This window comes from Corynebacterium lactis RW2-5 (assembly GCF_001274895.1).
GTDB lineage: Bacteria > Actinomycetota > Actinomycetes > Mycobacteriales > Mycobacteriaceae > Corynebacterium > Corynebacterium lactis.
Genome location: NZ_CP006841.1, coordinates 1,844,469 through 1,902,139 on the forward strand (window position 1 = coordinate 1,844,469; position 57,671 = coordinate 1,902,139).

General features: G+C 62.1%; 46 protein-coding genes, 2 tRNA genes, 1 other RNA gene and 2 pseudogenes (2 of these 51 cut by a window edge). 23 read left to right on the forward strand and 28 right to left on the reverse strand.

Annotation, left to right across the window (positions count from 1 at the left end; genetic code table 11):
* The 11 genes and pseudogenes from CLAC_RS08030 to CLAC_RS08075 form a co-directional block, all read left to right on the forward strand.
* On the forward strand, positions 1 to 288 hold the 3' portion of the coding sequence (locus CLAC_RS08030; protein ID WP_053412465.1) for a hypothetical protein. Its footprint begins 60 nt before the window's first position; only the last 288 of its 348 coding nucleotides appear in the window; its start codon lies off the left edge, out of view; its stop codon occupies positions 286 to 288.
* Positions 289 to 483: 195 nt separating this feature from the next.
* On the forward strand, positions 484 to 2,565 hold the full coding sequence (locus CLAC_RS08035; RefSeq protein ID WP_053412466.1) for a glucose PTS transporter subunit IIA: 2,082 nt from the start codon (positions 484 to 486) through the stop codon (positions 2,563 to 2,565).
* 70 nt (positions 2,566 to 2,635) lie between these two features.
* Positions 2,636 to 3,466 (forward strand): annotated as a pseudogene (locus CLAC_RS08040) (PRD domain-containing protein); the annotation flags it as partial.
* Between the two features lie 135 nt (positions 3,467 to 3,601).
* Entirely contained in the window at positions 3,602 to 3,868 is a 267-nt protein-coding gene (locus tag CLAC_RS12965; protein ID WP_245622031.1) for an HPr family phosphocarrier protein, read from the forward strand.
* Between the two features lie 82 nt (positions 3,869 to 3,950).
* Complete coding sequence (gene ptsP / locus CLAC_RS08045; RefSeq protein WP_053412468.1) at positions 3,951 to 5,642, forward strand: phosphoenolpyruvate--protein phosphotransferase; 1,692 nt, start codon at positions 3,951 to 3,953, stop codon at positions 5,640 to 5,642.
* Between the two features lie 181 nt (positions 5,643 to 5,823).
* The gene (locus tag CLAC_RS08050; RefSeq protein WP_053412469.1) at positions 5,824 to 6,138 is read left to right on the forward strand and encodes a DMT family transporter; all 315 of its coding nucleotides are present in this window, start codon (positions 5,824 to 5,826) and stop codon (positions 6,136 to 6,138) included.
* A gap of 291 nt (positions 6,139 to 6,429) precedes the next feature.
* The gene (gene brnQ, locus CLAC_RS08055) at positions 6,430 to 7,815 is read left to right on the forward strand and encodes a branched-chain amino acid transport system II carrier protein (protein ID WP_053412470.1); all 1,386 of its coding nucleotides are present in this window, start codon (positions 6,430 to 6,432) and stop codon (positions 7,813 to 7,815) included.
* Positions 7,816 to 7,851: 36 nt separating this feature from the next.
* Positions 7,852 to 9,063, forward strand: a complete 1,212-nt coding sequence (locus CLAC_RS08060; RefSeq protein WP_053412471.1) for a dicarboxylate/amino acid:cation symporter — start codon at positions 7,852 to 7,854, stop codon at positions 9,061 to 9,063.
* Positions 9,064 to 9,101: 38 nt separating this feature from the next.
* On the forward strand, positions 9,102 to 10,550 hold the full coding sequence (thrC, locus tag CLAC_RS08065) for a threonine synthase (protein ID WP_053412472.1): 1,449 nt from the start codon (positions 9,102 to 9,104) through the stop codon (positions 10,548 to 10,550).
* Positions 10,551 to 10,728: 178 nt separating this feature from the next.
* Positions 10,729 to 12,570: a thiamine pyrophosphate-binding protein gene (locus CLAC_RS08070; protein ID WP_053412473.1), complete on the forward strand. Its 1,842-nt coding sequence runs from the start codon at positions 10,729 to 10,731 to the stop codon at positions 12,568 to 12,570.
* A 47-nt stretch (positions 12,571 to 12,617) separates the two neighbouring features.
* Positions 12,618 to 14,018, forward strand: a complete 1,401-nt coding sequence (locus CLAC_RS08075; RefSeq protein ID WP_082313257.1) for an MFS transporter — start codon at positions 12,618 to 12,620, stop codon at positions 14,016 to 14,018.
* A gap of 38 nt (positions 14,019 to 14,056) precedes the next feature.
* Here CLAC_RS08075 and CLAC_RS08080 read toward each other — a convergent pair whose 3' ends face one another.
* The 3 genes from CLAC_RS08080 to CLAC_RS08090 form a co-directional block, all read right to left on the reverse strand.
* Positions 14,057 to 16,153 (reverse strand): hypothetical protein, encoded by a 2,097-nt coding sequence (locus CLAC_RS08080; RefSeq protein ID WP_053412474.1) that lies wholly within the window; start codon positions 16,151 to 16,153, stop codon positions 14,057 to 14,059.
* A gap of 64 nt (positions 16,154 to 16,217) precedes the next feature.
* Positions 16,218 to 19,397: a bifunctional [glutamine synthetase] adenylyltransferase/[glutamine synthetase]-adenylyl-L-tyrosine phosphorylase gene (locus CLAC_RS08085; protein WP_053412475.1), complete on the reverse strand. Its 3,180-nt coding sequence runs from the start codon at positions 19,395 to 19,397 to the stop codon at positions 16,218 to 16,220.
* A gap of 29 nt (positions 19,398 to 19,426) precedes the next feature.
* Positions 19,427 to 20,767 (reverse strand): glutamine synthetase family protein, encoded by a 1,341-nt coding sequence (locus tag CLAC_RS08090; protein WP_053412476.1) that lies wholly within the window; start codon positions 20,765 to 20,767, stop codon positions 19,427 to 19,429.
* Between the two features lie 97 nt (positions 20,768 to 20,864).
* Between CLAC_RS08090 and panB the strand changes: the two genes are divergently transcribed.
* The 3 genes from panB (at position 20,865) to CLAC_RS08105 (ending at position 24,119) form a co-directional block, all read left to right on the forward strand.
* Complete coding sequence (gene panB, locus CLAC_RS08095; RefSeq protein WP_053412477.1) at positions 20,865 to 21,674, forward strand: 3-methyl-2-oxobutanoate hydroxymethyltransferase; 810 nt, start codon at positions 20,865 to 20,867, stop codon at positions 21,672 to 21,674.
* Between the two features lie 49 nt (positions 21,675 to 21,723).
* Positions 21,724 to 23,439 (forward strand): CYTH and CHAD domain-containing protein, encoded by a 1,716-nt coding sequence (locus tag CLAC_RS08100; protein WP_053412478.1) that lies wholly within the window; start codon positions 21,724 to 21,726, stop codon positions 23,437 to 23,439.
* A 257-nt stretch (positions 23,440 to 23,696) separates the two neighbouring features.
* Positions 23,697 to 24,119 (forward strand): DoxX family protein, encoded by a 423-nt coding sequence (locus CLAC_RS08105; RefSeq protein ID WP_053412479.1) that lies wholly within the window; start codon positions 23,697 to 23,699, stop codon positions 24,117 to 24,119.
* Between the two features lie 113 nt (positions 24,120 to 24,232).
* Here CLAC_RS08105 and CLAC_RS08110 read toward each other — a convergent pair whose 3' ends face one another.
* The gene (locus tag CLAC_RS08110) at positions 24,233 to 24,436 is read right to left on the reverse strand and encodes a hypothetical protein (RefSeq protein ID WP_053412480.1); all 204 of its coding nucleotides are present in this window, start codon (positions 24,434 to 24,436) and stop codon (positions 24,233 to 24,235) included.
* A 221-nt stretch (positions 24,437 to 24,657) separates the two neighbouring features.
* Between CLAC_RS08110 and CLAC_RS08115 the strand changes: the two genes are divergently transcribed.
* Positions 24,658 to 25,818, forward strand: coding sequence for a galactokinase (locus CLAC_RS08115; protein ID WP_053412481.1), 1,161 nt, complete (start codon positions 24,658 to 24,660; stop codon positions 25,816 to 25,818).
* Positions 25,819 to 25,827: 9 nt separating this feature from the next.
* Here the strand turns inward: CLAC_RS08115 and CLAC_RS08120 are convergent, their stop codons facing one another.
* The 6 genes and pseudogenes from CLAC_RS08120 to CLAC_RS08140 form a co-directional block, all read right to left on the reverse strand.
* Complete coding sequence (locus CLAC_RS08120; protein ID WP_053412482.1) at positions 25,828 to 27,276, reverse strand: RNB domain-containing ribonuclease; 1,449 nt, start codon at positions 27,274 to 27,276, stop codon at positions 25,828 to 25,830.
* Between the two features lie 16 nt (positions 27,277 to 27,292).
* Positions 27,293 to 27,768, reverse strand: an RNA gene (gene rnpB, locus CLAC_RS12140) — RNase P RNA component class A.
* Positions 27,769 to 27,808: 40 nt separating this feature from the next.
* Positions 27,809 to 28,489: pseudogene (locus tag CLAC_RS08125) on the reverse strand (histidine phosphatase family protein); the annotation flags it as partial.
* 59 nt (positions 28,490 to 28,548) lie between these two features.
* Positions 28,549 to 29,289, reverse strand: a complete 741-nt coding sequence (locus CLAC_RS08130; protein WP_053412484.1) for a zinc ribbon domain-containing protein — start codon at positions 29,287 to 29,289, stop codon at positions 28,549 to 28,551.
* A gap of 63 nt (positions 29,290 to 29,352) precedes the next feature.
* Entirely contained in the window at positions 29,353 to 30,543 is a 1,191-nt protein-coding gene (locus tag CLAC_RS08135) for a Nif3-like dinuclear metal center hexameric protein (protein ID WP_082313259.1), read from the reverse strand.
* Entirely contained in the window at positions 30,540 to 31,694 is a 1,155-nt protein-coding gene (locus CLAC_RS08140) for an aminotransferase class I/II-fold pyridoxal phosphate-dependent enzyme (RefSeq protein ID WP_082313261.1), read from the reverse strand. Before CLAC_RS08140 ends, CLAC_RS08135 begins: the two co-directional genes overlap by 4 nt.
* Positions 31,695 to 31,729: 35 nt before the next feature.
* Here CLAC_RS08140 and CLAC_RS08145 point away from each other — a divergent pair, with 35 nt between their 5' ends.
* Both CLAC_RS08145 and CLAC_RS08150 read left to right on the forward strand, forming a co-directional pair.
* Positions 31,730 to 32,428: an HAD hydrolase-like protein gene (locus tag CLAC_RS08145; protein ID WP_053412485.1), complete on the forward strand. Its 699-nt coding sequence runs from the start codon at positions 31,730 to 31,732 to the stop codon at positions 32,426 to 32,428.
* 76 nt (positions 32,429 to 32,504) lie between these two features.
* Positions 32,505 to 33,014, forward strand: coding sequence for a low molecular weight protein-tyrosine-phosphatase (locus CLAC_RS08150; RefSeq protein ID WP_053412486.1), 510 nt, complete (start codon positions 32,505 to 32,507; stop codon positions 33,012 to 33,014).
* 26 nt (positions 33,015 to 33,040) lie between these two features.
* On the opposite strand, the gene CLAC_RS08155 is transcribed toward CLAC_RS08150, so the two are convergent.
* Positions 33,041 to 33,679, reverse strand: coding sequence for a GtrA family protein (locus tag CLAC_RS08155; protein ID WP_082313263.1), 639 nt, complete (start codon positions 33,677 to 33,679; stop codon positions 33,041 to 33,043).
* 188 nt (positions 33,680 to 33,867) lie between these two features.
* Between CLAC_RS08155 and CLAC_RS08160 the strand changes: the two genes are divergently transcribed.
* Positions 33,868 to 34,848 carry an SURF1 family cytochrome oxidase biogenesis protein gene (locus tag CLAC_RS08160; RefSeq protein ID WP_053412487.1) on the forward strand — a complete coding sequence of 327 codons (981 nt, stop codon included), beginning with the start codon at positions 33,868 to 33,870 and terminating at the stop codon, positions 34,846 to 34,848.
* Here the strand turns inward: CLAC_RS08160 and cbiB are convergent.
* From cbiB to CLAC_RS08175, 3 genes are all read right to left on the reverse strand, one after another.
* Positions 34,845 to 35,768: an adenosylcobinamide-phosphate synthase CbiB gene (cbiB, locus tag CLAC_RS08165; RefSeq protein WP_245621842.1), complete on the reverse strand. Its 924-nt coding sequence runs from the start codon at positions 35,766 to 35,768 to the stop codon at positions 34,845 to 34,847. The two genes, CLAC_RS08160 and cbiB, sit on opposite strands and share 4 nt — an antisense overlap.
* Before the next feature lie 129 nt (positions 35,769 to 35,897).
* Positions 35,898 to 35,969, reverse strand: a tRNA-Val gene (locus tag CLAC_RS08170).
* 98 nt (positions 35,970 to 36,067) lie between these two features.
* Positions 36,068 to 36,478 (reverse strand): DUF3052 family protein, encoded by a 411-nt coding sequence (locus CLAC_RS08175; RefSeq protein WP_053412489.1) that lies wholly within the window; start codon positions 36,476 to 36,478, stop codon positions 36,068 to 36,070.
* Between the two features lie 206 nt (positions 36,479 to 36,684).
* Between CLAC_RS08175 and aceE the strand changes: the two genes are divergently transcribed.
* Positions 36,685 to 39,423, forward strand: coding sequence for a pyruvate dehydrogenase (acetyl-transferring), homodimeric type (gene aceE, locus CLAC_RS08180; RefSeq protein ID WP_053412490.1), 2,739 nt, complete (start codon positions 36,685 to 36,687; stop codon positions 39,421 to 39,423).
* Between the two features lie 4 nt (positions 39,424 to 39,427).
* Positions 39,428 to 39,778 (forward strand): acyl carrier protein, encoded by a 351-nt coding sequence (locus CLAC_RS08185; RefSeq protein WP_053412491.1) that lies wholly within the window; start codon positions 39,428 to 39,430, stop codon positions 39,776 to 39,778.
* Here the strand turns inward: CLAC_RS08185 and CLAC_RS08190 are convergent.
* From CLAC_RS08190 to CLAC_RS08205, 4 genes are all read right to left on the reverse strand, one after another.
* Entirely contained in the window at positions 39,754 to 40,347 is a 594-nt protein-coding gene (locus CLAC_RS08190; protein ID WP_053412492.1) for a DUF3145 family protein, read from the reverse strand. The two genes, CLAC_RS08185 and CLAC_RS08190, sit on opposite strands and share 25 nt — an antisense overlap.
* A 208-nt stretch (positions 40,348 to 40,555) precedes the next feature.
* Positions 40,556 to 41,413: a serine hydrolase domain-containing protein gene (locus tag CLAC_RS08195; RefSeq protein WP_053412493.1), complete on the reverse strand. Its 858-nt coding sequence runs from the start codon at positions 41,411 to 41,413 to the stop codon at positions 40,556 to 40,558.
* Between the two features lie 54 nt (positions 41,414 to 41,467).
* Positions 41,468 to 42,811: a dicarboxylate/amino acid:cation symporter gene (locus tag CLAC_RS08200; protein WP_053412494.1), complete on the reverse strand. Its 1,344-nt coding sequence runs from the start codon at positions 42,809 to 42,811 to the stop codon at positions 41,468 to 41,470.
* Positions 42,812 to 43,079: 268 nt separating this feature from the next.
* The gene (locus tag CLAC_RS08205) at positions 43,080 to 44,708 is read right to left on the reverse strand and encodes an MFS transporter (RefSeq protein ID WP_082313265.1); all 1,629 of its coding nucleotides are present in this window, start codon (positions 44,706 to 44,708) and stop codon (positions 43,080 to 43,082) included.
* Between the two features lie 123 nt (positions 44,709 to 44,831).
* Between CLAC_RS08205 and CLAC_RS08210 the strand changes: the two genes are divergently transcribed.
* A tRNA-Ile gene (locus CLAC_RS08210) sits at positions 44,832 to 44,905 on the forward strand.
* Positions 44,906 to 44,924: 19 nt separating this feature from the next.
* Here the strand turns inward: CLAC_RS08210 and CLAC_RS08215 are convergent.
* Positions 44,925 to 45,491 (reverse strand): thymidine kinase, encoded by a 567-nt coding sequence (locus tag CLAC_RS08215; protein ID WP_053413363.1) that lies wholly within the window; start codon positions 45,489 to 45,491, stop codon positions 44,925 to 44,927.
* Between the two features lie 60 nt (positions 45,492 to 45,551).
* Between CLAC_RS08215 and CLAC_RS08220 the strand changes: the two genes are divergently transcribed.
* Positions 45,552 to 46,556 (forward strand): PfkB family carbohydrate kinase, encoded by a 1,005-nt coding sequence (locus tag CLAC_RS08220; protein WP_053412495.1) that lies wholly within the window; start codon positions 45,552 to 45,554, stop codon positions 46,554 to 46,556.
* On the opposite strand, the gene CLAC_RS08225 is transcribed toward CLAC_RS08220, so the two are convergent.
* The 9 genes from CLAC_RS08225 to CLAC_RS08265 form a co-directional block, all read right to left on the reverse strand.
* Positions 46,553 to 47,203 (reverse strand): MusI family membrane protein, encoded by a 651-nt coding sequence (locus CLAC_RS08225; RefSeq protein ID WP_053412496.1) that lies wholly within the window; start codon positions 47,201 to 47,203, stop codon positions 46,553 to 46,555. The two genes, CLAC_RS08220 and CLAC_RS08225, sit on opposite strands and share 4 nt — an antisense overlap.
* Positions 47,204 to 47,257: 54 nt before the next feature.
* Complete coding sequence (locus CLAC_RS08230) at positions 47,258 to 48,151, reverse strand: carbohydrate ABC transporter permease (RefSeq protein WP_053412497.1); 894 nt, start codon at positions 48,149 to 48,151, stop codon at positions 47,258 to 47,260.
* Positions 48,152 to 48,997 (reverse strand): carbohydrate ABC transporter permease, encoded by an 846-nt coding sequence (locus tag CLAC_RS08235; protein WP_053412498.1) that lies wholly within the window; start codon positions 48,995 to 48,997, stop codon positions 48,152 to 48,154.
* Between the two features lie 168 nt (positions 48,998 to 49,165).
* The gene (locus CLAC_RS08240) at positions 49,166 to 50,449 is read right to left on the reverse strand and encodes an ABC transporter substrate-binding protein (protein WP_425388819.1); all 1,284 of its coding nucleotides are present in this window, start codon (positions 50,447 to 50,449) and stop codon (positions 49,166 to 49,168) included.
* 477 nt (positions 50,450 to 50,926) lie between these two features.
* Complete coding sequence (locus CLAC_RS08245; RefSeq protein WP_211255398.1) at positions 50,927 to 52,141, reverse strand: DUF4032 domain-containing protein; 1,215 nt, start codon at positions 52,139 to 52,141, stop codon at positions 50,927 to 50,929.
* Positions 52,142 to 52,209: 68 nt separating this feature from the next.
* A complete protein-coding gene (locus CLAC_RS08250; protein WP_053412501.1) occupies positions 52,210 to 53,346 on the reverse strand; it encodes an ABC transporter ATP-binding protein in 1,137 nt (378 codons plus the stop codon).
* Positions 53,347 to 53,444: 98 nt separating this feature from the next.
* Entirely contained in the window at positions 53,445 to 54,719 is a 1,275-nt protein-coding gene (phoH2, locus tag CLAC_RS08255) for an RNA 5'-3' helicase PhoH2 (protein WP_053412502.1), read from the reverse strand.
* 126 nt (positions 54,720 to 54,845) lie between these two features.
* Positions 54,846 to 56,300: an FtsX-like permease family protein gene (locus CLAC_RS08260; RefSeq protein ID WP_053412503.1), complete on the reverse strand. Its 1,455-nt coding sequence runs from the start codon at positions 56,298 to 56,300 to the stop codon at positions 54,846 to 54,848.
* Positions 56,300 to 57,016, reverse strand: a complete 717-nt coding sequence (locus CLAC_RS08265) for an ABC transporter ATP-binding protein (RefSeq protein ID WP_053413364.1) — start codon at positions 57,014 to 57,016, stop codon at positions 56,300 to 56,302. The genes CLAC_RS08260 and CLAC_RS08265 overlap by 1 nt, the downstream gene beginning before the upstream one ends.
* 137 nt (positions 57,017 to 57,153) lie before the next feature.
* On the opposite strand from CLAC_RS08265, the gene CLAC_RS08270 reads away from it, so the two are divergent.
* Positions 57,154 to 57,671 carry the 5' portion of a sensor histidine kinase gene (locus CLAC_RS08270; protein ID WP_053412504.1) on the forward strand. It continues 241 nt past the right edge of the window, so the window shows 518 of its 759 coding nt (coding positions 1-518); the start codon lies at positions 57,154 to 57,156; its stop codon lies off the right edge, out of view.

Here is a 57,671-nt window from a genome sequence, read left to right on the forward strand (position 1 = left end):
CAATCCGATCTTGCGAAAGCTAAGGCCAGAGGTGTTGAGTGGGACGTCGAACTGGGAGTCAATGGCGGCCGCGAGGAGGCGGAAGCCTTCTTGGACTCGTGGGCGAGCGAAGAAAGTTCGTTCATGGAAAAGACTCGCCCCTGGCACGATGCCGACTTCGTTGTGGTGGGACACGCGCCGAGCGAGCTACCCGAGGGCATGGTCACAATCGACGGAAGGTGCCAACGCTTCCTCGACCAGCTGGGCGACGAGTGCTTGGTGGTCGCGACAATCGACGAAGAAATGTGATTAATTCCACTCACATGTTTCCTTGTCGGGTTTTATCACCCAGCGTTAAGCTGGCACTAACAGATATCAACCCAGGGTTGTTACTCGTATGAGGCAAGACCTGAGGCCACTGCAGTTTTGCGGTGCCCTCGGGTCTTTTTTGTTTTTCCGGCCTCACTCGACCAGCGGCTCTACCTACTGCGAAAGAAGGACACGATGGGATCATCAAAAGATTCCAGCGCGAGGGCAATTATTGAAAACCTCGGCGGTCCGGAGAACATCTCCAGCCTGACTCACTGCGCCACCCGCCTGCGCTTCGAGTTGGGGGACGTAGCCAAGATCAACGAAGACAAGATTGACAAGGTTCCCGGCGTGCTGGGTGTCGTTCACCAGGGCGATAACCGCTACCAGGTGATCTGCGGCGGTGGCGTCGAGTCGATGTACACCGCAATCAAGCACCTGCCCGAGATGCAGGGCGCGGGCGTTGCCACCAAGTCCAACGCGGACGTCAAGGCCGAGGCCCGCTCGAAGGCGCGCGGCAAGTACTCGTGGCTGGATAATTTCTTCGAGTACCTGTCGGACTCCTTCCGCCCGATTCTGGGCGTGCTGCTGGGCGCATCCCTCATCATCGCCATCGCGGCGGTCCTCGACGGCCTGAAGATCGTCGACTTCCGCGCCGACGACAAGTCCGCCACCTGGGTCTTCGTCGATGCAATGTGGCGCAGTGTCTTCTACTTCCTGCCGATCATGGTCGCCTACAACGCAGCAAAGAAGCTGCGCGTCGACCCGTGGCTGGGCGCCGCCGTCATGGGTGCGCTGATGACACCCGAATTCATGAGCTTGAAGGACACCGATCGCTTCGCCGACACGGTCAAGACCGTCAACGAGACGCTGGGCACCGAGTCCTTCACCGCCAACGTATTCGGCTTCGCGATGCAGCACAACGACTACGGCGGACAGGTCTTCGTCCCACTGATTATGGTCGCCATCCTGGCGCTGGTCTACCACGGTCTGAAGAAAATCTTCCCGGAGAATGTGCAGATGGTCTTCGTGCCGTTCATATCCATGCTAATCATGATCCCGCTGACCGCTTTCATCGTCGGCCCGCTGGGCGTCTGGCTCGGTACCGGTATCGGCTCCGGCCTGGCATGGATGAACTCCAACGCACCGTTCGTCTTCGCAATCCTGATTCCGATGCTCTACCCGTTCCTGGTTCCGCTGGGCCTGCACTGGCCACTCAACGCCCTGATGCTGGTCAACATCCAGACCCTGGGCTACGACTTCATCCAGGGCCCGATGGGTGCATGGAACTTCGCCTGCTTTGGCGCCACCGCCGGTGTCCTGGTTCTGTCCCTGCGTGACCGCGACGTCCAGATGCGCCAGACCGCGACGGGCGCCCTGGCAGCCGGCCTCTTCGGTGGCATCTCCGAGCCTTCCCTCTACGGTATCCACCTGCGCTTCAAGAGGGTCTACCCGCGCATGCTGCTGGGCTGCTTCGCCGGCGGCCTGACCATCGCAATCCTGTCCGCTCCGTACGGCGGTGTGAAGACCAACGCATTCGTCTTCACCTCCTTGATCACCACCGTCGTATTCAAGCCGATCTGGGTCTACCTGATCTCCATCGCAGTGGCGTTCTTCGTCGCGATGTTCGCCATCATCCTCACCGACTACCGCACCCCAGAAGAGAAGGCTGAGGCCGAGGCCGCTCGCGCCGCCGCACAGGCTGACGCCGACGCGGAGGCCGCCGAGGAAGCACCGCTTGCCGACGATTCCCCGGTTGCTCCCGCCACTGCCACCACCACGGGCGCAGGTTCCGCGGCGGGTGTGGCCACTGCGGTTGCCACCAAGGTTGAGGTCGCCGCTCCGGTTGCTGGCGAAGTCATCAGCCTGGACGCCGCCGGCGACAAGGTCTTCGCCTCCCGCGCCCTCGGCGAGGGCGTCGGCATCAAGCCGACCGAGTCTCGCATCGTCGCGCCTGTGTCCGGCACCCTGATGACGGTAGCCAAGACCGGTCACGCCTTCGGAATCAAGACCGACGACGACGTCGAGGTCCTGGTACACGTCGGCATCGACACCGTGAAGATGGCCGGCGAGGGCTTCGAGGTGAAGGTCGAGAAGAAGCAACGTGTTAACGCCGGTGACCTCCTCGCTGAGGTCGACTTCGACAAGATTGTCGGTGCCGGCTACCCAACCACGACCATCATGACCGTCACCAACACCAAGAAGTTGGCGAGCGTCGAGCCGAAGATCGGCTCCACGGTCCGCGCCGGCGACGCGGTTATCGAAGTTAGGCCATAATCGGGTTTACGTGTCGCTGCCCTGCGACACGTACAACCAGACCTACTAGGAGCCCCGCGTAAACGCCGCTATGGAAATCCTGCGAGTATTCAACAACAACGTGGTTCTGGCCAAAGACTTCGCTGGCGAAAAAATTGTCACCGGCCGAGGAATTGGTTTCAAAGCCCGCCCGGGACAGCCCATTGACCCTAAAAAGGTCGTCCGGGTTTTCGTTCCGGCCGACGGCCGCGACCCGGACCACCTGGCCGAATTACTCGCAGGTATTCCTTTGTCACATATCAAGTTAATGACTGACGCGGTCGCCGCTGCGGGTCTGAGCGAAGCGGCGTCGCAAAGCCCCACCCTCCTGATGGCGCTAGCCGACCATATCGGTTTTGCCATCCAGCGGGCCTCGAAGGGACAGACCGTCGAGTACCCGCTTCTCGCGGAGGTCAGCCAACTCTATAGCGATGAATACAGGCAGGCTCGTGCCATGCTCGCTTTCGTCAATGACCACCTGCGTCGCCACGAAATCGTCGAGCTGCCTGAAGCTGAAGCGGTCGCCCTGACACTGCACCTGGTCAATGCGGGTTTTTCCACGGGAGATCTTTCATTCACCTACACCATGACCGGTGTTTTGCAGCAGCTGATTGCAGTGATTGAAAACGACTACGGAATTCGGCTCAGCTCCGAGACCGTCAGCGTCGGCCGCTTCATTACTCACCTGCGATACCTGTTCGTACGCATCGCGCAGCATGAGCAGCTGGAAGAGCAGTACTCGGCCATCGGGCAGGCGATTCGGGACAGCGATCCCGAGGCCTACCAGTGCGCTCAGCGGATCGCAGCGGTCATCGAGCTTCGGCTCGGGGCCTCGTTGACCGAGGACGAAATTTCATATCTCACCTTGCACGTGTCCCGCATTGTGCAGGGAATGGCTGTATCCCCCACCGCCGCAAAGCAGGGTCCGGCCGCCGACAGCGGCGGCAAGTCCGCATGTGCACCTAGTGTGGTGGGTAGTACAGGCATTGATTCCAAGCCATATCGAAAGGATTCACACATGATTACTCGCACCGCCACCATCGGTTCCTCCGTCGGCCTCCACGCTCGCCCGGCCTCTCTCTTCACCGCCGCCGCGGCCGAGTACGACTACGACATTGTGATCTCTCTCGACGACGAAGAGGCTGACGCAGCCTCCATCCTGGAGGTCATGACCCTGGGCGCCAAGCACGGCGATGTTGTCACCCTCAGCTGCGAGGATGATGCCGCGGCCGGCGCTCTCGACGAGCTCGCCGCGATGCTCGAGCGCGACCTGGACGCTGAGTAAGCCGCGCCATTTCCAAGTTTTACAGCGCTGACAAAAATCGCGAGCACTTAGCCTGCGATGATCCCAAGGGAGAACTAGAACAGTGTTTGAAGAACACACCGTCGTCTTCGGCATCGGAGTCTCTACTGGCACCGCAAGTGCAGAGGTGGTGAAGGTCCTCCCCGCCCCAGGTGTGAACGAAGCCGAGCCGGCCAGTACGGACGCCGCCGCTGATGGCCAGCGTGTGCGCGAGGCCATGGCCGCCGTTGCCTCCGCTTTGAAGGACCAGGCCGAGCACTCCAATGCCAAGGCCCGTCCAATTCTTGAGGCCACCGCTCAGCTCGCCTCCGACCGCGCGCTGGCCAAGGCCGTGGACAAGAAGCTGAAGAAAGGCTCCGGCGTCACCCGCGCGGTACACGACGCCGTCGAGGACTACGCCCAGCTGCTGGCCAGCTTGGGCGGCTATATGGCCGAGCGAGTCACCGACCTCTACGACGTCCGCGATCGCACGATCTGCGAACTCCGCGGGCTTCCCAAGCCCGGTGTCCCCTTCGTCTCTTCCCCCTCCATTTTGCTTGCCGACGACCTGGCGCCGGCCGAAACCGTCGGCCTGGACCCGGAACTTGTCGTGGGAATCGTCACGGCGGGTGGAGGTCCGACTAGCCACACTGCTATCTTGGCAGCACAGCTCGGCATCCCGGCAGTCGTCAAGGCGAGCGGAATCATGGACGTTGAAGCTGGCACCACAGTCGCAATTGACGGTGGCGCGGGCGAGGTAATCGTCCACCCGACCGAAGAAGAGATTGCGGAGCTGCACGAGCGTGCAAAGCGTCGCGCTGCCGCACTGGCGGAGTCGACCGGTGCCGGCAAGACGGCGGATGGTTTCCCAGTGAAGTTGCTGGCGAACATCGGCACGGCCGAGGATGGCGAGGCCGCAGCCAAGAAGGACGTGGAGGGCACAGGCCTGTTCCGCACCGAGTTCCTCTTCCTCGACCGCGAGAGCGCACCGACGCTCGAAGAGCAGACGGAAACCTACACCCGTGTGCTCGAGGCTTTCGGCACGCGCCGCGTAGTCGTGCGCACTCTGGACGCCGGGGCGGATAAACCGCTTAGCTTCGCTGACCTCGGCGAGGAGGAAAACCCGGCGCTGGGACGTCGCGGTTTGCGCCTGGCGCAGGCTCGGGAGGATCTGATGGATACTCAGCTCGATGCCCTCGCCGCAGCCTTCGAGGCCACCGGCCGCAAGGCTGACCTGCGGGTCATGGCTCCGATGGTGGCGACCACGGAAGAAGCAACCTGGTTCGCTGACAAGGCCCGGGAACGTGGGCTGCCTTCGGTCGGCATCATGATTGAGGTCCCGGCCGCCGCGATTAGGGCCAAGCAGCTGCTGTCGATCGTGGACTTCGCCTCCATCGGCACCAACGACCTGTCGCAGTACACGATGGCCGCCGACCGAATGCAGGGCGCGCTGTCCGATTTGCTCTCCCCGTGGCAGCCGGCAGTGCTGCAGATGATTAGGTCAGCGTGTAAGGGCGGCGACGCAACGGGCAAGCCTATCAGCGTCTGTGGTGAGGCTGGTGGCGACCCGCTGCTCGCGCTCGTCCTCGTTGGCCTCGGTGTGGGATCTTTGTCGATGGCGACGAAGAAGGTCCCCGCGGTCCGCGCAGCCCTGCGAATGCACGACCGCACTACGTGCCAGCAGATGGCTGCTTACGCCGTCGACGCTGCGACGGCTGAAGACGCGAGGGCGGCCGTGGAGAACCTGGCAAATCCGAAGATTAAGGATCTGCTCTAGCCTCCGGTCTCGATCGCTCGTCGATACCGAGCGCTACCGGTGTGGCAACTCCGCGCGGTAGATAAAGACAAGGGTGCCGAGGATTTTCACCTCGGCGCCTTTTCAATATTTCTAGACTGAGGCTGTGCTCAAGTGGTTGTGCCCTAGCACCCGTTCTCAACAATCTTGAAAGGACAAAGTTGTGGCCTGGTTAGTTTTGATTGCCTCCGGAGCTTTCGAAGCCGTGTGGGCCGTTGCCCTGGATAAGTCGCAGGGTTTTACTCGGCTGGTGCCCTCACTTGTTTTCGTCGTGGCCCTTGTTATCTCCATGGGAGGCCTAGCCTGGGCCATGAAAACGCTACCGCTCGGCACGTCATATGCGGTGTGGGTCGGGGTTGGTGCCAGTTTGGCTGTTGTTTACTCCTTTGCGGCCGGCGCAGAGACCGTCTCGATCGCGAAGATTATTTTCCTGATCATGATTGTCGGTGGTGTCGTCGGTCTAAAGGCCGTCTCTTAAAGATACCTTCGGCTCTTTCCCTCCGCTATCGCTCGAAGGGGGCCTATTTCGACTCTCGTATGCTGCTCAACTAGGCTAAATAGGTAGTTTTTACGGACACCACCCCGTCCGAAGACCACTTGCGCGTTTCACATAATTTGCTCCACAAAGCCCGTGGTCGCGCTCAACAAATCAACACCAATTTGAACATGTAATTTAATCTGCTGTTCCGCCCCTCATCTACCGGGCGTATTTGACGGCACCGCCCCAACCTGAGGGGCGAATCAATCATTTAGAAAGAACACAATTCTCATGTCCAAGGCGAGTGGGGTGGAGTCCCCCAAGTCCTTTACCACCATCATTGTGGTAACTGCCCTAATGCTATTTTCGATGTTCTTCGGCGCGGGAAACTTGATTTTCCCACCGAAGCTCGGCGTCGACTCGGGCACCAATTTTGGCCCATCTATTCTCGGCTTTTTGCTCACCGGTGTCGCTTTGCCGGTGCTGGCTATCGTCGCAATCGCAATTTCGGGTCGCAACATGCGTGACCTTGCTCTTCGCGGCGGCCGTTTCTTTTCCTGGGCTTTCCCAGTAATCGCTTACCTTTCCATCGGCGCTTTCTACGCGCTGCCGAGGACTGGTGCCGTCTCTTACGAAACCGGCGTTCAGCCCCTGTTTGGTTGGGGTTCGCTGCCTGCAGCAGCGGGCTTTTACTTCGTCTTCTTCGGCATCGCCCTGTTCCTGGCGTGGAATCCGAATGAGATTGTCTCGAAGCTGGGCAAGATTTTGACCCCGGCGCTGCTGATTCTTCTGGTCATCTTGGTCGGGTTCTCCTTCACCAAGTTCTCCCCCATCGACATGGCACCGATTGAGAAGTACTCGACGGCACCATTTGCCGCCGGTCTGGTCGAGGGCTACCTGACCATGGATTCCATCGCAGGTCTGGCGTTTGGCATCATCGTTATCTCCGCGCTGCGCTTCAACGGTGTCCCGGAGGGCAATAAGACCATTCGCGGCACCATCGTTGCTGGCAGCATCGCCGGCGTGCTGCTAGCGATTATCTACCTGGGCCTGGGCTACGTAGGCCAGGTTCTTCCCGGCGCGGACACCTTCGAAAACGGCTCCGGAATTCTCGCCGAGGTTTCGAAGCAGACCATGGGCCAGGTCGGCCAGATTGTCTTCGGCCTAATCGTTCTGCTCGCGTGCATGACCACTGCGGTCGGCCTGATTGCAGCGACCAGTGAGTTTTTCAATTTGCTCATCCCGGGCGTCAGCTACAAGACCTGGGCAGTTCTTTTCACCGTTATGTCCTTCGCCATGGCTACCCAGGGCCTGTCTCAGGTTCTCGCTATTGCAGCGCCCATCATTACGTTCATCTACCCGCCGGCAATCACGCTGATCTTCCTGACTCTGCTGGAGCCGGTTATCGCCCGCAACTTCAACCTGCACTGGACTTTCCGCCTAGGTATCTGGGTGGCTACCATCTGGTCCGCGGTCTCGGTTCTGTCCAGCCTCGGAGTAGGCGGCAGCACCGTGGAGAACGCCCTGAGCCTCGTCCCGGGCCACGCGGTCCAGTTTGGCTGGTTCCTGCCGACACTGATTGCTGTCGTCATCGGCTACATTGCCGACTTCGCCACCCGCAACTCCCGCGAGCCAGATCCGCTTCTCGACGAGCACAGCTCAGTGGCAGCAGCGTAAAAAAGTTTGCCCCTGCTTAGATAAAAGGATTTTTCCATGAGTTCCACTCCGCGATTTACGCAGTCGCTTCTCTTCCGCGTGATTGTCGCCATCATCCTCGGTGTCATCTGCAGCTTCTTCTTTCCAGAATGGCTGGCCAAGGTCTTCGTCACTTTTAATGGCCTGTTCGGTAACTTCCTGGGATTCTTCATCCCGGTCCTGATCTTCGCCCTGATTACCCCGGCTATTGCGAGCCTCGGTAAGGGCGCCGGAAAATGGCTCGGAATCACCACCGGTATCGCCTACGGCTCGACCATTTTCTCCGGCCTACTCGCCTACGGCGCTTCGCAGGCTTTGTACCCGTGGCTGCTGGGATCCGACCAGACCGCAAAGTCCGTCGATATTGAGAAGGGCGCCCTTGAGGGCTTCTTCTCGGTTGAGATGCCGCCGCCATTCGAGGTTATGACCGCCCTGCTGCTGGCCTTCTGCGTCGGCCTGGCCATGACCGCGGTCAAGTCCGATTCGCTCTACCGCGCCTCCGAGCAGCTCCGCGACGTGATTATGAAGGTCATCTCCTCTTTCATCATTCCGCTGCTGCCGATCTACATCTTCGGCATGTTCCTGGCCATGGGCATGAACGGCAACCTGACTGCCACCCTGTCCATGTTCTTCAAGGTCCTGGTCCTGGCAATTATCGGCACCGTCGTGCTGCTGGCAATCCAGTTTGCCATCGCTGGCGCCGTCGCGGGCCGCAACCCGCTGACTTCCCTGAAGAACATGATGCCTGCATACGCGACCGCACTGGGTACTTCTTCCTCCGCCGCGACCATCCCGGTTACCTACAAGTCCGCACTGCAAAACGGTGTCACTGAGAAGGTCGCCGGCTTCACCGTGCCGCTGTGCGCGACCATTCACCTGGCCGGCTCGATGATGAAGATCTCGCTATTTGCGTTCGCCATCATGTACATGAGCTCTCAGCCGGTGTCCTTCGGCATGGCTGTCGGCTTCATCCTGATGCTGGGGGTAACCATGATTGCCGCCCCGGGCGTGCCGGGTGGCGCCATCATGGCCGCGGTTGGTCTGCTGTCTTCCATGCTCGGCTTCAACGAGGAGCAGGTCGCTCTGATGATTGCTGCCTACATCGCCATCGATTCCTTCGGTACAGCCTGTAACGTTACGGGTGACGGTGCCATCGCTATGGTCGTCAACCGCTTCGCAAAGGGCGCCATCGTCGACCGCTCTGCCGAGCTCGAAGCAGAAGTTAACTAACTCACCGATCCAACGACACGCAAAGTAAGGGGCCAGCTGTGGACTTTATTTCGACTCGCGACCCGGAGCGCACTCCCAGTAAGTTCTCGGACATCCTGCTCGGCGGGCTTGCAGACGACGGCGGTCTCTACCTTCCCATCGAGTACCCGCAGGTAGACGATGCCACTCTGACCCGCTGGCGCGCGGTGCTTGCCGACGAGGGCTACGCGGCCCTGGCTGCCGAGGTCATCGGCCTCTTCGTGGACGATATTCCTGCCAAGGATTTGCGGGCTATCTGCGATCGCGCGTACACCTACCCGAAGTTCTCCGACAAGGACATCGTGCCGGTAACGAAGCTGGAGGACGGCCTCTACATCGGACACCTGTCGATGGGCCCCACCGCCGCGTTCAAAGACATGGCGATGCAGCTGCTCGGCGAGTTCTTTGAGTACGAGCTCGCCCGCCGCGGCGAAACTCTGAATATTCTGGGCGCCACCTCCGGCGACACTGGTTCCTCCGCGGAGTACGCCATGCGCGGTCGCGAGGGCATCAACGTGTTCATGCTGACCCCTGCGGGCCGCATGACTGCGTTCCAGCAGGCGCAGATGTTCGGTCTGCAGGACGCCAACATCCACAACGTCGCCCTCGACGGAGTCTTCGACGACTGCCAGGACATCGTCAAGGCGGTCTCCGGCGATCTCGAGTACAAGGCCTCCCGCCACATCGGTGCGGTCAACTCAATCAACTGGGCGCGCCTGATGGCTCAGGTTGTCTACTACGTCTCCTGCTGGATTCGTGTCACTGGCGGCAACGGGCCGAAGGCAAACAACGCAGAGAAGGTCAGCTTCAGCGTTCCGACGGGCAACTTCGGCGACATCTGCGCTGGCCACATTGCCCGCCAGATGGGCGTTCCGATCGACCGCCTTATCGTTGCGACGAACGAAAACGATGTTCTCGACGAGTTCTTCCGTACCGGCGGATACCGCGTCCGCTCCTCCGCGGAGACTCAGGCGACATCCTCGCCGTCGATGGACATCTCGCGTGCCTCGAACTTCGAGCGCTTCATCTTCGATCTGCTCGGCCGCGACGCGGAGCGTACCGCGCTGCTGTTCGGCAAGAAGGTCAAGGAGGGCGGATTCTCGCTGACCGGCGAGCGCATCTTCGCAGATGCTTCCGCAAAGTACGGATTCCTCTCCGGCCGCTCCACCCACGCCAACCGCATCGCGACGATTAAGGATTGCTGGGAGCGCCTCGGTGTGCTGGTCGACCCGCACACGGCCGATGGCATCCACGTCGCCCGCGGCGTCCAGGAGCTGGTTGCCACCCCGATTGTCTGTCTTGAGACCGCCCTACCGGTGAAATTCTCTGAGACGATCATGGAGGCCACGGGCCGCGAGCCGGATTGCCCCGAGCGTTTCGAGGCCATCCTCGACGCTCCCCGCCGCGTTACGGACCTACCGAACGATGCGGACGTCGTCAAGCAGTTTATCGACGACAACCTGGCCTAAAGCCAGCCTCAGCCGATAGGGATTCGACCGGGAGATCGAGTTTTTCGGGGGCGCTGCCATTTTCCACGGCGGCGCCCCTTTTCTGTGCGTTCATACTGCCCTTTTTTCTTGGGGCAATCACCCGTTTTTTCGCCATTCGACGCGCGGGACGCGGCGAAATCGCGCACAATGGCTCCCCATGAGCACTTCACCGGCACGCGTCGACGCCTCCCTCACTTCCGTCCCCGCCCCTACCCCGGCCCCAAGGAACCCGGGGAAAGTGTCGGCTACGGTGTCGACTGCCATCGCCGAAGAGCTCCGCTCGTTCTGCCGCCACTGCTTCGGCCTGATTGGTAATGCGAACTCGCACTTCATCTCGGCGCTGACCGAGTCCGGGTTTGGGTACTCCTCGGTGCGCCACGAGTCGGCCGCGGTTGGAGCCGCGGACGCCTTCTACCGGGCGGGCGGGGGCATGGCCATCGCGACGACCACTTGCGGCGCCGGCTTCACCAACGCGCTGACCACACTCGCCGAGGCCAAGGCCGCGCGCATCCCGCTAATTTTTGTCACCGGCACACACCCGGCCACACCCCGCCCCTTCGACCTGGACCAGTCGGCGCTCCTCGACGCGCTGGGGGTCTGCTACCTCACCGCCTCGCCTTCGTCCGCGCGTGCCGACGCGCGTATCGCCGCCGAACTCGCGGAGTTCCTGCGCGAACCGGTGGTGGTGCAGATTCCATTCGATGTCCAGGATGCGGTGCTAGTCGCCGGAGGTAATACGCCGAAGAATATTCATCTTTTGGAGACCGCCACCGGGGCCCACGGGGCATCCTCGGCGCAGCTGCAGCGCCCGCTCCGGACCAGCGACTCCGCGGCGTTGGACTCTCCCGGCGCAACGGTGGAGGATGTGGCCCGCCTGCTGCACTCCGCCCGCCGGCCACTGATTGTCTCCGGGCGCGGGGTGAGCATGTCCGGCACTGCGGGGCTCGTGCGCTCTATCGGTGACCGCGTCGGTGCGCTTTTTATGCACTCGGCGATGGCGAGGCACGTGGTGCCAGGGCCGTGGGAGCTCGGCACAGTGGGCGGTTTCGCGCACGGCTGGCAGGTGGACCTGGCTAGGCAGGCGGATGTGGTCGTCGTCCTAGGGGCAAGCCTCAACGCGTTTCAGTGTCGCGGCGGGAACATGTTCTCGCCGGAGGCGACGGTCATCCATATTCTCGACGAGCCTCACCCGGCGTCCCAGGCCGCGGACATTCGACTCTTCTCGCAGCTCGAGGAAATCCTCCCGGTTTTGGACCGCATCCTCGGCGAGTCAATCGTCGAGGCCACCCCGGAGTCCAAGCCCCGCGGCGAAGGCTCTTGGCGCGAGCAGCTCGGCCGGCTTCCAGCGCCATCCGCCGAGGAGCTGGTCGGCGCGATCACCTGCGACGATGGCGCCCTGGATCCCCGGGCGTGCCTGCAACAGCTAGATCGCCTGCTGCCCGCCCGACGTGCCGTGTGCACCGACGGAGGACACTTCTTGGGCTGGGTACCGAAATTCTTGGACGTTCCCTCGCCGGATAGCCAGGTGATTGTCGGCACGGCGATTCAATCCATCGGTATGGGGCTCGGTTCCCTGGTCGGGCTCGCAGCCGCCAAGCCCGAGGACTACTGCGTCCTGGTCGCCGGCGACGGCGGCGGGATGATGGGCCTGGCCGACCTCGGCTCGGCGATCGAGAGCTTAAACCGCGGCGCCATCGTTTTCATGAACGACGCAGCCTACGGCGCCGAGCTGCACCAGTACGCCAAGGCGGGCCTCGACACCTCCTCGATGGTCATCGATGACTGTGACTTCGCAGCCCTCGGGAGGGCCTTCGGCGCGGAGGGTTTCACAGTCCGCACCGAGGCCGACCTCGAAGCTCTGCGCGACTACTACGCGGGGCTCGACGACCCCCACAGCGATTCAGCAGACGGTCACCGTCGTAAAGTCGCGGTTATCGATTTCAAGATCTCCCGTTCCGTGGTGGCTGACTTCGTCAAGGAGGTACTGGCGAAGAAGTAACAGCCCCGCTTCGCCCCACCCCCGGGTGTAGTACTACACTGCAACGAGTGATTGCACAGCGCCCCGACGACAACTTTTCCGGCCAGACCACTACCAACGCTGTGACCTACCCGCCCGGGTACAAGGACCCCCGCGAGCATGTCACCGCACGCGCGGTTGGAATCTGGCTGGTGGCGCTCATTACCTACATCGTCGCGATCACGGGCCGTACCTCCCTGGGCGTCGCAGGCGTCGAGGCCCTTGACCGCTTCCACATCAACGCCTCCCAACTGGCCGTCTTCACCGCCGTCCAGGTCGGCGTTTACGCCCTCGCACAGATTCCGACGGGAATCATCATCGACCGCGTCGGGGCGAAGAAGACCATGGTCGCCGGCGCACTTATCATGGCGCTGGGCCAGGCAATCCTCGCACTGACGACCTCCTACCCGCTGGCCATTGCCGCGCGTGTACTGATCGGCGCCGGAGACGCCACCGCTTTCCTCGGCGCGATGCGCCTGCTGCCCGCCTGGTTCCCCCTCCGCGCGACCCCACTATTTACTCAGCTCACCGCCGGTGTGGGCCAGCTTGGCCAGTTCATCTCCGCCGTCCCCTTCCTCGCGATGCTCCACGCCGCCGGCTGGGTTCCCGCGTTCCTCTCGCTGACCACCGGCGGCGTCATCATCGCCCTGGTCGGCCTGATCGCGCTTAACGACGTGCCCGCCGTCCCCGGCGCGGACGGCGCCAGGCCCTCGCGGCGTGAACGTCGGCAGGCGAAAAAGAATGCACAGCCCGAAGCAAGGCTGGGCATCGGCGAGACGCTGCGCATCGTAACGACGCATCCGGTGTGCTGGCAGGGCTTCTTCACGCACTGGACAGGTCTGATGCACCAGTGCATCTTCACGCTTCTATGGGGCATGCCACTGATGACCCTGGGGCTTGGTCTGGAGCCCGCCCAGGCCAGTGTCGTGCTGATTATCAATACTCTCGCCGTAATTGTCGCGGGCCCGGTTATGGGCGTGCTCTCGGCGAGGGCCGGCCGCTCGCGTTTCGTCCTCATTGCGGTTATCGCCGCCGCCGACATGGCAATCTGGGCGGTGTTGCTGGCATCGGAAACCGCGCCGCCATACTGGGCAATCATCCTGCTCAACGTGGGTATGGGCATACTGGCACCGATGTCCAACCTGGGCTTCGACTCCGTGCGAGAACACGTCGACCGCAAGGTCCTGGCCACTGGCACGGGCCTGGCCAACATGGGCGGATTCATCGCGACGATGATCGCTTCCCAGGGTATTGGCCTGCTGCTGGACTACTCCGCGCACGGCACTTCCTACCAGTGGGCGGACTTTCGCCTAGCATGGTGGGCCGTCATCGGAATCTGGGCGTTCGGATTCGCTGGCCTGATTGTCTCGCAGCTGGTCCTGCGCCGCCACGGCCGTGCCGCCGACCGCGAAAAGATCACGCTGGACTAGGCCACGATTGCCGAGACTTTAAGAGCGTTGCAAGGTCCCTAGAACAGCGAGAGCTGCTCCGGTTCATCCGGGTCGTCCGGCCCTTCCCCGGGGTTGTCCGGAGAGGCGGGGGCGTTCGGGGCGTCGGCAAGCGGAGAATCAGCGGTCGGCTGGGCGGGCTCGCGCTCGAAGATCTCGTTTAGCTTCTCCGTCTTGGTGATGCGCACCAGCTCAGCGTAGATGACCAGCTTCATCGAGCTGTTGAGCAGCGGCCCCAGCTGCGAAAACAGCGCGTCGACATCGCCGTCGACGGCAAGGCAGGCCCAACGCAGGCTCTCCTCGGAGATAATCCACCTCGAGGAGGCGCCGCACTTCTCGCGGGCGCCGATGAAGTCCAGAGCCATCGCCACGGCGTTGCTGGCCACGCCCTCCAAAGAAGCGGTGAGGCGCTCGTTGGGGACGGAATCCTCCACCAGGCGCGAAATCTGGACGGCCTCGGCCGTGGGCACCTGCCCCGCGGCGAACTCCGCAATCAGCTCCGCCATACGCTGCGTGCCGACATATTGATCAGACAGCCACAGATCGTGCAGGGCGTACATAATCGCCATCGCCTGCCAGGACGAGTGCCCCTGGAACAGGATTCCGAGAATGCCCGCCTGCTCCAGCAGCCAGGAGACCATGCTGTCGGCGTCGGCGCCGTTTCGCAGGCACAGGTTCTCAGTGTGCCAGGCAAGCGTGTTGTCCACGCAGCAGCCGTAGAACTTCTGGTCTTCCTCCAGCTGCGCGGCCAACGAAACGACCTCTCGGGCGGCCATCGGATAGCCGTAGGCCACGGTGGCGTGCGCGAACTCGTCCGCATCCGGACTCACCCACGGGAACTCCCCGCGCCAGGGGCCACGGCCCGCGAGGAAGCCCGCCGCGAGATACGCCCAACGCGTCGACGCGTCCGCGTTGTACCAGTGCTCCAGTGCGCGCGACGTCGGCTGCCCGCTCCGCGGCTCCACAAGCCCCGCGTTGACCAGCATCTCCACAATCCACGGCGCCGCAAACGCGTCCGCGCCAATCGACGCCGCGAAGTCCTGAATCCAAAAAAGACTAACCTGGTCGTAGAGATCCAGCGGGTCTTTCAACCGGCCATCGTCGCTACCTGCGGCATCCATAAACGCCGACGCGAACGCCACCGCGGCCGCCGAAGCCTCCGTCAATTCCTTGTGATCGAGGGTGCTCGGGTACGGCTCGGTCCGATGCTGGCGGCGGATAAACCACGCTGACTTCTTCAGCGCCAGTGCGGCCGGCGCGACGAAGCGCAGGAAATGCCCCGGCAAGCTGTCCGCGATTTCCTCCGGCAGTGACACCGCCAGCTCGTTGGGAACCAGCGCAACCAACAGCCGCTCCTCCGCCCATCGAATCGCGTCATCGCGGAGGCTCGACCACTCGTTTTCCGCAATCTGCTTCTCATCCGACGCAAGCCAACGCAGCTGATTGCGGATATCCACCGGAGCCGTAGCCACCACCGCGCGCACCTTGACGGGGTCGCAGAGGTAGTCCCGCAGAGCCTTCAGCGTCACCTCCTGCCGCTCCGCATCGGTAAGATCCGAGGACTCATCGGCGTCGGTAAGCCCCAGCCTTTCCATCCGCCGCTTCAACAACCCCGGGTCGAGGGCTCGGGCGAAATCCCTCACATAAAAGTCGAGAGTTGGCTCCGCCGGAAAAATCGCCGAAATATGCGCGGGCACGTTCCATACGCCCTCCGGCTGCTCCCACACAACTCCCTGGCGCTGCCCGCGCCTCAGCAGGGACTCCAGCTCCCGCTTGCCGACGGCCCGACGCTTCCGATCCACGCCCTCCGGAGTGTCGTGCGCCGCGGTGTCCATATCGGAAGCCCAATAGGCGACCTCGGCGAGGACATCGACCGTCGTAGAGTCCTCGAAAACATGGACCAGCTGGGCCACGTCGAGCACGTCCGGGTCCGCGAACGACAGGGCCATCCGCGCTGATTCTTCCGAGGTCAGCAGCGCTACGGCCTCTTGCCCCGCCGCGGTGCTATCCGCCGCCGGACAGGTACGACTGAGAAGAAAACGCAGGTCAACACCGTCGAGCCCGAGGATGTAGTCCTCGTAGCTCGGGCGAGCGGAGTAATCGACGTTGCGGTTCATAGCCCACCATTATGCCTCATGCCCCGGATTCGACGGTGACCCGGGGCACGGGGAACCTGCGGGCCTAGTGGTCCGGATTCTCCTCTCCCCAGAACACGCGGTTGACCACGCGGGCCGAGTGACGCGTAATGCGCAGGTAGTTCTCCATGAACCCGTTAGAATCCGACGGATCCCAGCCCGCGGCGCCGGCCACCTGACCGAGCTGGCGACCCGGCTGAGGCAGCTGGTCCGTCCGCTTACCTCTGGTCAGGACCAGGGCGTTGCGCGCGTGCGTGGCAGTCAACCAGGCCAGACGAAGCGCCTCCGCGTCCTCCTTCCCCAGGAGCTCGTGGTCCTCGAGCACGCGCAGGCACTCCAGGGTCGAGGTGTTGTGCAATTCCAACACCTCGTGAGCGTACAGGAACGTCAGCAGCTGCACCGTCCACTCGATATCCGTCAGCGCGCCCGAGCCCAACTTCGTGTGGGTGCGACGATCCGCGCCGCGGGGCAGTCGCTCGGTGTCCACGCGCGCCTTCATGCGGCGGACTTCCTGCACCATCTTCGCGCTCGCTCCACCCTGCGGGTAGCGGAACCGATCAATCTCTTTGAGGAACCTCAACCCAAGGTCCTTATCGCCCGCAATCCAGGTGGCGCGAAGCAACGCCTGAAATTCCCAGGTCTCCCCCCAACGCTCGTAGTAGGAAACGTAGGAGTCCAGAGTTCTGACGATGGGACCGGAGCGGCCCTCCGGACGCAAATCGACGTCGACCTCCAGCGGCGGGTCCTGGCTCGGCTTCGCCAAGCGCCGGCGCAGCGAATCACAGATCCGGGTGGCCCACTTGACCACCTCGGTGTCCTCTGCCACCGGGTTTCCGTCATCATCCTTGGTCGCCTCGCAGACGAACATCACGTCCGCGTCGGATCCGTAGCCGAGCTCTGCACCTCCCAGGCGCCCCATGCCGATGACCGAAATCGCTCCTGGCACCTCGCTTTCCGGATGCGCCTTCTTCCAGGCACGAATCTCCGCCGACAACGCGGCTTCGAGAACGTTATCCCAGACCAGGGACAGCGAATGACAAACCTGTTTGACGTCCATCAGGCCGAAGAGGTCCGCGGACGCCACGCGCGCGAGTTCTGCACGTCGAAGCGAACGGGCTACCGCAATAGCACGGTCCGGGTCGTCGTGACGCCCAGCGGCGGCGACGAGTGAGCGCCCCACCGTCTGAGGGTCGGTATCCAGCAGCTTCGGCCCGGTGGCCCCGTCGCCGAAAAGCTTGATAACGCCCGGCGCGTGCATAACCAACTCGGATGCGTACGGGGACGAGCCCAGCACATGCATCAAACGCTGCCCGACGATGCCCTCGTCGCGGAGCGTGCGCAGGAACCACTGGTGATCGTGGAGTTCCTCGGACAGCTTCCGGTAGTTCAACAGGCCCGCATCGGGATCGTGGGTGCTGGAGAGCCACTCCATCAGCGTCGGCAGGAGCATCGCCTGGATGCGGGCCTTCCTCGACCCCCCGGCGGCCAGCGCCGAAAGGTGATCGTAGGCGCGATCCGGGTACTGGTACCCAAGCGCGGCCAGCTGGCGTTTCGCGGCATCCGCGGAAAGCTGCAGCGTGCCGATGTCCTGCTCCACCACCGAGTTGAGCAGTGGCCGGAAAAAGAGCTTGTTGTGCAGGGAACGAATCTGGGCGTTGGTCGAACGCACTCGCTTGGCCAGGGGTTTGGCCGCGTCGTCGCTGCCTTGCCCGGTCAGGCCGGCTGCTCGACCGAGCCAGCGTCTATTTTCGATGTCATCGTCCGGGGGAAGAAGATGCGTCCGGCGCATCTTCTGCAGCTGCAATCGGTGCTCCAAAAGGCGCAAGAACTCGTAGGCCTGAATAAGCGCAGCGCCGTCCTCGCGGCCGATGTAACCGGCCTCTACCAGGGCGTCGAGGGCCATCACCGTCGGCAGCACACGCAGGCTGTCGTCGTAGCGGCCGTGCACCAGCTGCAGGAGCTGGACCGCGAACTCGACATCGCGCAGTCCGCCGCGGCCCAGTTTCAGCTCTCGAGCCCGCAGGTCCTCCGGAACATTTTGGACAACTCGCGTGCGCATCTTCTGCACGTCCTCGACAAACGACTCCCTCTGCGAGGCAGTCCACACCATAGGCGCCAGCGCCTCGATGTAGTCGTGCCCGAGCGCCACATCGCCGGTCATCGGACGGGCCTTCAGCAGGGCCTGGAATTCCCACGTCTCCGCCCACCGCTTGTAGTAGGCGACATGCGACTCCAAGGTTCGGACGAGCGCTCCGGACTTTCCCTCTGGCCGCAGCGCGGCGTCGACTTCGAAGAAGCAGCGGGAGGAGATGCGGATGAACTCACCCGCAAGCCTGGTCGCACGTGCATCCGGCGGCTCGGCTACAAAAATGACATCGACATCGGAGATGTAGTTCAGTTCCTGAGCGCCGCACTTGCCCATCGCGATGACCGCGAGGCGGGTAGACACCGGCGACGACGGGTAGACCGTCGCCACCGCGACGGAAAGCGAGGCGGTCAGCGCCGCGTCAGCCAAGTCTGAAAGCGCCTCCGAAACCTGGCGGAAGGGGATTTCCGGCTGCCCCGGCCGGCGCGGGCCGCGCGGGTACGTCCCAGCAAGGTCCGCCGCCGCGATACGCATGATGAGATTTCGGTAGGCACGCTGCATCGCCACCTCCGCCGGGCGGCCGGTCAGCTCCGCCCGGTACAGACCCGGCCCCTCCAGCGTCGCCGGAGCCTGCTGCGGCTCCCGATACTCGAGATCCTTGGCCTTCTCGAGGCTTTCTTCGTCAACTAGCTTCGGTGTCTCCGGAACCGCGCCAACGCTGGTGAGCATCTCGCGGTACATGTCGGCCTGCGTGGGCAAATCCGCCTGCAGGAGAATCCACTCCACCGGATTAGCTACCAGGTGATCACCAAGCATGCTGGAGCCGCCCAGTAGCGCAAATATACGGGTGCGCAACGGGACCTGCTTGCGCATCGTCGCATCGAGAACTTCCCACGAGGCCCACTGCTCGAGCTCCCCCGCCGCCTCCTTCTCGTCGAGAGCGGACTTGAGACGAATCAATGCCGTCAGTGCGAGGTTCGGGTCACTGGCACCTGCGAGCCCCCACAACAGTTCAAGGGATTCTGCGTTATACCAGCCCAAATCTTTCAGATCCGCCAACGTCCGCTCGTCGGCACGCAGGCCCAAAGAGGCGGGCCTAGGAACGGACTGGCGGGAGGTGCGAGGTCTATGCGTCACCATTTTTCGTCTCACCGAGCCTTATTCAACGACTAGTAGTCGAGGTTCGTCCGCAGCTCCCACTGCGTGACCTGGCGCTGGAACTCCTTCCACTCACGCCACTTATTGCGGAGGAAGAACTCGTAGACGTGGTCACCTAGGGCGTCGGCGACAAGGTCAGAGCGCTCCATCTCGAGCAAGGCGTCCTCGAGGGAGGTCGGCAAATCCCGGTAGCCCATCGCGCGGCGCTCGCGTCGAGTTAGCTCCGAAATATTGTCCTCGGCCTGGTCCGGAAGCTCGTAGCCCTCCTTGATGCCCTTCAGCCCTGCGGCCAGCAGCACCGAGTATGCGAGGTAGGGGTTGCAAGCAGAGTCCAGCGAGCGGATCTCCACCCGGCGGGAGTGGGACTTGCCCGGTGAGTACATCGGCACGCGCACCAGCGCGGAGCGATTCGCCATGCCCCAGGTCGCGGAGGTCGGGGCCTCGTCACCGAACACCGTGCGCTTGTAGGAATTGACCCACTGATTCGTCACCGCGGAAATCTCGCAGGCGTGCGTGAGGATGCCGGCGATAAAACGCTTCGCGGTGACGGAGAGCTGGTTTTCATCATCGGGATCGTGGAACGCGTTCTCATCGCCTTCAAACAGCGAGATGTGCGTGTGCATTCCGCTTCCGGGCTGGTCCGCGAATGGCTTTGGCATGAAGGTGGCCTGGACGCCGTTCTTCATCGCCACCTGCTTAATCATGTAGCGGAATGCCATCACGCTATCCGCCATCGTCAGCGGATCTGCGTAGCGCAGATCGATTTCCTGCTGGCCCGGCGCGTTTTCATGATGGGAAAACTCTACGGGAATGCCCATGTCCTCGAGGACAGTGATGGCATCCTGGCGAAACTTCGGCGCCCGGTCGTGGACCGCCTGGTCGAAGTATCCTCCAGAGTCGGTCGGAACCGGCGGTTTGCCGTCAGTGTCCAGGCTTTCCACCAGGAAGAACTCAATCTCCGGGTGGATGTAGGCGTGGAATCCCTCGTCCGCGAGAGCCCTAATCTGGCGGCGCAGAACCTGGCGCGGATCCGCCCACGACGGCTGCCCGTCGGGCATCACAATGTCGCAGAACATTCGCGCCGACATAATCTTGTCCGCTTCAGTCAGCTGCGGCATCACCTGGAAAGTCGACGGGTCCGGCTGCGCGATGGTGTCCGCCTCGGAGACGCGCGAGAAGCCTTCAATCGCAGACCCATCGAACCCGATGCCCTCGTCGAAAGAGCCCTCTAATTCTGCCGGTGCTACCGCGACAGATTTGAGATAACCGAGGATATCCGTAAACCACAGTCGCAGGTAGCGGATGTCTTGTTCCTCGATTGCGCGGAGGACGAATTCTTGCTGACTATTCATACTTCTCAACGTTACCCAGTGGCCCGGACTGCCGGGGGAAGATTTTTCAGGTGGCTGCCGGAATCTCGGCCGCGCGACTGTGGCATGCTCTAATACCATGAGCGGAAAAAAGGTTCGTCTGAATAATCTCGCCGATTGGAAGGCCGAGGGCCGACCTTGGGCAATGCTGACCTGCTACGACTACTCCACTGCGCGGGCATTTTCCGCAGCGGGCATCGAACTGCTTCTCGTCGGTGACTCTGCGGCAAACGTCATCTACGGCTATGACACCACTACCGAGGTCAGCTTGGACGAAATGATCCCGCTGGCTCGCGGTGTCGTCCGCGGTGCCGGAAATGCGCTGGTTGTCGCGGATCTTCCCTTCGGCACCTACGAGGCCTCCAACGAGCAAGCGGTCTTGTCCGCAGCCCGCATGATGCGCGAGTCCGGCGCACACATGGTCAAGATTGAGGGAGGCGTGCGCATTGCACCGCGAATCCGCGCGCTTGTCGACGCCGGCATACCCGTAATGGCTCACATCGGCTTTACCCCGCAGTCCGTCAACGCCCTGTCCGGGTTTAAGGTGCAGGGTCGCGGGACCGGCGCGGAGCAGCTGCGCGCGGATGCGCAAGCGGTCGCCGAGGCCGGAGCCAGCGCCGTCGTCTTGGAGATGGTCCCCGCTGAGCTCGCCACCGAAATCACCCGCGAGCTGCCCATTCCCACCTGCGGTATCGGCGCTGGTAACCAGTGCGACGGCCAGGTGCTGGTCTGGCAGGACGCTTTCGCAGTGCCCTCCGACGGCCGCCGCCCGTCGTTTAGCTCCGTATTCGGCGAGGCCGGACAGATGCTTACCGACGGCGCGGCGGAATACGCGCAAAAGGTTCGTTCTCGCGAATTCCCCACGGATGCCCAGAACTTCTCGGGCTAAAAGATTCCCCGGTTAGGCATTCCGCAATTCGGGGGTAGAATCAGTGGGTATGGCTCCCAAAACTGACCCCCGCGCTACAGCTCCTACCGCCACCTTGGAGGTGGAATCGAAGTTTTCCGCCGGCCCCGAGGTCGTGGTTCCTAACTTCGACTTCATCCCGCAGGTTGGTTCGTCGACCACCGAGGTCCGCAGCCTCTCCGCTGTGTACCTGGATACTGAGGATTTGAGGCTTACTCGTTCCAAGCACACGTTGCGCCGCCGCACGGGTGGCCCTGACGAGGGCTGGCACCTGAAAGCCCCGGGCAAGGGCGGCCGCCTGGAATACGGCGTTGGTCTGGATTCGGGCTCTGTCTCCGGCGAAGGATCTTCTGCCACTTACGAAGTCCCGGAGGAGCTCCTCGCTCCTGTGCGCTCGATGGTGCGCGACCACCGCCTGCGACCGATTGCGCAGGTTGATAATGAGCGCCGTGTGACCACGGTCTTGTCCAAGGACGGTGACCCTATGGTGGAGTTCGCGGACGACCATGTCACTGCATTCTCGATGCTCGAGGGCGGAGAAAAAACCACCTGGCGCGAATGGGAAATCGAGCTCCTCGGAGACTGGGCAGACCGGCCCGAGGGACAGGCCCTGATGGCCGCAATGAGCCAGGTAGCTGTGGTCGCGGGGGCGGCCCCGTCGGAAAGCCCCTCCAAGCTGGCGACCGCCCTGGGAGACTCGGTCAATTCCGCTCCCCTTCCTCCAACTCCGGCGAAGCTGCCGAAGGGCACCCCGGGGCGCACCGTCGTCGACGCCCTGGCCGCGAACGTTCAAAAGATGATTGAGGTCGACCCAAAGGTCCGCCGAGACGAATGGGATTCGGTTCACCAGATGCGCGTCGCGACTCGCGAGCTACGCTCCCACCTGCAGACTTTCCACGGCATCGTCGTGGGCGACCGCGTCCGGGAGCTCGAGCGCGACCTGAAGCAGCTCGCGGGCGTGCTGGGCGTGGCACGCGACGCCGAAGTTGTGGCCATGCGCTGGGAGGAGCTGCTCGCCCGCCCTGAGGGCGAGACACTCGGGGAGGAGCTCCGCGAGCACCTGGTCGAAGACGTGCGCAAGGACTATCATCGCGCCCACCGCCGCGTAGTCCTGGCACTGAGTTCCCCACAGTACTTCGCGCTTCTCGACGACCTGGAGGCGCTGCTGGCCAATCCGCCAATTGCGACAGGCGAGGACCAGGAACTCGATGCCGAGAACACCACAGAGGACGCCCCGGCACCCGAGACCTCCGCCGAGGACAAGGAGGAGATGGAGCAGGAGGAGCTCGACACTACCGCTGTGCTCGCCAGCCACCTGCGCAGCGCCTTCAAGAAGTTCCAACGGCGCCACGAACTCGCGGTTTCGGGCCGAGAGGAAGGCAATCTGCCGGAGTCGCAGATTGACGAGCGTTTCCACGATGTCCGCAAGGCCGCAAAGAAACTGCGCTACAGCGCGGAGGCGGCACAGAATGCAGGCCTGCCGACGTCGAAGCTGTACTCGGCATGTAAGAATCTGCAGTCCGTACTGGGTGACTTCCAGGACACCTGCACCGCCCGCGAGTTCGTCGTGGCCCGCGCAGACCGCGCTTTCAAGGCCGGTAAGAACACCTTCGGTTACGGCGTTCTCTACCAGATGGAGCGTTACGACGGACTGCGCGCGCTGGAGGACTACGACGAGTCGGTCTCGGCGGTATTCAAGGCCTTCGAGAAGATGGAATCGAAGGTGAAAAAGGCTAAGAAGTCTTAAGAAGATTGGGGATTTTTCTCTGGAATCTCAGGGGACGCAGGCAAACGCGCCCTGCGATCAGGAAAATTTTTACTGTTTGATCTAGACTTTTTGCAGAAGAAATGAATGGATTCCATTTTGGTGACATATCCACGTTGCCCCAGGAGCTCCACAGTTTTAAAATACGTTGCGTACTCATCAACGAAATGTGATTGGGAACCGGCCACTGAGCTGTGCGCAATCACAGTAATTCCTGTTTTAAAAGGAGCTTTACTCTCATGCCTTCTATCCTTCGCGACATTTTCGGACTTCTCGCTCGTCTCGTCATCGGCGTTGTTCTCATCGCCCACGGCTACCAGAAGTTGTTCGAAAATGGCATGGACGCCGCCGGCCAGTCTTTCGCCCAGATGGGCGTACCAGCAGCTGGTATCGCTGTGTGGATAGCGGCCCTCATCGAGCTGATTGGCGGAATCCTGATGATTCTCGGTCTCTTCCAGACGGTCGTAGGCGTTCTGATTGTTATCAACATGCTCGGCGCATTCTTTATTGTCCACATCTCCAACGGTGTCTTCGTCACGAACAACGGCTTCGAGCTCGTCCTGACCATCGCCGCGCTCGCGCTGATGATTGCCACCTTCGGCTCCGGCCGCATCGCCCTGGACAGCGTCTTCGGCAAGAACAAGGCTGCTGCCCGCGCCTAGTAGCGCTCTATAGACTTCTAGATTGCGCTAAGCAAAACGCCCTTGCTGGGAAGAATTTTCTTCTCCCGGCAAGGGCATTTTTCTTGTTCGTCTTCTCTTCGGGCCACGTCGGGCTATTTCTGCCCCTCGCCCCATTCTTCGTCTTCCTCATCCCAATCATCGGCCGCCTGATTGCGCTCTGCGACAGTCTTCAGCGCAGCACGAGCCTCAGCCTCGGTGTCGTAGGGGCCCATGCGGTCGTCCCAACCAGTGGCCTTACCCTGGAAGACCTTCCCGGTTGACGGCTGGTAGTACCACTTTCCGCTATCGTCACTCATGGTTAAAACTCCTTGTCGACTCGATATCTCACCAGTATAGAGGTTTGGCACCTGCTTGCGAGGCGAGTAACATCGACGACAATTTGAATACATCGCACCGAGCCCACGCCAGGCTTGTCGTGCGGACCGGCATGCGCCTCGCTGCTTGCCGACGGTCATCCGGTCGCCACCGCTAGTTAACTTATCTAGCGTCCTAGAACTTTTTCGTCGAGAGGTTATAGATGCCAGCCGCGCCTGCAGTAGTCAATGACGTCTTTGATGCCACCGGCCCCGGTGCCACCGTCGCCTACGCACCAGGTTCCATCGATCTGCTGGGAGAGGACTGCTCCTCCAGCGGCGGCATGCTGTTGGCAAGTGCTATTCCGGTGCACGCGGCCGTAGGTGTGGAGGAGATCGAGGAACAGAAGCTCATCGTCACCTACAAGCGGGATACGACCACGATGGATTTCCCGGATTCCGCCCCGGAAGGGTTCGGCCCAATCCCAAGTGCGGTCGCCACCGCGATTGTGGCGCTACAGCACGGCGTGCACTTGGTGCCTCGGACCAGTGGCGGCCTGAAGGTCACCATCGCCTCGACCATTGCCTCCAGCCGTGGCTTCGGGGAAATCCCCGCAATCCAGTCTGCGCTCGCTCTCGCCCTCAACGCGCGCTTCGGCGACCGCGACGACGTCCCCACCCGAGCCCGCATGGCCACCGCAATCCATGAGGCGATGACGCAGGTCAAGGACGATTCTTGGCCTCTGTACCCATACACGGTTTCCCTGCGCAGCAAGCCGGACGCCATCCTGTGCATCAACCACGCCGACGAGGCGGTCACTCAGACCACCCGGCCGCAGAGCCTCAATCTGACCGTCGCCTATTCCCCGGATATCACCGGTGGTTCGCCTACTGTGGAACGCTATAGCTTCTTCCGCGAGGCCTGCGACGCTTTCGGTGTGCCGACTCTGGCCAGTCTGCCAGAGGCGCAGGGCCGCGTCGCCGACTGGGTTCGCGCCCGCCATGAGGTTCATCCCGATGAGGAAGCCCCAACCATCGGCCGTGCCGTCCAGTGGCTTGACGACGCCGACGCCTCCTCCGACCGCGCCCGCGCTGTCATCGGGCACATTCGCCACAGCGATATCGATGCCGCCATCGCCGGTGTCGCGCGCGATATCGAGCAGCGCGACTCCGTGCCATCTGCTGGCTCTGCACTCGGCCAGATCGCATCGACCGCCGCCGAGACCGCCGAGGCCAGCGCAATCCGCTGCTCCCCCTGCCCCGGCGCGGCCCTGGTTATCTGGTCCCCCTCGGATAGCGCCGAGCCACTCCAGCACGCGCTTTCCGATGCCGGGGCCCAGGTCCTCAGAATTGCCGAGACCTCCGCTGGCGCGGTCGTCGTCTAGCGGGTGGCTCTAATCCGCGGGCCAGGCGAAGGTGACTTCGGCGGCGGCCGGATCCGCGGTGACCAGTGTGACGAGTTGGCACGTTCCCTCTTGAGGTAGGCCGGCATCGCCGCTGCCCACGCAGTTGGCGATCACCGGCGGTCGGGCGACAAAGATTTCCGCGGCGGTGGCCTTGTTGTGCAGCACCGCCGCGTCGAAGGTCGTGCCCACCCAGGGGGCCAGCACGACCGATTCGGTGAGATTCAGGCACTTGCGGTCGACTGTCGCGGCCAGCGCCCCGGAGCGTTTCATGGAGTAAGTAGCTTGATCGAGAGTGTCGGTAACCCAGCCCGGAACCTCCACGGTCTTTGTCTCGCCCCGCTCGAAGGCTGCGATGGCCAGGCAGAACTCGAGGCCGTATCGGTCAATAAGCCGACGCAGGGGCGCCGTGACGTGCGCATATACGCCACCGACGCCCGCATGAGGGGTCGGAGTGGAATTCTCTCCTCCGGTCTTAGCTAACTTCTCGTAGCCCGATCCCCGCAGCAGGCGCGATGCGTCACGCATCACGGCCATGCCCCTCGGAGTCTGCGCGTCGACCCGGGACAGGAAGCCAGCGATATCCTCAATTCGCGCCGCCGGCGCTTCGAATCCCAGGGCTTCGACCGCGACGAGAAAATCACGGATGTCCTGATCAGAGGCCGGGGCGAGCACGCGCAGCACCCCGACGCTGTGCCTGGCCATCATCTCCCCTGCGACCATGCCAGCCAACAGGGAAATCTCAGAGTTGTAGTCCATCGAGGCGGGGCGAGGATCCAGGGCCAGCTCGAAGGCGCCGTCTGAATCTCTTACAACACGCTGCGCGGGCAGCCTCAGGTTGATTGCGGCCCGGCGCTTGGAGCTGGTCTGACGAGCCCGACCGACCTCTTCCAGCAGCGCCACTGAGGGGTGCGCCGTGCCGTTGTCGAGGTCGGCCTGGACTTGCTCGTAGTCGAGCCTGGCGCGGCTGCGCACGAGCGCCGGATACACGTCGGTCTCGATGGGCTCGCCTTCCGAATCGAGCAGGATCTCCCACATCACGGCGACGCGGTCAACGTCGGGAAGCAGGCTTCCAGCTCCCTCCGAGAGTTCGGCCGGGTGGAGGCGCGAGGGGTCGTCGGGAAGGTAGATGGTCTGGCCGCGCTTTAATGACTCTGCGAAGAGGGCCGAGGCAGGGTCGATGAGCCCTCCCACGTCGGCGATAGCGTAGCGGACCAGCCAGCCCTCGCCGGGTGCCTTCTCGAGACACATCGCCTGGTCGAGATCCATGGAGCCGACCGGGTCGATGGTGACCAGCGGCACCTCGCGCATATCGCGGCGGTTCTGCCGCAAGTCGGTGACTGCGGCGGCCTCGGAGTGCAACTGGCGGGGAAAGGTCTCCGGCACGCCGCTTTCCCTGGCGACGGCGCGGAAATCGAGTTCGGCTGCGTAGAGCTTCATAGCTGGCAAGTGTAAGCGAGCGAGTCGGCCTATGAGCCGGATTCTGTTCCCCTCAAGGCCCTTTCAAGGACCCGGGGCGGTAATCATCCATCTCGGCCTGCCATTGCTGACAGCCTGAAGCAGCATACCCGCGGGCATCGGGCGGGCAGCCCTCAAACGCTCGCGCACGCACACGCCACGGCAGGCTGGGCCTGTCCGCCTCGTGCGCGCTCTTGCCTTGCTCCCGGTGGGGTTTACCTAGCCGGCGCAGTCACCTACGCCGCTGGTGCGCTCTTACCGCACCTTTTCACCCTTACCGGCGCCAAAAGCCAAAGACTTTTGGGGCCGGCGGTTTGTTTTCTGTGGCACTGTTCCCGCAGGTCACCCTGGGTTGCCGTTAGCAACCACCGCGCCCTGTGGAGTCCGGACTTTCCTCGACAGTGGCCTGGCCAATCACCCGCGCAGCGGGCGTTGACCGGTTCCTTTAGCTGCCGCGATTACCCGGCCGACTCGCTCGGCATTAGTGTACTCGGGCGAGGGGGCGTACTCACAACTAGCGCAGGTAACTGGTGTCATTAATCAGGCGGACCGATGTCGGCCCGTCCGCGTAGAACTCGGCAATCGACAGCGACGCCAGGTCCAGGTGGAGACGGGTGAAAATCTCGAAACCGCTACTAAGCCCCTGCCGCAGCAGCGCCTTGATCGGGGTTACGTGGCTGACTACCAGGATGGTCGAATCACCGTAGCGCTTTGTTATCCGGTCGCGGGCCGCGGCGACTCGGGCATCAACGGTCCGGAAGTCCTCGCCGCCGGGCGGAGCTACCGTCGGGTCCGCCAGCCACCTGCTGTGCAGTTCCGGCGTCGCCCGGTGCGCCTCGGAGAAGGTCAGCCCCTCCCAGTCGCCGAAGTCAGTCTCCCGCAGCTCGTCGTCGGTCTCGATGTCCAGGCCTAGCGCCCTTGCTGCTTCCTCCGCGGTCTGCTGCGCTCGAATCTGCGGAGAGGCGACGATGGCGGAGATGTCCCACTCCTCTGCGTCCACTCCCTGTCGAAGACGCAGAGCCGCGCGCGTCGCCTGCTGCAGCCCGAGTTCCGTCAGCTCCGGATTGGAGGCGCTGCCGGAATACTCCCGCCGAATCGACATCGGTGACTGACCGTGGCGCAGAAGTAGCAGCCGGGTCGGCGCCGTCGTGGCGCCGGTCCAGCCCGGCGCGGAGTCGCGGCTGTTGTCATCCCTGGGGTCGTCCTCGGAATTGGTGCTCAACTCATGGCCTCCCTAAACGCGTCTTTACTTCATTACTTCATGGCGACCGCGAGCGTCGCCGGGCGCACCAGCATCGCGCCGCACTCGGGGCAGAAGGTGACCTGATCGGCCGGCAGGGCGTCGAAATCGTGCAGCGTACCGACATCCAGCTCCATGAAGCACGAGCCACAGGTGCGCCCGTCGATTTTCGCGACCGGGATCCCGTTCGCCTGCGAAAGCTTGCCATAGAGCTTCGCCGCGTCGCCCTCGAGCGCCGAGATGCGCTCCTGAAGCTTCGTCTCGGCGACAGCGATCCGAGCTCGGATGTCCCGCTCCGCGCCTGCCAGGCGTTCCCGGGCCTCGGCGATATCCTTGTTCGCCTCCTCCGCTCCGACGGAGCGCTGCGCGTCGGCTGCGTAGGCCTGCTGCATCTTCTTGTACTCTTCGAGCTTGCGCTCGGTTCGGAGGCGCCTGCGCCGGGTCGACTCCATGTCACGCTGGAGCTCGCGGCGTTCGAACTTGTCCTCCACTGCGCCGAGGGATAGTCGGTCGGCCTTCTCCCTGGCAATGAGCTTCGAGATGTCCGACTGGAGCTTGGCGATATCGCGGCCCAGGTCGGCCGCGTTGAGCTTGGAGCGCGCCCCGCCGGTTAACTCTCGGCGCAGGCTGCCCTCCAATCGGTCCAGCTCGGCCTTTTCCGGCAGGCACGCGGCGCGTGCAATCAGCCCGTCGAGCCGGGTCTGTTCCTGCGCTGCCTCTAGCATCGCGGCCTGCTGCCTCGGACTCATCTTCATGGTTTAAAGCATCCTCACACTTGCTTCGTATGCTGTGGTTTTTACGCTCGCTGGCACTGGCGGCTACGACGCCGCCACCGTCCACGGGTCGGTACGAATCTCAATGACGTGCGTCGGCACGCCCAGCTTTTCCCGTAGCATGATGGCCGCCTGGTAGCACCAGGGGAATTCACTGGCCCAATGTGCGGTGTCTACGATGCAGAAATCCGCAGCTCGCAGAGTCTCATCGACCGGGTGGTGGCGCAGATCGGAAGTCACGAACGCGTCGACGCCGAGCTTTCCGACGATATCGAGGAAGGAATCCCCCGCACCGGAGGCCACGGCCACTTTGCGGATTATCCGGTCCGGGTCGCCCGCACCGCGCACGCCCCACTCGGTGGTGGGCAGTCGCTCAGCGACCCGCGCGACGAAGTCCTTAAACGGCATCGGAGTATCCAGCTCGCCGACGCGGCCAATTCCGACGGCCTTCTCCGGATCCAGGCCGGTGGCCTCGTTGCTGACGATGTCGAAGGCCGGCTCCTCGTAGGGGTGCGCGTCCTTAAGCGCCTCGATCACTGCGGAGCGTGCGGCCCGGGGCGCCACCATCTCCAGGCGTGCCTCCTCTACCTTCTCCACCTCACCGACGGTGCCGATGAACGGCTTCGCGCTACCGAGCGGCCGAAACTGCCCCTGGCCGTCCAGCCGGAACGCGCACTTATCGTACGCACCTATTGTGCCGGCTCCGGCCTCGAACATCGCCTCGGCCACGGCATCGACGTGTTCCCTCGGAACCTTGACGGTCCACGTGTCCAGCCCCGGAGCCGGCTGTGGCGCCAGGGGTGCTCCCGGATGCACGCCAAGAATCGTCGCGAGCTGGTCGTTGACCCCCGGGCGCGCCGAGTCCGCGTTAGTGTGGGCCGCAAACAGCGCAACCCCGGCGCGAATCAGCTTGTGCAAAATGCGCCCCTTCGGCGTGTCCGCGGCCACGGAATTGACCCCTCGCAGCAGCAGCGGATGGTGGACCACGAGCATCTGGGCGCCGTCCGCAATCGCCTGGTCTGCGACCTCGTCCGTGCACTCCAGGGCCAGAGCGATTTTCTCCACCGGGTCCTTCGGATCGCCGCAGACCAGACCGACTTTGTCCCAACTCTCGGCTAGCGCGGGCGGGTACGCCGCATCCATCGCTGCACGCACATCGCTCACAGTTACAGAGTCCACGGCTGCAGCACCGCCAGTCTGAGCCTCCGAGGTGGCTTCCACATCCTTGCTAGTCATCTGTTGGAACCTTCCTCCCATTTTCCGCTGTACTTCTCTATCCCAGCGTAGTGAACTTGCTCCACCGCTTCGATGAGCTGACGCACGTAGTCCCGGTCGCGCACCGCCAGGCGCCACCATCGCGAATCCAGCCCGCGGAAAGTGTCGCACCGCCGCACCGCAATCCCCCTCTCCGCCAGGGCTTTCCTCATCCACTCCCGCTTGCCGACGCCCTCTTCATCTTCCCCGCGATTACCCAGCGGGGCCTTTGCCAGGATGAAGGGTGCCGCAGACGGCATGACGGCCCATCCCGCGTTGGACAGATCCCGCTCCATCTGGCCGCGCTGGGAGGCAATCTCGGCGCGGATTGCCGGTAGAAGCTGCCCACTGCGCCGCGCAATTTCCAGCATTGCCCGCAGCTGCAGCGTGCCCAGCGGCCAATGCGGCCGGAGGCGCCCCAGGCGCTCCAGAAGTTCCGGGCTGCCCAGCGCGTAACCGCAGCGCAGGCCCGCAATTGCCCAGGTCTTAGTCATGCTGCGGAAAACAATGACGTTGTCCGGGAAGGGGCTGACCGTCGAAGCGTCTGCAAGCGAGGCCTCTGCCGCCGCCTGTCCATCGACAACATCCATGAAGGCCTCATCGACGACGAGAATCTCCGCGCTGCGGGACAACTCCAGCAGCGCCTCCGCCGAGTGCAGGACGCCGGTGGGGTTGGTGGGATTACCGACAATGGCCATCCGCCCCGCCAGCCGCGAGGCCAGGCCGGAATGCGCGGCGGGGCGGGCGTCGGCAAGCGGAGAGTCCAGGGCGAAAGGCGCCTGCAGGGCCAGTGTTTCGCACTCGGAGCCGGCCGCGAGGAAGGCGGCTTCGGGCTCGGTGAACTGCGGCGCGATGATAGTCGCGGGCAGGCCGAGGCTTGGCAGGAGGCTGAATCCCTCGGCGACTCCGTGCAGGAGCAGCACCTCCGCCGGGCTACGGCCGTGAATCCGCGCGATTTCGGAACGGACCTCGTTGGCGAGTTCCTCGTCGGGATAGGCGGCGAGCTCGTCCACGCCGCCGATGACGGCCTCTTTGAGCCAGTCGGGTGTTTCACCGTGGACATTGACCGCGAAGTCCAGGCGCGCGCCCCGGGCGGCGCGATCGCCGTGGTAACGCAGCAAGTTGTTGAACATGTCCTCCAGCCTAGAGTGCTTTTAGGATGAGGATTATGTCCCAGGCCCGATCGACCACTTCGTCATTTCCGCCCACCGTGCTCATCGATGTCGACGGCACCATCGCCGACTCCCTGCCCGCGATTATCGAGGGTTTCAAGGTTGCCATGCGCGCGATCGACCACCCAATCCCGGGCGAGGCGTTCCTCCGCCGGATTCCGGGACCGCCCATGGTGGAAACGCTCGCGTCCTTGGGCCTGCCCCCTGCGCAGGTCGACGAGGCATTTACCGCATACATGGACCACCAGCGCGGTGGCGGGTGGGCTGGCGCGACGATGTTCCCCGGCTGGCCCGAGCTGCTGCGGCGCTGGCGTGACGACGGTCTGCGGCTCGCTACAGCGACATCCAAGGGCGAATACTTCGCCCGCAAGACGTTGGAGAGGTTTGGGCTCGAGGACGCCTTCGACTTCATCGGCGCGGCAGACGATGACGGCGACCGGCGCACCAAAATTGATGTGATTCGGTACACGCTCGATCAACTGGGTATCCCTACCGCACCGGAGCAGCGGTCCGCGGGCAGCGTGGTCATGATTGGCGACCGCACCCACGACTTTTCCGGTGCCGCTCTGTTCGGAATACCCTCCGTCGCTGTCGAATGGGGCTACGGCTCGGCCCAGGAAATCGCGGAGGCCGATGGCAGCGCCGCCGACCCGGAGGAGCTGGATTTTACTATCCGCCGGATGCTGTATCTTTAATTCTCGTTGTCCTTTGAGGATTCGGCCGTTGCCGAGTCCCCGCACGCATATTCTTCGAGAGCTGGTTTGTAAACCTATGCCTTTTTCTTCGTCGCTCCGGACGGAAACGGTCTACGTAGTCTTCGTCTGCTCCGGAAATATCTGCCGCTCCCCCATGGCGGAAATCATCCTCCGCGATGCCGTCGAGAACGCAGGCCTCGACTCGGACGTGCTCCTCGGCTCGTGCGGCATCGGCGGCTGGCACGTCGGCGAGTCCGCCGACCCGCGCGCCCAGAAGGAGCTGGTCCGCGCAGGCTACGACCCGACGCACACCGCGGCGCAGCTGGGCAAGGAGCACTCGGACGCGACACTGTTTATCGCCATGGATTCCAGCCACGTCCAGGGGCTCAAGCACGCCGGAATCCCGAAGGAGCGCATCCGCCTGCTGCGTTCTTTCGATCCGAAGTCGCCGAAGGGTGCCGAGGTCGCTGATCCGTACTACGGGGGACGCGACGGATTCGTGCGTACCCGCGAGGAGATCGAGGCCGCGGCCGACGGCATCGTGGCGTGGATCAGGGAAACCCTGGCCCTCGCCTCGGACCGATAGGGCCCGAGCAGCTAACGCTAGGGCGGTTAGGGTTCGAGCACAATCTTTTCGCGGTGGTTGCCCTTAATCCGGAAAGTCCAGAGCTTGTTGATTACAAAGTTGGCGGGCGTGCCCAGCAAAACGCCGATAAGGTTCGCCCAGTAGAAGCGGTTACGCAGGCCGGTGGAATCGTCGAAGATGCTCTCCGGCAGCGCCAGAGGCGAGGTCGGGTTAGTCAGCACCGTGATGACGATGAGGCTGACAATCAGGCTGGATATGCCCGCGAAGAGGAACGGGAAGAATTGGCGGAACCAGTTCGGGCGGTGCTCGGTGCGGAAGGTCCACGAACGATTTAGCTGGAAGTTCCAGATGTTGGCGACGACAAACGCCAGCGTCGCATAGACGTGCGAGTACCGGATATTCCACCGGGTTCCCAGCAGGTTGAGGAATACGTCGTGCTCGTTGGTATCGAGCGAAAGCCCCATTTTGCGGGCAGCAATCACCACGATGAGATTGACGATTACACCTGTGCCGCCGACCAGACCAAACTTGAAGAACTGCCGCGCTACCGTGCCATAGCGCTGTTTGGGGGCGGCCTTCGAGGCATCGGTGGGCTGTTCAGCCGAGTCGGACGGGACAGAACCCTGCGGCAACGAAGCCGCCCCCTCACCCGCAGACTTGCCCATAGCGGCACCCACCTTTCACGCCTTTTCCAACCATGCGCGCAGCTGCCGTACGGCAGTAATTTCTTTCTGTAGCGCCTGAGTGATTTTACCCGAAGTTCACTTTCGCGCTGTCCTGCCCGCTCGGAGATTTCGCTCACGGAGCGGTGCCCTCGGGTAGGCGCGAGTTTGCCCGAGTAAGCTGAGTATCCGTGTTGAAGAATGTGCGCCAATTCCTGACCCCGGGGTGGGTTCTCACCGCCGTGGTCGCCATCGCCTTCTCCTACCTCGCATTCACTGTCCTAGCCCCGTGGCAACTGGGCAAGAATACCGCCACGAAGCACCGCAATGAGCAGCTGCAGCACTCCTTCGAGGTCGAGCCGGTCGATGTCAACGAGCTGATGCCTAAGGGCGAGGGGTTCGACGAGGGAAACGAATGGCGCAGGGTCACCGCCCGGGGCCACTTCATTCCAGATACGCGGGTGCTCCTGCGCAACCGCCCCGTCAATGGAGCCCCCGCAGTTCAGGTCCTCGACATTTTTGCCGCAAGTAACGGGCAAAACTACCTGATCAACCGAGGTTTCGTGCGCCCCGCGGGCAGCAAGACCCCAACGGTGGATTCAGCTCCCTCCGGCACCATGACCATTTCGGGCTACATCCGCCGCAACGAGCTGACCCCTGTCACGCCTCCGATTAAGGAGGTCCCGCCGCAGGTCTACGGCATCAACATCGCTGAGGTCGAGGGCCTTACCGGAAAGAAGCTCAACCCCGACTGGATCCAGCTGTCGGAGAACTCCGATGCCGTCATCGAAGCCATCCCGCTGCCACCCCTCGAAAGTGGCCCTTACCTCTCCTACGGCATCCAGTGGATTTTCTTCGGCGCGATGGCGCCGCTCGCCCTGATCTGGTTCATCCGCGCCGAGATAGTCGAACGCCGCCGTGACCGCGAGGAACAGGCGGAGATGGAGAAGAATCTGGCCGACGCGCAGGCGGCCGAACCCCTAACTGAAAACGCCGAAGATACCGCCCCGGTCGTTTCCGAAAATGAGGCGCTACCACTAGGCCAGGAGGAGACGAAGGCCGCCGAGGACGAAGCCGAGCGGCTACACCGCGAGCGACTCGCCAAGCGCTACGGAAACTCGGGGCACCGAGCCGCGGGCTTCCGTGACAACCGCTACGACGAGCGCTTCTAGGCCGCGGCCACCAACAGCCCCGCGATGCACAGGCCTAGGACGAGCTCCTGCACCGCGCCGCTGAGCCACACCGCCCTGCGCACGTCCGGAACCGTCGGCTCTGCTCCCCGACCGAGCACCGGGCGCATCTCCACCCCGCTCGGGTACACGGTCGCACCGCCCAGCTGCAGCCCCAACGCGCCCGCGGCGCTGGCCTCTACGACTCCCGCATTCGGGCTCGGATGTGCCGCCGCATCCCGCCTCCACGCCGCAATCGCTTCACGACGATTCGGCGCTGCCAAAACCGTTGCCACCGCAGTCAATCGGGCCGGGAGGAACCCGGCGACGTCGTCAAGCCTGGCGGAAGCCCATCCGAAGCGGCGGTAGCGATCATTGCGATAGCCGACCATCGCGTCGAGCGTGTTGATAGCGCGGTGGGCGACCACTCCGGGCGCGCCGGCGAGCGCTCCCCACAGCAGGGTCCCGCTGACGGCGTCGGAGGTGTTCTCCGCGAGGGACTCCACGGTGGCGCGGGCGATTCCGTCGACATCGAGAGCCTCGGGATCGCGAGAACAGAGCCAAGAGACCAGGCCACGAGCGGATTCCACATCGCCTGAATCCAAGCGATCGGCCATCTTGGCGCCGGTGCGCTGCAGCGTCGTCCCCCCGAGGCTCGCCCAGGTGGCAAGCGCGAGGGAGAGATTCGGGGCGAAGCGCGTGGCGATGCCCACAGCGACGACGGGCGCCGCAACGGCGATACCGGTAAAGGTTACGCCACGGGCTTTGGAGTCGGCGTACATCCGTTCGATGAGGCGACTGACCGCAGTGCCGTAGACTGCGACCGGGTGGTGAGACTGTGGGTCGGCGAAGATGCGGTCGGCGGTGAACCCCACAGCCAGTGCCGTCGCCCGGCATAGGTATTTGCCCCGTTTCGTGGACATCAAGGTATGCAGTGCGGCCCCTGTTTGCACGTGTCACCCCTTAAGAATCGGCCGGTCAAGGTCGGTTGTTGTGGAACATAAGAAAAACCCGCCCGGCGCATTCAGTGCAACCGGGCGGGTGTTAACGCGTGCGGCGAGAGGGTTTCGAACCCCCGACCGCTGGTGTGTAAAACCAGAGCTCTACCGCTGAGCTATCGCCGCGCTGTGGAAGAATTTAACACAGTCTTTTCCGAAAGTGCTAATTGGCCTCACGTAAAAGAAACGGGGCCCAACTGGGCCCCACCTTTTAGCGGCGGTTATTAGTGACCGCGCTGCACGAGGCAGTTGCCCTGCCAGGAACCGAGCCGAATTGCAGAGGTACCGGTCAGGCCTGCGAGCTGAGCGGATTCATCGATAACACCGGGGTCAACCGCTCCCGACTGGCCAGTGCCCGGGGTCAGCAGCCAGATTCGGGCATCCTCGCCCATCGGGCGGGAGGCGTCGACGAGGCCGTCGACCAAGTCGCCGTCGTCATCACGCCACCACAGCAGCACTACATCGACAACCTCATCCGTATCTTCATCCAGGAGGTCATCATCCAGGAAGTTTTCGACGGCCTCGCTAATCGCGGTGTCACAGTCATCGTCCCAACCGACTTCCTGCACCAGCTGGCCCTTCTTGATGCCGAGCTTCTCCGCGTAGTCACGGACAGCGCCTGTGGCGTTGACCACTTCCTTTTGCCTCCTTGTGAAGAATTTTCAAGCTTTGTCGTAAAAGTTTAGCGCCCAAACGCTCTGCGCACAGCACCATGTTCAACATATTCCCCAATTTGGTGCATATTCTGGCGTTTTCTTCGCGTCGGACACTGATGGCCAATCGGACGTAAAGTGGTAGGAAGTAACTTTGCCTTTCCTCAATACAGAAAGGACCTAACTCCATGTCAGGTACGCCACAAGCCCATTCTGATGAATCCAACTTTGCCCTCATTCGTGACGGTGTCGCGTCCTACCTCAACGACGCAGACCCGGAGGAGACCCGGGAGTGGCTCGAGTCACTCGACGGCCTGCTGGAGGAAACCGGCCCGGACCGCGCTCGCTTCCTCATGCTGCGCCTGCTGGAGCGCGCAACTGCCAAGCGCGTCGCGCTCCCGCCGCTGACTTCGACGGACCACGTCAACACCATCCCCACTGAGCTGGAGCCTGAGTTCCCCGGTGACGAGGACATCGAGTGGCGCTACCGCAAGTGGATCCGCTGGAACGCCGCAATCATGGTTCACCGCGCACAGCGTCCGGGTATCGGCGTCGGCGGACACATCTCCACCTACGCGGGTGCCGCTCCCCTGTATGAGGTCGGCTTCAACCACTTCTTCCGCGGCAAGGATCATCCGGGCGGCGGCGACCAGGTCTTCTTCCAGGGCCACGCCTCGCCGGGCATGTACGCCCGCGCTTTCCTCGAGGGCCGCCTGACTGAGGAGGACCTCGACGGCTTCCGCCAGGAGGTCTCACGCGGCAAGGGCAAGGGTCTGCCCTCCTACCCGCACCCGCATGGCATGTCCGATTTCTGGGAGTTCCCGACCGTCTCCATGGGCCTTGGCCCGCTGGATGCGATTTACCAGGCGCGCTTCAACCGCTACCTCCACGACCGTGGCATCAAGGACACCTCGCAGCAGCATGTGTGGGCATTCCTGGGCGACGGCGAGATGGACGAGCCGGAGGCACGCGGCGCCATTCAGCACGCTGCGCTGAATAACCTGGACAACCTGACCTTCGTGGTCAACTGCAACCTGCAGCGCCTCGACGGCCCGGTTCGCGGCAACACCCGAATCATCGCGGAGCTGGAATCCTTCTTCCGCGGCGCCGGCTGGAATGTCATCAAGGTCGTCTGGGGCCGCGAGTGGGACGAGCTCTTCGCCAAGGATGAGGACGGCGCCCTGGTCAATCTGATGAACAGCTTCACCGACGGTGACTACCAGACGCTGAAGGCTAACGACGGCGCATGGGTCCGCGAGCACTTCTTCGGTCGCGACCCGCGCACCGCAAAGCTCGTCGAGAACATGACCGATGAGGAGATTTGGAACCTGCGTCGCGGCGGCCACGACTACCGCAAGATTTACGCGGCATACGCAAAGGCGCTGGAGACCAAGGACCAGCCGACTGTCATCCTGGCGCACACCATTAAGGGCTACGGCCTGGGCCACAACTTCGAGGGCCGCAACGCAACCCACCAGATGAAGAAGCTTTCTCTGGATGATTTGAAGCTCTTCCGCGACAACCAGCGCATTCCGATCACGGATGAGCAGCTCGAGGCGGATCCGTACCTGCCGCCGTACTACAACCCCGGTCCGGATGCGCCGGAGATTAAGTACATGAAGGAACGCCGCAAGGAGCTCGGCGGATTCCTGCCCGAGCGCCGCAGCAGTTACGAGCCTCTGGTTGTCCCGCCGGTGGAGACGATTAAGTCGGTGCTGAAGGGCTCCGGCAAGCAGAAAGTCGCCACCACTATGGCAACCGTGCGCATCTTCAAGGATCTCATGCGCGATAAGGGTCTGAAGGACCGTTTCGTCCCGATTATCCCGGACGAGGCCCGCACCTTCGGCATGGACTCCTGGTTCCCAACGCTGAAGATTTACAATCCGCACGGACAGAAGTACACCCCCGTCGACCACGAACTGATGCTCTCCTACAAGGAGTCGACGGACGGACAGATTCTGCACGAGGGCATCTCCGAGGCGGGCTCCGTCGGTTCCTTCATGGCGGCTGGCTCGTCCTACGCCACCCATGGTGTCGCGATGATTCCGCTGTACATCTTCTACGCAATGTTCGGTTTCCAGCGCACCGGCGATTCCATCTGGGCTGCCGCAGACCAAATGTCGCGTGGTTTCCTCCTCGGAGCCACCGCTGGCCGCACTACCCTGACCGGAGAAGGCCTGCAGCACATGGACGGCCACTCGCACCTGCTGGCCGCAACCAATCCGGCTGTTGTGTCCTACGACCCGGCATTCGCCTACGAAATTGCCTACATCATCCGCGAGGGCATTGACCGCATGTACGGCGAGGGGCGTGGAGAAAATGTCATCTACTACCTGACCATCTACAACGAGCCGACTGCTCAGCCTGCCGTGCCGGAGGACCTCGATGTCGAGGGACTATTGAAAGGTATCTACCGCTACCGCAAGGCCGAGGGCGATAAGCACGTCAACCTGATGGCTTCGGGGATCGGCATGCAAGAGGCTCTGCGCGCTGCCGATATCCTAGAGGGCTACGGCGTTGCGGCATCGATTTACTCGGTGACCTCATGGAACGAGTTGGCCCGCGACGGTCTCGCCCGCGAGACTGAGCAGCTGCACAACCCGACCGCCGAGGTCGAGGAGCCGTTCCTGGCTCGCCAGCTCGCCGATGCCGAGGGCCCGTTCATCGCGGCCTCCGACTTCCAGCGCGCGATTCCTGAGCAGATCCGCAAATGGGTCCCGGGTGACTACACGGTGCTCGGCACCGATGGTTTCGGCTTCGCTGATACCCGCCCGGCAGCCCGCCGCTTCTTCAACTCCGACGGTGAGTCCATCGCGGTAGCGGCGCTCGCTGCCCTCGCCCGCGAGGGCAAGCTCGACATGGAGGTCGCGCAGCAGGCGGCAGACGAATTGAAGATCACCGATCCGACCGCAACTTTCCAGGGATAGGGCGATGACATCCAGTCTCGGAGATCAGCTCAGTGCCCTGCTCGGCGGCGATACCCTCGGGCCCGCCGGCCCTGATCAGGGCCGAGGTAAGAGCAAGGGCGAAATCCACGACGAGTCTCTACCGGACGGTGTCCACGGCGAGGTCGCGGCAATCATCAAGAAGATGGCGGTTGACGAGGTGAAATCCCTCGGACTTTCCACTCCGCTGGCCGACTACGGCTTCGACCGCCTTACGGTTGTGGAGCTCGCCATCCGCTGCGAGCAGGAACTCGGAGTGCGAATCGAGGACGAGGACATCGCATCCTTCGTCAAGCTCGGCGATGTCGTCGACTACATCGCCGCCCGGCGCGGATAAAACTGCACCACGTTGGCGCCCCCTGCGGTAACTTCACCGAGGGGTGGCGCCATTTCGCTTTCCGACGCTTCGCCCTCCACGGGCTCGAACCCCGCGGTGGCGAGCCGCATTGGTTCCAGTACGCGGTCCCAGGGCCCGGCGATGGCCGAGTCAATAGCGTCCGCAATGTCCCCACCTTGGGCGGCGATGTTGCGCAGGGCGTCCTCGCCTACCACGATGTTTCCCGCAGCGTCGGTCTGCCCTGCAAAGGTGCCGAGCTCGGGGGTGTGGCAGTAACGCATACCGTCGACGGCCATGCCGGCATCGTCGACGGTGGGATCCTGAGCCAGTTCGAAATACAGGTGCGGCCAGCGGCTGAGGTTATCAACCAGAGACGTAACCGCCTCCGCGTCGGCAACGAAGGGCACCTCGGCACAGAGACTCGATCCTGTGCGGAGGCTACGCCAGATACCCCGACCGGGCTTGGTGCCGTCGGGCATGCTGAGCCGGGCCAGTGCCCACGTGATGTGCTGCTGCAAAGGCCCTGGCATGCTGTGAATCCACAGCGTGCCTGTGTGTGTCAGTCGCATAAACGTTCAGGGTCCTCGGTACGTGTTCTGTGCGGTCGGTGGGTGTTAAGACGAGGTTCGTCTTCCCCTACGAACTCATCCAACGACGTATCCCAGTGAAGGTCAGAACATCAAACTACTGAGGCGTGCGTTACGCGTGTTTACGATTGTGATGCTTGCACCGAGCCCCGAGCAACCCTCAAGTAGGGCTTAATCCCCCGGATGTGATTTAGCGGGCCGCTAGCTCCTGCCACAACTCGGAGTTGAAGTCGGCCCACAAAGGCTTCGCCCAGTCACCGAAGGGGCGATCGGTCAGGGCGATGGCGGCCCGCCCGGTTGGGCGGTGCAGCCACAGGAAGGTTCCGGCCTGGCCGAAGTGTCCGACCACGTCCGCCGGCATCGAGGAGCCGAACCACAGCCCCTGCTTAGAATCCGGGTGACCGTAGACCTCAAAACCCAGACCCCAGTCAGCGGGTCGCTGCATGCCGTAACCGGGCACGACACCGTTCAGGCCCGGGAACTGCACTGTCAAAGCTTCGTCGACGGTATCCGGGTGTAACAGCGACGGTGAGAACACCTCGTCGACGAACGCCATCAAGTCGCGAACACTGCTGCGCGCCCCGTGGCCCGCCGAGCCCTTAAGCGCCGACGCATCCATCCCGAGCGGCTCGAAAACGGCCTCGCGGAGATAGTCCGCGAACGGCATTTCTGCCTCCTGCTCTACCGCGTCGGCGACAATATCGAAGCCAGCCGAGGAATACACCCGCCTCGTTCCGGGCTCGCGCTCTGGCTCACGGCTGTCGAAACCGACTCCGCCGGCGTGCGCGAGGAGGTGGCGGACGGTGGCGCCATCGCCGTCGGAAAGCGGAGGCAAGAGCTGCTGGTCTAGCTCGATGGCACCTTCCTCGACAGCCACCAGAATCCCGACGGCGGCGAGCAGCTTGGTGACGCTCGCGAGGTCAAAGACGCGGTCAATCTCGCCGTGGGTGGTCCAGGTTCCGTCGCCCATGCGCGCAGCGGCGGCAACGTGATCGACCGGCCAGTCGTCCACCTGGGTAAGCGTAGAGGGAGTCCACAAAGCAGTCATGCCCCCAGACTACGCAAAGGAATTCTGGGGGGCATGAGCTGGCAAGGCCAGGCGCTAGGCGCGGGCCAGTACGGGGGCCTCCTCGACCGTATTGTCGTCGTCGGCGGAGAGGTCTGCGTTCGCGTTTGCGTCCCACTCCTCCTTAGACCAGATCCCGGCGCGCTTGGCGACGACCAGCGGAACCACTGCCTGACCGGTGACGTTGACCGCGGTGCGACCCATATCCAGGATTGGGTCGACGGCCAGCAGCAGGCCGACGCCGGCGAGCGGAAGGCCCAGGGTGGACAGAGTCAGCGTAAGCATGACGGTCGCGCCCGTGGTGCCGGCGGTAGCAGCGGAGCCAATGACGGATACGAAGATAATCAGCAGGTAATCGGTGAAGCCCAGCGGGACCCCGTAGAACTGCGAGACGAAAATTGCGGCGATGGCCGGGTAGATTGCGGCGCAACCGTCCATCTTCGTGGTCGAACCCAGCGGAACTGCGAAGGAGGCGTACTCATCCGGAACTCCCAGGCGGCGCGACACGACGCGCTCAGTGACGGGCATGACGCCCATCGAAGAGCGGGTGACGAATCCCAGCGAGGTAACCGGCCAGACGCGGCGGAAGAAGTCGACTGGGCTAACGCCGTGCAGCTTAAGCACCACCGGGTAGACAACCGCAATGACGAGGAAGAGGCCGACGTAGATTGCGATGGCGAACTTGCCGAGGCTACCGAGGGCCTCCCAGCCGTATTCCGCGACGGCGTGTCCAATCAGGGCCGCGGTGCCAACCGGGGCCAGGCGGATGACCCACCAGAGGACCTTCTGAATAATCGTCAGCAGCGAGCCGGAAAACTCGATGAAGGGCTCAGCCTTACGGCCGACTTTCACCGCCGCGATGCCCAGAACAATCGCGATGACCAGCAGCTGCAGGACATTGAAGTTTGGAGTTGCCGACAGGGTGCCGTCAGACTCGCTGACCTTCACGCCGAGCCCCAGGATGTTCTGCGGGACGATGCCCTGCAGGAATGCCCACCAGGACCCGACCGTGGAGGGCTCCTTGGCGCTGGCTGCATCGACGGTGGAGTTGGCGCCCGGCTGGAAAATCAGGCCAAGGCCGATACCGATGACGACCGAGGCGAAAGCCGTGATGGCGAACCACACCAGGGTCGAGATTGCCAGCTTCGCGGCGCCCGCGACCTTGCGCAGGTTAGCGATCGAGACGATAACCGCGGTGACCACCAGCGGCGGGATCAGAAGCTTCAGCAGCGTGACGTAGGTGCTGCCGACTTCATCCAGGGCAATCCGCAACCCGGATTCCTCACCGGTGCCGCGGGCGATGAAGCCCAGGATGAGGCCGATAATCAGGCCGTAGATAACTTGGGCGCCAAACCCGGTCGCCCATTTGAATTTGCTCACTTTTCCTCCAAGAGATGTTGTTGTTGATTCGATTTCTAGGCCTAAAGGACCCGCGATAAAACCGCCCTTAACAACAGGAGGAACTAGAGATGTGACCGTAGTCCAGCCAGCGACGCGTCGTGAGCATATTCATGGTGGTGAAAACTCGATTCTTCTTTTGGGTGATTCGGGGGTGTGAATCAGGCCGTGGATTAATCACGAACTCAAGATGACAAAAACTACCAACAGACAGACTGGATTGTCTATTCCGGGTTTCCCCGACTATGAGCTATTTCACTTCGTTTTCCGACGTATTCCGCGCTCCGCGGCGCAATTGCATCACCTTCAGCGAGCACAGGAACCCGATTGCCAGTGCGCCGACCGCAGAATAGAGGGCGAACTGCGTCGCGTGGGCAAACGCGTTCGTCAGCGGATCGATAACCATCGACGGTGTGCCCTGCGCGCGCAACCCAATCAGAATCGAACCCGCGGAATCCTTCAGCCCCTCGCCCATCTTGGCAACCGATGCCGGCAAGTCCGCGATCTCGCGGTTGAGCCCGACGGTCAGTGCCATTCCGCCGAGGGCAGCGCCTAGGGCCGAGCCGACCTGCCGGATGGTCGACTGCGTCGCCGAGGCCTGGCCGGAGAGGCGAACCGGAATGTCACCGAGGACCAGGGAGGTCAACTGCGCCGAGGCCAGGCCGAGGCCCAGGCCGTAAATCACCAGTGCGACGACGACGAGCCAGAGCGGCAGGCCCACGTGTTCCTCAGCCGCCAGCTGAAGCGAACCGAACACCTCGAGCGCAAGCCCCAGGATGACGACGCCCGCCGGAGTGATCCACGCAGCCAGGTGGCGCGCCATCGCGCCGGAGAAGAACGCGCCGAGAGCCATGGCGGCAAGGACGAGACCGGTTGCGATCGTCGATAGGCCGACCGCCGAGACGAGGTACAGAGGAAGCACGAAGACCAGCGCGAACTCCCCCACTGCGACGAGCATCGCGGTGGTGTTGCCCCAGCTGAAGGTGGCGTAGGAGAACATGGAGATGTCCAGCAGCACCTGGTCTGCATTGCGGCGGCGGTAGTTCTCCCACACGATGAACAGCACAAGCACCACCAGGCCGACGATCAGGGAGAAGAACGGCGTCGAGGGAAAATCGAAGCTTATCTTCGCGCCCTCGATGATGCCGTAGACAAGAGCGCCGAAGCCGATACTCGACAGAACCAGCCCCAGAATGTCGAAGCCCGATTCCTCGCCCGAGCCTGCCGATTCTCCGGAAGTATTCGGCACCAGACGCAGGGCCAGGACAATCAGGATCAGTGCGATTGGCACGTTGACCCAGAAGATTGCCTCCCAGCCGGCGTACTCGGTCAGCACACCGCCCAGCAGCGGGCCCACCGCCGCGGCACCCGCCATGACCGCACCCCAGATACCGAATGCGGTCGCGCGGTCCTTATCCCGAAACAGCGCATTGACGCTGGATAGGGTCGACGGCAGGATGCAGGCGCCGCCGATTCCCTGGATTACGCGGGCGATAACGAGGGGCGCGAGTGCCGTCGAAAGCGCCGCTACAACCGACCCCACCGTGAACACGACCAGGCCGATTAGGAATAAGGTGCGGCGGCCGAAGCGGTCGCCCGCGCGGCCCGCGGTCAGAAGCAGCGCCGCAAAGACCACAGAGTAGATAGTGGTAATCCACTGCGCGCCGACTATGTCGAGCTTCAACTCCGTGATGATGGTCGGAAGGGATACACCGACAATAGTGCCGTCCAGGACGATCATGCCGAGGCCCAATGCCAAAACGACAAGGCCCCACCATCGCGTAGGCGACTGAGCAAACTCCTCAATGGCCTTATCGCGGCTGGCTGGTGCTGCACCAGATGCAGCGGTCGCGCCGGTTGCTGACTTCTGTGCTTTCATACCGGCTATTTTAGGAGCACGAACCGTGTTGCCCCATCAACCAAAAGGCGGAACTTTCACGCTCCTTTTTGGGAGCAGCTTAGTCGTTGCTATGATATTTCGAGGCCCGATTCGACGGGCCTTGCCCCTATAGCTCAGTCGGTTAGAGCAGAGGACTCATAATCCTTTTGTCCCAGGTTCGAGCCCTGGTGGGGGCACTTTTTATGCCCACTTCCGCTAGGCCCACTTCCCCGACATGCGGTTGTAACAGGTAGCGCACACGGAGAGGTACTTCGGGTCCTCCAGGGTCTCGATCTCAACGGACTCGCCGTCCTGCAGGATGGTCCCGTCGGGAGCCAGTCGGGCGGTGAAGATGGCCTTCTTTCCACAGGTGCAGATGGTCTTAATCTCCTCGATGCTGTGGGCCACCTCGAGCAGCCGGCGGGACCCCGGAAAAGCCACGGTCCGAAAGTCCGTCCGCAGCCCGTAACAGAGTACGGGAGTGCCCTGCAGCGTCAGGGCAAGGAGCTGATCGACCTGCTCAGGCGTCAAAAATTGCGCTTCATCGATGATGACACAGTCGTATCCGTCGGCAAGCGAACTGACATCATCGTCAGGGTGAATGACGTGGGCGGCTTCGGCAATGCCAATCCTCGAGTGGACGTCCCCTGCCGCGACCGTGTCAATTGCCGGCTTGGCGATGAGAGGGCGCATATCGCGTTCGCGATAGTTGTGCGCGACGCGCAGCACTTCGATTGATTTTCCGCTGTTCATGGTGCCGTAGCGGAAATAGAGCTTTGCCATAACGACCAAGTTTAAGACCACCCAACCAGTCCGCGAAAAATCGGGCTATCCTTGGAAGTCATGCAGCCGATTACCCCGTCGAAATCCGATCCCACCGTTGTCGTCTGTGGCTCCATCCACCAGGACACCCTGGTCAAGGTGGATAGCGTGCCCCCGGAAGGCGGGACGCTCATAGTGGACGACGGCGTGATCTCGCTGGGCGGCAAGGGCGCGAACCAGGCGGTCGCCATCGCCTTCGACGAGGTCCGGGCGATCATGGCGGGTACCGTCGGCGAAGATCGCGCCGCAGACTTCGTGATTGAAGAACTCAATTCCCACGGCGTCGAGGTTCACTCCATCAACACCTCGTGGGATCTACCCACAGGCAGCGCTTTCGTGGCGACGAATAAGCAGGGCCGCCCGGTTATCTTCGTCCAGCGCGGCGCCGATGCCTTGACCGACCCGACCGATTTCACCGATGACTTCGCCACCGCCGATATCGTCCTCGCCCAGGGCGAGCTACTGCCCGAGGCCACCGAGGCCATCGCGTCGGTAGCTTCGATGTACAACGCGCGACTGGTCCTCAACCTCAACCCGGTCAGCATCGTCACCCCCGCACTGATCGACCATGCGAACCCGCTGATCGTCAACAAGAAAGGCATGTGGGAGACGCTGCGCCGCCTGGACATTTCCGAGGGCATCCTCGCCAGCGATTTCGGCTCCCAGATTAGGGCTCTGCTCCAGTACAGCCCGAGCGTGATTATGCTCCGCGGCGAGGACGGCTGCCTCTACTCCGAGGCCCCGCAAAACTCCCGCGAGGAGGCCACGATTTACGAGCATCCCGCTCTGCTCCTCCCGGCCGAAAAGGTCGTCGACGGCACCGGCTCCGGCGATGCCTTCGTAGGCACGCTCACCGCTGAGCTCGCCAAGGGCAGCTCGCTTGCCGACGCCGTCCAACTCGCCACCGCCGCTGGCGCCGCGGCGGTCCAGGCCGTTGGCGCGTGCGCAGCGTTTGCTCCGCGGGAAAAGCTGCTCGAGATGATTCAGGCCGAGGACTTCCCCCGCGCGAGGGTCTTCGAAGGCTAGGCGTGATGCTGACTGTCGCGGTCCTCGGCCGGCAGCGCCGGCTCGACAGCCAGCATCACCAGGTACCAGCTGAGCGCGTGGCCAATCAGCATGAAATAGGTCGCGATGGCATAGATGCGACCTGGGAAGAAATACACCGCGGCGGGCGCGATGAGCAGCGCCGCAATCGCCGCAGCGGTACGGGGCAGGTGCCTGATGCTAAGTGCTGCGGCCATGGCTAAGGTTCGGCGAAGCGGCGTGGGGGCGTCGGAAAGCGCGCACAGCGGGTAGACCCAGGCGGTAATTCCGAGCAGCAGCAGCGAGCCCGAGAGCACGCCTGCGGTAAAAACCATCCCCACCCCGCCCAAGTCGGCGCGGGAGATGACGTATAACTCGTAGCCGACGCCACAGGATATGACCACGGTGATGAGCGACCACAGGGTCGGCGTGCGCCAATTTGAAAGGAGCGCGTGCAGGAAGCGACGCACCGGCGCGGAGCCTTCCTCGCGGACCATGTCACGAACAACCACTGCCCCAGCCCGGGTCGAAGCGCCGGCAGTGGCAAAGGGAAAAGACGTGGCGATCATCAAAAGATTGATGATCACAAGATCCGCCAGTAGCGACCACGCTGCGTAGAACTTGGTGTCAGTGCTGAAGAATCTATCCACGTCTTGTCATTGTAGTGTTCGGTTATTGTGACGGCGCAGCCGCGCCAGGCCGGACTAGCCCTTGACCGCGCCGGCGGCGACGCCCTCGATGATGTGCTTCTGGGTTGCGATGTAGAAGACAACAATCGGGATAATCGCGAGAACCAGCATGGCCATCATGGCGCCGAGGTCGCGGTTGCCGTTGGAGCCGACGAAGCTCTGCACGACGACCGGGATGGTCTTGTACTCGGTGGACAGGCCGATGACCAGGTACGGCAGCAGGTAGTCGTTCCACACCCACATAGCGTTGAGGATGGCGACGGTGACAGCGGTCGGCTTTAGCATCGGCAAAACGATGCGGAAGTAGTTCTGCATCGGGGATGCGCCATCAATCATCGCAGCTTCCTCGATGTCAATCGGAATCGACTTGATGAAGCCGGCGAACATGAACACCGACAGGCCGGAGCCGAAGCCCAGGTACAAAACCACAATGCCGATGGGGTTGTTCAGCTGCAGCATGTCCGCGATCTTGACGGTCGGGAACATCACCATCTGGAACGGGATGACCATCGAGAACACGAAGAGGTAGTACAGCAGCAAAGTCCACCATGTCTTCACGCGCGTGATGTAGTAGGCGGTCATCGCGGAGAAGAACACGATGGCGACGACGGAGAGAATCGTGATGACAAACGACCATACGATTGCCCAGCCGAAGCCCTCCTTCATCAACCCGACGGTGTAGTTTTCAACACCGACCCACATGTCACCGAGCGGCAGCTGGAAGGGATTGTCCGAGATTGCGAACTTGGACTTGAAGGAGTTGAAGAGAATGAAGGCGATTGGGCCCAGGAACACCACGGTGAGGAACACCAGGATGGCGTAAATAATGCCCTTCGCGGCACCACCGACCTTGGCCTCATCTTGCTTGACCGAGTTGGGCTTGAGTGCCTTTGCAGCGTCGACGGACATTTATGCCTCCACTTCTTTGCTGCGAGTTGCACGCAGCTGCAGCATCGCAATCGCGACGACCACGACGACGAAAATAACGGCCTTGGCCTGGCCGACTCCCTCGACACCGATGCGGTTGAACATGGTGTTGACGATGTTCAGCGCAACCATTTCGGTCTCGGAGGCCGGCGCACCATTGGTCAGTGCAAGGTTCTGGTCGAAGAGCTTGAAGGTGTTCGACAGGGTCAGGAATAGGCAGATGGTAATCGAGGGCATCACCATTGGGATGGTGACGTGCCGCAGGACTTCCCAGCGGCCAGCACCGTCGATTTCCGCTGCCTCAATTAGCTCCGGCGGCACGTTTTGCAGGCCGGCGATGTAAATAATCATCATGTAACCGACGAGCTGCCAGTTAATCAGGATGATCAAACCCGCGTAGCCGAATTTCCAGTCCGAAACGATCGTCGTGCCGTACGACGCCAACACGGCGTTGATCATCGACTGCCAGGTGTAGCCCAGCACGATACCGCCGATGAGGTTTGGCATGAAGAAGACCGTGCGGAAGAAGTTGGTGCCCTTCAGCTTGCGCGTGAGAATCCACGCAATCCAGAAGGCGAACAGGTTCACGGTGATGACGGAGACGACGACCACCAGGGCGGTGAAGCCGAAGGAGGCCACGAAGCCCTCCCGCTGGCTAAAAGCCTTTTGATAGTTTTCGACTCCGCCCCACTCGGCATCCGTGATGGTCGTGAAGTCAGTAAAGGATAGGAAGAAACCGATAACGAATGGAACCAGGAACGCAATTGCGAACGCAATCAGCGTAGGTAGCACGAATATTGGGAAATACTTTTTCAAGGTTGCTTGCATTACAACACCGATTCTCAAAAGCTAAAGGCGGGGCCTAACCCCTCGGGCCTGCACTACGTCGCAGAGTCCCGAGGTGCCGGGCCCCGCCTTCTCATTAGAAATCCCTCTCGTTTGCAGCTTGGTTCCAGACGGCACCGCGTGTGCAAACGTGAGGATTTCGCAACTTATTTACTTGCTGGAGGATTCTGCAGCCCAGCTGTCAGTAAAAGTCTTCACGACCTCATCCCACGGCATCTTGCCAGAGGCGTACTGAGCCAGCGCTGCGCCGAAGTCGTCCTTGAACTGCTGAGACGGGAAGTACTGGAAGTCCCACGGGATGGTGGTCATTTCCTTGTCTTCGATAGCTGCCGCAACCTCCTTCGCCAGCGGGTCATTCGGGGTATCCGCGTCGGTGAAGTTCTTGAACGGGGCGATGAAGCCGAGATCCTCGACGACGAATTTCTTGCCCTCGTCGGTGTTGTAGAGCCAGTTGACGAAGTCCTTGGTGGCCTTCTGGGAAGCCTCGGATGCCTTGGCGTTGACGGTCAGGTAGTTCTCAGTGCCAACGGAGATACCGGTCTTGTCCTCGTCCTTCAGCCCCATGTACATTGGCATGAACTTGATCTTGTCTTCCTTGACCACGTTGCCGGAGACCTCGCTGATCTGCGACCATGCCCAGTTGCCGTTCTGCACCATAGCGGCCTTGCCCTGTGCGAACTCAGCCATCGAGTCGGACACCGCCTTCGACGGGGCGAGGGTCTTCTCAACGGTGGAGTTGCTCAGGTACAGGTCGAAGAGGTTCTTGAACTCCTTGTTGTACTTGAACTTCACATCGGCAGTTTCTTTGGTGCCGAGGTCCTCAAACTCGTAGTGGACCGGACCGTTAGCCAAGTGGGTCTGCCAGCGCCAGTCCTCACCGGATGCCAGTGAGGTGGAAGCGAAGGTACCGGAGATGCCCAGCTTGTCCTTCTTTGCCTGCATGTCTTCGGCGATTTCCTTCAGCTTGCCGAAGGCCTTGATCTCATCCATGCTCTTAGCCTTGGCGTCCGGCATAGCGAAGTACTTGTCCATGATTTCTTCGTTGTAGATTAGGCCATAGCCTTCCACAGCAAACGGAACACCATAGATCTTGCCGTCCTCCCCCTTCAGCGGCTCAATGCCGTCGTTGAGGTTCTTGGCAATTTCGGTGTCGGACATGTCGGCCATGTAGTCCTGCCAGGTCTTCAGTCCGGTCGGGCCGTTGACCTGGAACAGAGTCGGGGCATCCTTCTTGCCGATTTCAGCCTTCAGGGTCTGCTCGTACGAACCCGATGCGGCGGTGACCACCTTGACGGCAACACCGGTCTTGTCCGTGTAGGCCTTTGCAATCTTCTGGTACGCGGCATCCTGCTCCGGCTTGAAGTTGAGGAAGTAGACGCCACCATCCGCAGATGAGTCATCACTCGAGCAAGCAACCAAACCAGCGGTTGCCATAACGCCTGCTGCAAAGAGGGCTGATGCGCGCTTGAAGTTCTTCACTATTTCTCTCCCCTTAAGAAGAAGGGCCGACCGGCAGAGCGCGCCGCTTGCTAAAGCGGCTTTCCGACGGCCATGACCTCGTTGGATTGCCCCCGACCTACGGCATAAAAGAACCCTGTCACTTGAACTTCATCGCCATCGACGCGGGGTATTTTGACTTACCTAGAATCTTACAGAAGCTAAAACGATTGAGAACATATTCTTAGACCCAGTAGAACAAAAGCTAAACATCGCAATTACTGACGTTCACAAAGTCGCCTTATTTTCGCAGAATACAGCCGTTCAAGTGCGGGGTTTGCATCCAATGAAGACCGCCGATACCCCGAAAGATTCGTCGGCACCGCAACCTCAAACACCCCTATTTGTCCCATGATTTTAAGTTTATAAACACAGGCTCATCGGCTGTTAAGGCTCTAGCAACCTTCCGCGACCCTAGTCGCTATCCTCACCTTCTGACGGCAAAAACACCGATTCGTCGCGGTGCTCCGGAAGAACTCGGTCGACGTAGCTTCGCGTTGCCTCAGCAAGAGAGATGTCCCCCTGCCGCTTTTCCGCCATGTACCAGCGATGTTCTAGCACCTCATGGAAAATCTGGGCATCCTGAAGCCTTCCGCGCAGGCCTTCGGGCACTGCCAGAATCGTCGCCTCAAAAACTTCCTGGAGCCAGCGGTGCGCAACCTGCTCCAGCGGGGTGTTCTCCAGCTCCCGCGAGAGCCGGAACGTTTGCAAACTATTGAGCATCCGCCGCGCCTGCCCTTCCTGGACGTCCAGACCGGTAAGACGCATCAGTTGCCTGTGATGATGCCCGGCATCGACCACCCGAGGACGGAACACGACACGCCCTCCGTCGCTGGTCACTTTCAACTCCCCCACGTCGAAACCGAGGTCGTTGAGCCTGCGAATCCGCTCGTCGACCCGCCAGGACTCCTCAACTCCAATCGATTCCTCCCCCGTCAGCTCCTGCCACAGGCCGGAGTAGCGCTCGGCGATGCGAGTACCCACATCAATAACGTCCATCCCGCAGTCCAAAAATCCGCCAGCCTGCAAGTCCATCAGCTCGCCGATGATGTTGGTGCGGGCAACGTCTACGTCGTAAAGCCTGCGCTGATCGGAGAGTTTGCCCTGCAGATCCCCGGTTTCGGCGTCGACAAGGTAGGCGGAGAAAGCATCCGCATCCCGACGAAACAGAGTGTTCGACAGCGAGACATCGCCCCAATAAAAACCATGCAGGTGCAGACGGACCAGAAGAACGGCCAGGGAGTCAATCAGACGGACAACGGTGTCGCGGGAGACCTGCTGGGAGAATACGGCGCGGTAAGGCAGCGAGTACTCCAGATGCTCCGTGACCAACGCCGCAGTAAGCGGCTCTCCATCCTTGCCAGTGCGGCCCGTAATGACGGCTAGAGGGCGCACCGACGGAGCCCCGAGGCGACGCAGGTCGCGGAGCATGCGGTACTCGTGGTGTGCTGTGAACTCGCCGATCTCCTTCACCGCGATGACCCGATCGTCAAGGTTAATGAAACGGACTACGTGCCTCGAGATGCCCTGCGGAAGCGCTACCAGTAAATCTTTGGGCCACTGCTCCAATGGGGTGTCCCAGGGCAGGAGAAGAAGCTTCGAAGCCACCGTGGTCGCAGCTATTTTCATAGTTTCCGACACGGTGGCTCCTTATAATGCGGTGTCCAGTATCAGTGGCTTGGCTTCTCCGCGAGAGCCTACGCGGGAAGGCGCATGCCAGTCGACTTGGAGAACAGATGCAGCATCCCCGGGCGAACCTTGGCGTAGACCACGGAGCCCAGGCTCGGCGCGGTGCGCGGCGCGGTGCGAATGACCACCTGGCCGTGCTCCTCCTCATCTGGGTTCGACGAGGTACCGGAGCTCAGAGCGCCACCGCCGACGAGGTCGCCGTACATGAATGCGTCAGAGCCGAGCTCCTCGACGAGGTTAACCTTGACCGGAACGACGTCGTCGCCGGGGCCTTCGACGAGCTCGAGAGCCTCCGGGCGGAAGCCGACGATGATCTGGTTGTTATCCTCCGGAGTCATCGCAGCCAGGGCTGCCTCCGGGACCTTGATTTTCGCCTCGCCCAGGGTGGCGTAGCCGCCCGCGACCGCGAACGTGCCCAGGTTCATTGCCGGGGATCCGATAAATCCTGCGACGAACTCGTTAGCCGGGGTTTCGTAGAGCTCCTGCGGGGTTCCCACCTGCTGCAGCACACCGAAGTTAATCACTGCGATGCGATCGCCCATGGTCAGGGCCTCTGTCTGGTCGTGCGTGACGTACATGGTGGTCACGCCCATCTTGCGCTGCATGGCCGCGATCTGAGTACGGGTTTGAACGCGCAGCTTCGCGTCCAGGTTGGACAGCGGCTCATCCATGAGGAATACCTGCGGCTTGCGCACAATCGCGCGGCCCATTGCGACGCGCTGGCGCTGACCGCCCGACAGCGCCTTCGGCTTGCGGTCGAGGAACTGGGTCAGGTCCAGTGTCTTGGCAGCTTCTTCAACACGGCGATTGATTTCGTCTTTTGCCACGCCCGCAATCTTCAGGGCGAAGCCCATGTTCTCTCGCACGGTCATGTGCGGGTAGAGGGCGTAGTTCTGGAAGACCATCGCAATATCGCGGTCCTTCGGCGAGACCTTGGTTACATCGCGGTCGCCGATGAAAATCTTGCCCTCGTTGACATCTTCCAGGCCGGCCAGCATGCGCAGAGTGGTGGACTTGCCGCAACCGGAGGGGCCGACGAGAACGAGGAATTCCCCATCCGCGATTTCGAGATTGAACTTGTCCACGGACGGCTTCGTTGCGCCCGGGTAAATGCGAGTGGCATCAGCAAAAGTCACGGTAGCCATGTGAAATTAAACCTTTCATCGGCAGGTACGTGCCGAACGATCCGAGTGAAAGATAAACGCAGAAACTCAACCTGCGTATCTGCCTAAAAATTCTACGCTTAATCGAGTAACCCGGTAACCAGCTCCGCAATCTTCGATCGCTCCGAACGTTTCAGCGTCATATGCGCAAACAGCTCGTGCCCCTTTAGCTTTTCAATCACCGCCTGCACCCCGTCATGCCTGCCGACGCGCAGGTTATCCCTCTGCGCCACATCGTGGGTCAGTACCACCCGCGAGTTGGTTCCCAGTCGGGACAGCACCGTCAGCAAAACGTTACGTTCAAGCGACTGCGCCTCGTCCACGATCACGAAACTATCGTGCAGACTCCGCCCACGGATGTGAGTGAGCGGAAGCACCTCAAGCATGTCGCGGGAGGCAATCTCGTCCATGACGTTGTCCGACACGAGCCCCTCTAAGGTGTCGTACACGGCCTGCGCCCAGGGGTTCATCTTCTCGTTTTCGGTCCCCGGCAGATATCCGAGGTTCTGCCCGCCCACCGCGTACAGCGGCCGGAAAACCACAATCCGACGATGCTGATTCCGCTCCAGCACCGCCTCGAGCCCCGCGCACAGCGCCAGCGCCGACTTACCCGTTCCTGCGCGCCCGCCCAGCGAGACGATTCCCACCGAATCATCCAGCAGCAGGTCGAGAGCTATCCGCTGCTCAGCTGAGCGCCCTTTAAGCCCAAACGCATCCATATCGCCCCGAACCAGTTTTACGACGCCGGGGGCGCTCACCCTCGCCAGGGCGGACTGGCTACCAGCACTCAACTGCACTCCGCAGTGCAACGGCTGCCCGCTGACCTGCTCGAGCTGAAGGTAACCGTTGGCAAAAAGCCTGTCGATCTCCTCCGGTTCCACATCGATGTCAACGAAACCCGAGTAGCCAGTCAGAACTACGTCCTGCGCCCGGTAGTCGTCGGCGGGAAGGCCGACCGCGCCGGCTTTAACTCGAAGCGGGATGTCCTTGGTGACCAGTACGACTTCGCGCCCCTCGTGCTGGAGGTTCAGGGCGCAGGCGAGGATGCGATGATCATTGGCATCGTTGCGGAAACCGGCCGGTAGGATTGACGGGTCCGAGTGGTTGAGCTCAATATGCAAAAACCCGCCAACCTCGTTGGCGGGCACAGGCCGGTCCAGGTGACCGTGGCGGTAGCGGAGCTCCTCAAGGAAACGCAGCGCCTCACGGGCAAACCAGCCGAGCTCCGGGTGGTGACGCTTCGCTTCGAGCTCGCTCACCACCACCAGGGGAAGCACGACTTCATGCTCATCGAACTTCTTGGCCGCGTGCGGGTCTGAAAGGAGGACCGAGGTATCCAGTACGTAAGTTCGCATGCTCCAAGGCTAGGAAGCCGACATGGAAATTACGTGGTTGTGAGATGAATCCTCGGTTAAGGAACTCCACCCCGCAGGGTTAATTAATCTCAGCCTCTAGTTGAACCTGACGTTTGCCTGGCTTTTCTAGTCATTGCGGCGAACCTGACGATTCAGCAGCTTACGACGGAGCGGATCGACAGCAAGGGTGGCAACGCCAACAAGGATGACAGCCAAGATGTATCCACTCACAACCAATACAGTACGGCTGCTAACTGGATTGGCCTCAGCAGCGGAACCGAAGAGGATGAGACCAAAGAAGCAACCCATCAAAAAAGCCAGGAAGCTGGTGAAGAACAGCGGGAAGAAGGTCTGCTTGAAGGCGGCCCGACGATGAAAGGCAACCGGCGCACCGATGTAATCCAGGGCCTTCGTCAAGGCTGCCTGCTCGTAGACAGCGGATGCCTGTGTCAAAACCGTGGAAACCATCAACAGGGTGAAGCCGATGATGAATGTGATTATAATTCCGACCACAATGTCGTTGGCAAAGGTGGCACCGATGAGGTCTTCGGCCATTTCCAACTTTGGAATCACAGCGATGTATCCGAGGAGTAGCGACAAGAAAGTCATGGCGCTTACTCGGCGCCAGGACTCCTTGGCGTTCGTGGCGACGCGCCGAGTAGCGACGAAGTCGCTGGCGGTACCCAGCGGAGCTGAAAGGCGGGCAACCAGCTGGACGATGAAAGGCGCAACAATATTAACAGCACTAAAAATCACCAGCATGGCGAATGCCGCATAGGCGGTAGCCGCGACATTGATGCTCTTTACATCGAGAGAGTTAATGAACACCACGGTTACCACGAACAGCACGATGAATACGACCAGTCGCCAACGCTTAACGGCCCCTGGAATCTCCCTGCGAGAGACTCCCAGCGGGGAAACCAGGACACGTTTCAGGCCAACAAGAGCGGCAGCCAGAGCCAAGACCAGAACAATAGCCCATACTGCGGGGTAACCCCACCACGGCAGCAACATGTCCCAGGTTCCCAAGTAGTCATTGTCGAAACTGACCAAGGCCCAAAAGGGTGCCGTGGAAACCGACAACACGGTACCAAAGGCGATGCCGATGCCCGCCTGAATCAGGATTTCCACCAGTGTCATACGCGTCACTGCGCCGTTCGACAGGCCGATGAGGCGCAAGGTGGCGAGGCGCCCCTCACGGCCCGCGGCTCCGAGCACTGCAGACTGCGCGACCAGCCCCATCATCGCAGGAACGACGAAGACGCAAGCGATAAAGGCTAGCTGCAGATACAGGTCTCCGTTGTCCTGCATCGCGTAGTCCTGAGGCGTGGGATTTTCCGGCAACGGCGGAGGCGGTACCAGAGACCGGCGATAGAACATCATCGTTCCGCCGGCTACAACGAGGGCGAGCCAGGTGCTGACGGTCATGGCGATTACCGCCAGCGTGGAGAGCCAACCGTTGCCCGAGCGAGTCTCCTGCCCCGCGCGCTGGAGCCTGAAGCTGAGATCTGCCAGCGCAGAAGTTGGTATATGCCCGACCTTTGACGCTGTGTCCTGCTGGGGAAGAACTGTGTTAGTCATTAGTGGTCCACCGCCCCTGCGAGCATGCGGTCGTCGTGAATTAGACCGTCGCGAATCTCGATGCGGCGACGACACCACGAGGCAACCTTAACGTCGTGGGTGACCATTACCAGTGTCGTTCCGGTCTGCTCCACCAGCGCAATCAGCTGCTGCATGACTTCGTGGCCGGTGGACTGATCAAGGGCACCGGTGGGCTCGTCAGCGAAGATAACCGAAGGACCAGAGGCCATTGCGCGGGCGATGGCAACGCGCTGCGCCTGCCCGCCTGACATCTGTCCAGGGCGGCGGCGAGTTAGGTCACCTAGGCCAAGTCGACCGAGGATGTCGTCGGCACGGCGAAGCGCCTTCGATCGGGACTGACCACGCAAAATGGCAGGCAAGGCAGCGTTTTCTCGTGCGGTTAGCTCCGGCAGCAACTGCCCATCCTGGAACACGAAGCCGAAGTCGTTAAGACGCAGGGCCGAGCGCTTGGCGTCGGAAAGCGAGTCGATTCGGGTAGCCCCGAGGGAAACCTCGCCGCTGTCCGGCAGCAGCACTCCAGACATGCAGTGCAGCAGCGTAGACTTGCCCGAACCGGACGGGCCCATGATGGCGACGGTCTCCCCCGGCTCGATGTTTAGGGAGATACCGGTTAGCACCGGGGCAGCGTTGTAAGACTTAGTGATGTCACGGATTGTAAGGCGCTCCTGGTTCGCGCCGGTGTTCTTATTCCTCATGCCATCCATTTCACTTAGCGGAGCGGGAAAAATACACAGTGCCCACTACCTTCTCGTAGTAGTGCTAGGTCTACCATTGTGCCCGGTCTGTGAGTACAGACCTTGGAACTGTAATCCATTTCGTATCATTGGCAACTATGGGGTTGAGAGAATTCATTGGAACCGTCTTTGGAGACGGCGCGCCCCCGCCTACCACGTCTAACGAAGAGAAGGCCGCCGCGCGCATCGCCGAACTCACTGCTTCCCGACGCACAATTGCCGACGCATTTGAAATCGAGAGGCGCAGGATTGAAAATGATCTGCACGACGGGGCTCAACAGTACATTGTCGCCGCATCGATGAAGCTGGGAATGGCCGAGCTCGAGGCCATGGCCACCGACAACGAAGAACTGATGGGGCTGCTTGCGGAGACTCGCAAGCACCTTGACGACGGTCTTAGGGCCCTGCGCCGAACCGTCCACGGCATCCACCCCCAGGTACTGCGGGACCGCGGACTTCAGGCCGCGGTGGAAGAGATTGCCGAGGGCTACGGGCCGCACGTAGTGGTGCATGTGCCCTACCCGCTCCCGGACCTGGGCGAGAGTGTCCTGGCCTCCGGTTACTTCTTCTGCGCGGAAATCCTGACCAACGCGGCTAAGTACGCGCCCGGAGCCCC

Coding starts and splice junctions, on each gene's coding strand:
- aceE (WP_053412490.1), top strand. CDS start 36,685: ATGTCAGGTACGCCACAAGCCCATTCTGATGAATCCAACTTTGCCCTC.
- CLAC_RS08070 (WP_053412473.1), top strand. CDS start 10,729: ATGAGCACTTCACCGGCACGCGTCGACGCCTCCCTCACTTCCGTCCCC.
- phoH2 (WP_053412502.1), bottom strand. CDS start 54,719: ATGCGAACTTACGTACTGGATACCTCGGTCCTCCTTTCAGACCCGCAC.
- CLAC_RS08215 (WP_053413363.1), bottom strand. CDS start 45,491: ATGGCAAAGCTCTATTTCCGCTACGGCACCATGAACAGCGGAAAATCA.
- CLAC_RS08155 (WP_082313263.1), bottom strand. CDS start 33,679: ATGGGCAAGTCTGCGGGTGAGGGGGCGGCTTCGTTGCCGCAGGGTTCT.
- CLAC_RS08120 (WP_053412482.1), bottom strand. CDS start 27,276: ATGAAGCTCTACGCAGCCGAACTCGATTTCCGCGCCGTCGCCAGGGAA.
- CLAC_RS08195 (WP_053412493.1), bottom strand. CDS start 41,413: ATGACTGCTTTGTGGACTCCCTCTACGCTTACCCAGGTGGACGACTGG.
- CLAC_RS08090 (WP_053412476.1), bottom strand. CDS start 20,767: ATGAATAGTCAGCAAGAATTCGTCCTCCGCGCAATCGAGGAACAAGAC.
- CLAC_RS08260 (WP_053412503.1), bottom strand. CDS start 56,300: ATGACTAACACAGTTCTTCCCCAGCAGGACACAGCGTCAAAGGTCGGG.
- CLAC_RS08060 (WP_053412471.1), top strand. CDS start 7,852: ATGAGTTCCACTCCGCGATTTACGCAGTCGCTTCTCTTCCGCGTGATT.
- brnQ (WP_053412470.1), top strand. CDS start 6,430: ATGTCCAAGGCGAGTGGGGTGGAGTCCCCCAAGTCCTTTACCACCATC.
- CLAC_RS08100 (WP_053412478.1), top strand. CDS start 21,724: ATGGCTCCCAAAACTGACCCCCGCGCTACAGCTCCTACCGCCACCTTG.
- CLAC_RS12965 (WP_245622031.1), top strand. CDS start 3,602: ATGATTACTCGCACCGCCACCATCGGTTCCTCCGTCGGCCTCCACGCT.
- CLAC_RS08085 (WP_053412475.1), bottom strand. CDS start 19,397: ATGGTGACGCATAGACCTCGCACCTCCCGCCAGTCCGTTCCTAGGCCC.
- CLAC_RS08145 (WP_053412485.1), top strand. CDS start 31,730: ATGTCCCAGGCCCGATCGACCACTTCGTCATTTCCGCCCACCGTGCTC.
- CLAC_RS08035 (WP_053412466.1), top strand. CDS start 484: ATGGGATCATCAAAAGATTCCAGCGCGAGGGCAATTATTGAAAACCTC.
- CLAC_RS08150 (WP_053412486.1), top strand. CDS start 32,505: ATGCCTTTTTCTTCGTCGCTCCGGACGGAAACGGTCTACGTAGTCTTC.
- CLAC_RS08110 (WP_053412480.1), bottom strand. CDS start 24,436: ATGAGTGACGATAGCGGAAAGTGGTACTACCAGCCGTCAACCGGGAAG.
- CLAC_RS08115 (WP_053412481.1), top strand. CDS start 24,658: ATGCCAGCCGCGCCTGCAGTAGTCAATGACGTCTTTGATGCCACCGGC.
- CLAC_RS08205 (WP_082313265.1), bottom strand. CDS start 44,708: ATGAAAGCACAGAAGTCAGCAACCGGCGCGACCGCTGCATCTGGTGCA.
- CLAC_RS08140 (WP_082313261.1), bottom strand. CDS start 31,694: ATGTTCAACAACTTGCTGCGTTACCACGGCGATCGCGCCGCCCGGGGC.
- CLAC_RS08220 (WP_053412495.1), top strand. CDS start 45,552: ATGCAGCCGATTACCCCGTCGAAATCCGATCCCACCGTTGTCGTCTGT.
- CLAC_RS08130 (WP_053412484.1), bottom strand. CDS start 29,289: ATGAAGATGAGTCCGAGGCAGCAGGCCGCGATGCTAGAGGCAGCGCAG.
- CLAC_RS08265 (WP_053413364.1), bottom strand. CDS start 57,016: ATGAGGAATAAGAACACCGGCGCGAACCAGGAGCGCCTTACAATCCGT.
- CLAC_RS08135 (WP_082313259.1), bottom strand. CDS start 30,543: ATGACTAGCAAGGATGTGGAAGCCACCTCGGAGGCTCAGACTGGCGGT.
- CLAC_RS08245 (WP_211255398.1), bottom strand. CDS start 52,141: ATGAAAATAGCTGCGACCACGGTGGCTTCGAAGCTTCTTCTCCTGCCC.
- CLAC_RS08250 (WP_053412501.1), bottom strand. CDS start 53,346: ATGGCTACCGTGACTTTTGCTGATGCCACTCGCATTTACCCGGGCGCA.
- CLAC_RS08080 (WP_053412474.1), bottom strand. CDS start 16,153: ATGAACCGCAACGTCGATTACTCCGCTCGCCCGAGCTACGAGGACTAC.
- panB (WP_053412477.1), top strand. CDS start 20,865: ATGAGCGGAAAAAAGGTTCGTCTGAATAATCTCGCCGATTGGAAGGCC.
- CLAC_RS08235 (WP_053412498.1), bottom strand. CDS start 48,997: ATGCAAGCAACCTTGAAAAAGTATTTCCCAATATTCGTGCTACCTACG.
- CLAC_RS08185 (WP_053412491.1), top strand. CDS start 39,428: ATGACATCCAGTCTCGGAGATCAGCTCAGTGCCCTGCTCGGCGGCGAT.
- CLAC_RS08105 (WP_053412479.1), top strand. CDS start 23,697: ATGCCTTCTATCCTTCGCGACATTTTCGGACTTCTCGCTCGTCTCGTC.
- CLAC_RS08240 (WP_425388819.1), bottom strand. CDS start 50,449: ATGGCAACCGCTGGTTTGGTTGCTTGCTCGAGTGATGACTCATCTGCG.
- cbiB (WP_245621842.1), bottom strand. CDS start 35,768: ATGTCCACGAAACGGGGCAAATACCTATGCCGGGCGACGGCACTGGCT.
- CLAC_RS08230 (WP_053412497.1), bottom strand. CDS start 48,151: ATGTCCGTCGACGCTGCAAAGGCACTCAAGCCCAACTCGGTCAAGCAA.
- CLAC_RS08190 (WP_053412492.1), bottom strand. CDS start 40,347: ATGCGACTGACACACACAGGCACGCTGTGGATTCACAGCATGCCAGGG.